52 protein-coding genes and 3 pseudogenes (1 of these 55 only partly in view) are annotated in these 56427 nt (G+C 71.7%); 29 read left to right on the forward strand and 26 right to left on the reverse strand.

Annotation, left to right across the window (positions count from 1 at the left end; translation table 11 throughout):
- A pseudogene (locus AB0G56_RS31290) lies at positions 1 to 1460 on the forward strand (hypothetical protein); the annotation flags it as partial.
- 61 nt (positions 1461 to 1521) lie between these two features.
- On the forward strand, positions 1522 to 2037 hold the full coding sequence (locus AB0G56_RS31295; protein ID WP_360975920.1) for a hypothetical protein: 516 nt from the start codon (positions 1522 to 1524) through the stop codon (positions 2035 to 2037).
- Between the two features lie 201 nt (positions 2038 to 2238).
- Here AB0G56_RS31295 and AB0G56_RS31300 read toward each other — a convergent pair whose 3' ends face one another.
- Positions 2239 to 2667 carry an ATP-binding protein gene (locus AB0G56_RS31300; protein ID WP_360975923.1) on the reverse strand — a complete coding sequence of 143 codons (429 nt, stop codon included), beginning with the start codon at positions 2665 to 2667 and terminating at the stop codon, positions 2239 to 2241.
- A 224-nt stretch (positions 2668 to 2891) separates the two neighbouring features.
- On the opposite strand from AB0G56_RS31300, the gene AB0G56_RS31305 reads away from it, so the two are divergent.
- Together AB0G56_RS31305 and AB0G56_RS31310 are read left to right on the forward strand one after the other, a co-directional pair.
- Positions 2892 to 3743: a helix-turn-helix transcriptional regulator gene (locus AB0G56_RS31305; RefSeq protein WP_360975926.1), complete on the forward strand. Its 852-nt coding sequence runs from the start codon at positions 2892 to 2894 to the stop codon at positions 3741 to 3743.
- Positions 3744 to 3751: 8 nt separating this feature from the next.
- Positions 3752 to 3958, forward strand: a complete 207-nt coding sequence (locus AB0G56_RS31310; RefSeq protein ID WP_360975929.1) for a DUF397 domain-containing protein — start codon at positions 3752 to 3754, stop codon at positions 3956 to 3958.
- Here AB0G56_RS31310 and AB0G56_RS31315 read toward each other — a convergent pair.
- The 4 genes from AB0G56_RS31315 to AB0G56_RS31330 form a co-directional block, all read right to left on the reverse strand.
- On the reverse strand, positions 3945 to 6659 hold the full coding sequence (locus tag AB0G56_RS31315) for a SpoIIE family protein phosphatase (protein ID WP_360975932.1): 2715 nt from the start codon (positions 6657 to 6659) through the stop codon (positions 3945 to 3947). The genes AB0G56_RS31310 and AB0G56_RS31315 overlap by 14 nt on opposite strands.
- A 261-nt stretch (positions 6660 to 6920) precedes the next feature.
- Entirely contained in the window at positions 6921 to 7442 is a 522-nt protein-coding gene (locus AB0G56_RS31320; protein WP_360975935.1) for an ATP-binding protein, read from the reverse strand.
- Positions 7443 to 7533: 91 nt separating this feature from the next.
- Entirely contained in the window at positions 7534 to 8076 is a 543-nt protein-coding gene (locus AB0G56_RS31325; RefSeq protein WP_360975938.1) for a (deoxy)nucleoside triphosphate pyrophosphohydrolase, read from the reverse strand.
- 159 nt (positions 8077 to 8235) lie between these two features.
- Positions 8236 to 8451 (reverse strand): SPOR domain-containing protein, encoded by a 216-nt coding sequence (locus tag AB0G56_RS31330; RefSeq protein ID WP_360975941.1) that lies wholly within the window; start codon positions 8449 to 8451, stop codon positions 8236 to 8238.
- 410 nt (positions 8452 to 8861) lie between these two features.
- Here AB0G56_RS31330 and AB0G56_RS31335 point away from each other — a divergent pair.
- Positions 8862 to 9282, forward strand: a pseudogene (locus tag AB0G56_RS31335) (cytidine deaminase).
- Between the two features lie 63 nt (positions 9283 to 9345).
- On the opposite strand, the gene AB0G56_RS31340 reads toward AB0G56_RS31335, so the two are convergent.
- Positions 9346 to 10098: a GntR family transcriptional regulator gene (locus tag AB0G56_RS31340; RefSeq protein WP_360975944.1), complete on the reverse strand. Its 753-nt coding sequence runs from the start codon at positions 10096 to 10098 to the stop codon at positions 9346 to 9348.
- Positions 10099 to 10658: 560 nt separating this feature from the next.
- Between AB0G56_RS31340 and AB0G56_RS31345 the strand changes: the two genes are divergently transcribed.
- A complete protein-coding gene (locus AB0G56_RS31345) occupies positions 10659 to 11765 on the forward strand; it encodes a pyridoxal-phosphate dependent enzyme (protein ID WP_360975947.1) in 1107 nt (368 codons plus the stop codon).
- A gap of 185 nt (positions 11766 to 11950) precedes the next feature.
- On the opposite strand, the gene AB0G56_RS31350 is transcribed toward AB0G56_RS31345, so the two are convergent.
- Entirely contained in the window at positions 11951 to 12781 is an 831-nt protein-coding gene (locus AB0G56_RS31350) for an oxidoreductase (protein ID WP_360975950.1), read from the reverse strand.
- Positions 12782 to 12860: 79 nt separating this feature from the next.
- Between AB0G56_RS31350 and AB0G56_RS31355 the strand changes: the two genes are divergently transcribed.
- The 5 genes and pseudogenes from AB0G56_RS31355 to AB0G56_RS31375 all read left to right on the forward strand — a co-directional run bounded on the left by AB0G56_RS31355 (position 12861) and on the right by AB0G56_RS31375 (position 16393).
- On the forward strand, positions 12861 to 13772 hold the full coding sequence (locus AB0G56_RS31355; protein ID WP_360975953.1) for a LysR family transcriptional regulator: 912 nt from the start codon (positions 12861 to 12863) through the stop codon (positions 13770 to 13772).
- A 599-nt stretch (positions 13773 to 14371) separates the two neighbouring features.
- Complete coding sequence (locus AB0G56_RS31360; RefSeq protein ID WP_360975956.1) at positions 14372 to 14758, forward strand: CPCC family cysteine-rich protein; 387 nt, start codon at positions 14372 to 14374, stop codon at positions 14756 to 14758.
- Complete coding sequence (locus tag AB0G56_RS31365) at positions 14755 to 15486, forward strand: HEAT repeat domain-containing protein (RefSeq protein WP_360975959.1); 732 nt, start codon at positions 14755 to 14757, stop codon at positions 15484 to 15486. The genes AB0G56_RS31360 and AB0G56_RS31365 overlap by 4 nt, the downstream gene beginning before the upstream one ends.
- A 55-nt stretch (positions 15487 to 15541) precedes the next feature.
- Positions 15542 to 15763 (forward strand): annotated as a pseudogene (locus AB0G56_RS31370) (aminoglycoside phosphotransferase family protein); the annotation flags it as partial.
- Between the two features lie 48 nt (positions 15764 to 15811).
- Complete coding sequence (locus AB0G56_RS31375) at positions 15812 to 16393, forward strand: Uma2 family endonuclease (protein WP_360975962.1); 582 nt, start codon at positions 15812 to 15814, stop codon at positions 16391 to 16393.
- A 101-nt stretch (positions 16394 to 16494) separates the two neighbouring features.
- On the opposite strand, the gene ychF is transcribed toward AB0G56_RS31375, so the two are convergent.
- Positions 16495 to 17583, reverse strand: coding sequence for a redox-regulated ATPase YchF (gene ychF, locus AB0G56_RS31380; protein WP_360975965.1), 1089 nt, complete (start codon positions 17581 to 17583; stop codon positions 16495 to 16497).
- 632 nt (positions 17584 to 18215) lie between these two features.
- Between ychF and AB0G56_RS31385 the strand changes: the two genes are divergently transcribed.
- Positions 18216 to 18665, forward strand: coding sequence for a DUF6542 domain-containing protein (locus tag AB0G56_RS31385; protein ID WP_360976197.1), 450 nt, complete (start codon positions 18216 to 18218; stop codon positions 18663 to 18665).
- A 69-nt stretch (positions 18666 to 18734) separates the two neighbouring features.
- On the opposite strand, the gene ppgK is transcribed toward AB0G56_RS31385, so the two are convergent.
- Together ppgK and AB0G56_RS31395 are read right to left on the reverse strand one after the other, a co-directional pair.
- The gene (ppgK, locus tag AB0G56_RS31390) at positions 18735 to 19484 is read right to left on the reverse strand and encodes a polyphosphate--glucose phosphotransferase (protein ID WP_360975968.1); all 750 of its coding nucleotides are present in this window, start codon (positions 19482 to 19484) and stop codon (positions 18735 to 18737) included.
- A gap of 68 nt (positions 19485 to 19552) precedes the next feature.
- Positions 19553 to 20569: a 4-hydroxy-3-methylbut-2-enyl diphosphate reductase gene (locus AB0G56_RS31395; RefSeq protein WP_360975971.1), complete on the reverse strand. Its 1017-nt coding sequence runs from the start codon at positions 20567 to 20569 to the stop codon at positions 19553 to 19555.
- A gap of 153 nt (positions 20570 to 20722) precedes the next feature.
- On the opposite strand from AB0G56_RS31395, the gene xseA reads away from it, so the two are divergent.
- The gene (gene xseA, locus AB0G56_RS31400; RefSeq protein WP_360975974.1) at positions 20723 to 21943 is read left to right on the forward strand and encodes an exodeoxyribonuclease VII large subunit; all 1221 of its coding nucleotides are present in this window, start codon (positions 20723 to 20725) and stop codon (positions 21941 to 21943) included.
- Positions 21940 to 22188 carry an exodeoxyribonuclease VII small subunit gene (locus AB0G56_RS31405; protein WP_360975977.1) on the forward strand — a complete coding sequence of 83 codons (249 nt, stop codon included), beginning with the start codon at positions 21940 to 21942 and terminating at the stop codon, positions 22186 to 22188. The genes xseA and AB0G56_RS31405 overlap by 4 nt, the downstream gene beginning before the upstream one ends.
- Before the next feature lie 125 nt (positions 22189 to 22313).
- Here AB0G56_RS31405 and AB0G56_RS31410 read toward each other — a convergent pair whose 3' ends face one another.
- Positions 22314 to 22838: a DUF4245 domain-containing protein gene (locus AB0G56_RS31410; RefSeq protein ID WP_360975980.1), complete on the reverse strand. Its 525-nt coding sequence runs from the start codon at positions 22836 to 22838 to the stop codon at positions 22314 to 22316.
- Positions 22839 to 22965: 127 nt separating this feature from the next.
- On the opposite strand from AB0G56_RS31410, the gene glpX reads away from it, so the two are divergent.
- Positions 22966 to 24000 carry a class II fructose-bisphosphatase gene (gene glpX / locus AB0G56_RS31415; RefSeq protein ID WP_360975983.1) on the forward strand — a complete coding sequence of 345 codons (1035 nt, stop codon included), beginning with the start codon at positions 22966 to 22968 and terminating at the stop codon, positions 23998 to 24000.
- 209 nt (positions 24001 to 24209) lie between these two features.
- On the opposite strand, the gene AB0G56_RS31420 is transcribed toward glpX, so the two are convergent.
- Positions 24210 to 24587, reverse strand: a complete 378-nt coding sequence (locus AB0G56_RS31420) for a WhiB family transcriptional regulator (protein WP_360975986.1) — start codon at positions 24585 to 24587, stop codon at positions 24210 to 24212.
- Between the two features lie 99 nt (positions 24588 to 24686).
- A complete protein-coding gene (locus AB0G56_RS31425; protein WP_360975989.1) occupies positions 24687 to 25361 on the reverse strand; it encodes a DUF1707 domain-containing protein in 675 nt (224 codons plus the stop codon).
- A gap of 182 nt (positions 25362 to 25543) precedes the next feature.
- On the opposite strand from AB0G56_RS31425, the gene AB0G56_RS31430 reads away from it, so the two are divergent.
- On the forward strand, positions 25544 to 27214 hold the full coding sequence (locus AB0G56_RS31430) for a fumarate hydratase (protein WP_360975992.1): 1671 nt from the start codon (positions 25544 to 25546) through the stop codon (positions 27212 to 27214).
- 74 nt (positions 27215 to 27288) lie between these two features.
- Here AB0G56_RS31430 and AB0G56_RS31435 read toward each other — a convergent pair whose 3' ends face one another.
- A complete protein-coding gene (locus AB0G56_RS31435; RefSeq protein WP_360975995.1) occupies positions 27289 to 27855 on the reverse strand; it encodes a nucleoside deaminase in 567 nt (188 codons plus the stop codon).
- Between the two features lie 157 nt (positions 27856 to 28012).
- On the opposite strand from AB0G56_RS31435, the gene AB0G56_RS31440 reads away from it, so the two are divergent.
- The 5 genes from AB0G56_RS31440 (at position 28013) to AB0G56_RS31460 (ending at position 35301) form a co-directional block, all read left to right on the forward strand.
- Positions 28013 to 28978, forward strand: a complete 966-nt coding sequence (locus tag AB0G56_RS31440) for an antibiotic biosynthesis monooxygenase (protein ID WP_360975998.1) — start codon at positions 28013 to 28015, stop codon at positions 28976 to 28978.
- A 173-nt stretch (positions 28979 to 29151) separates the two neighbouring features.
- Positions 29152 to 30528: an FAD-binding oxidoreductase gene (locus AB0G56_RS31445; RefSeq protein WP_360976001.1), complete on the forward strand. Its 1377-nt coding sequence runs from the start codon at positions 29152 to 29154 to the stop codon at positions 30526 to 30528.
- A gap of 116 nt (positions 30529 to 30644) precedes the next feature.
- Entirely contained in the window at positions 30645 to 32030 is a 1386-nt protein-coding gene (locus AB0G56_RS31450; protein WP_360976004.1) for a class II fumarate hydratase, read from the forward strand.
- A gap of 74 nt (positions 32031 to 32104) precedes the next feature.
- Positions 32105 to 32797: a DUF402 domain-containing protein gene (locus tag AB0G56_RS31455; protein ID WP_360976007.1), complete on the forward strand. Its 693-nt coding sequence runs from the start codon at positions 32105 to 32107 to the stop codon at positions 32795 to 32797.
- Positions 32798 to 33090: 293 nt separating this feature from the next.
- Positions 33091 to 35301, forward strand: coding sequence for a SpoIIE family protein phosphatase (locus AB0G56_RS31460; RefSeq protein WP_360976010.1), 2211 nt, complete (start codon positions 33091 to 33093; stop codon positions 35299 to 35301).
- Positions 35302 to 35403: 102 nt separating this feature from the next.
- Here the strand turns inward: AB0G56_RS31460 and AB0G56_RS31465 are convergent, their stop codons facing one another.
- A complete protein-coding gene (locus tag AB0G56_RS31465) occupies positions 35404 to 37812 on the reverse strand; it encodes a transglycosylase domain-containing protein (protein WP_360976013.1) in 2409 nt (802 codons plus the stop codon).
- Between the two features lie 269 nt (positions 37813 to 38081).
- On the opposite strand from AB0G56_RS31465, the gene AB0G56_RS31470 reads away from it, so the two are divergent.
- The 5 genes from AB0G56_RS31470 to AB0G56_RS31490 all read left to right on the forward strand — a co-directional run bounded on the left by AB0G56_RS31470 (position 38082) and on the right by AB0G56_RS31490 (position 43142).
- Entirely contained in the window at positions 38082 to 39023 is a 942-nt protein-coding gene (locus AB0G56_RS31470) for an SPFH domain-containing protein (protein WP_360976016.1), read from the forward strand.
- Positions 39020 to 39325 (forward strand): hypothetical protein, encoded by a 306-nt coding sequence (locus AB0G56_RS31475; protein WP_360976019.1) that lies wholly within the window; start codon positions 39020 to 39022, stop codon positions 39323 to 39325. Before AB0G56_RS31470 ends, AB0G56_RS31475 begins: the two co-directional genes overlap by 4 nt.
- Before the next feature lie 216 nt (positions 39326 to 39541).
- Complete coding sequence (locus tag AB0G56_RS31480) at positions 39542 to 40066, forward strand: PadR family transcriptional regulator (RefSeq protein ID WP_360976022.1); 525 nt, start codon at positions 39542 to 39544, stop codon at positions 40064 to 40066.
- Positions 40063 to 40752, forward strand: a complete 690-nt coding sequence (locus AB0G56_RS31485; RefSeq protein ID WP_360976025.1) for an ABC transporter ATP-binding protein — start codon at positions 40063 to 40065, stop codon at positions 40750 to 40752. The genes AB0G56_RS31480 and AB0G56_RS31485 overlap by 4 nt, the downstream gene beginning before the upstream one ends.
- An 83-nt stretch (positions 40753 to 40835) precedes the next feature.
- Positions 40836 to 43142 carry an FtsX-like permease family protein gene (locus AB0G56_RS31490; protein ID WP_360976200.1) on the forward strand — a complete coding sequence of 769 codons (2307 nt, stop codon included), beginning with the start codon at positions 40836 to 40838 and terminating at the stop codon, positions 43140 to 43142.
- Positions 43143 to 43274: 132 nt separating this feature from the next.
- On the opposite strand, the gene AB0G56_RS31495 is transcribed toward AB0G56_RS31490, so the two are convergent.
- On the reverse strand, positions 43275 to 44234 hold the full coding sequence (locus tag AB0G56_RS31495) for a hydrogen peroxide-inducible genes activator (RefSeq protein WP_360976028.1): 960 nt from the start codon (positions 44232 to 44234) through the stop codon (positions 43275 to 43277).
- A gap of 133 nt (positions 44235 to 44367) precedes the next feature.
- Between AB0G56_RS31495 and AB0G56_RS31500 the strand changes: the two genes are divergently transcribed.
- Positions 44368 to 44922, forward strand: a complete 555-nt coding sequence (locus tag AB0G56_RS31500) for a peroxiredoxin (protein ID WP_360976031.1) — start codon at positions 44368 to 44370, stop codon at positions 44920 to 44922.
- Positions 44923 to 44925: 3 nt separating this feature from the next.
- Entirely contained in the window at positions 44926 to 45459 is a 534-nt protein-coding gene (locus AB0G56_RS31505; RefSeq protein ID WP_360976034.1) for an alkyl hydroperoxide reductase, read from the forward strand.
- A 172-nt stretch (positions 45460 to 45631) separates the two neighbouring features.
- Here AB0G56_RS31505 and AB0G56_RS31510 read toward each other — a convergent pair whose 3' ends face one another.
- The 7 genes from AB0G56_RS31510 to AB0G56_RS31540 all read right to left on the reverse strand — a co-directional run bounded on the left by AB0G56_RS31510 (position 45632) and on the right by AB0G56_RS31540 (position 54295).
- Complete coding sequence (locus AB0G56_RS31510) at positions 45632 to 46993, reverse strand: AI-2E family transporter (protein ID WP_360976037.1); 1362 nt, start codon at positions 46991 to 46993, stop codon at positions 45632 to 45634.
- Between the two features lie 127 nt (positions 46994 to 47120).
- The gene (locus AB0G56_RS31515; RefSeq protein WP_360976040.1) at positions 47121 to 47822 is read right to left on the reverse strand and encodes a transglycosylase SLT domain-containing protein; all 702 of its coding nucleotides are present in this window, start codon (positions 47820 to 47822) and stop codon (positions 47121 to 47123) included.
- A 427-nt stretch (positions 47823 to 48249) separates the two neighbouring features.
- Entirely contained in the window at positions 48250 to 49575 is a 1326-nt protein-coding gene (locus AB0G56_RS31520) for a PhoH family protein (protein ID WP_360976043.1), read from the reverse strand.
- 335 nt (positions 49576 to 49910) lie between these two features.
- Entirely contained in the window at positions 49911 to 50684 is a 774-nt protein-coding gene (locus AB0G56_RS31525) for an isoprenyl transferase (RefSeq protein WP_360976046.1), read from the reverse strand.
- Positions 50685 to 51481: 797 nt separating this feature from the next.
- The gene (locus AB0G56_RS31530; protein WP_360976049.1) at positions 51482 to 52267 is read right to left on the reverse strand and encodes a class I SAM-dependent methyltransferase; all 786 of its coding nucleotides are present in this window, start codon (positions 52265 to 52267) and stop codon (positions 51482 to 51484) included.
- A 304-nt stretch (positions 52268 to 52571) separates the two neighbouring features.
- Entirely contained in the window at positions 52572 to 53450 is an 879-nt protein-coding gene (locus AB0G56_RS31535) for an LLM class flavin-dependent oxidoreductase (protein ID WP_360976052.1), read from the reverse strand.
- Positions 53451 to 53479: 29 nt separating this feature from the next.
- Entirely contained in the window at positions 53480 to 54295 is an 816-nt protein-coding gene (locus AB0G56_RS31540; RefSeq protein ID WP_360976054.1) for an A24 family peptidase, read from the reverse strand.
- Between the two features lie 189 nt (positions 54296 to 54484).
- On the opposite strand from AB0G56_RS31540, the gene AB0G56_RS31545 reads away from it, so the two are divergent.
- On the forward strand, positions 54485 to 54898 hold the full coding sequence (locus AB0G56_RS31545; protein ID WP_360976057.1) for a DUF192 domain-containing protein: 414 nt from the start codon (positions 54485 to 54487) through the stop codon (positions 54896 to 54898).
- On the opposite strand, the gene AB0G56_RS31550 is transcribed toward AB0G56_RS31545, so the two are convergent.
- The 3 genes in view from AB0G56_RS31550 to AB0G56_RS31560 are tightly spaced (at most 31 nt apart) and all read right to left on the reverse strand, a layout consistent with a single transcriptional unit that may run on beyond the window.
- Positions 54873 to 55508: an OmpA family protein gene (locus AB0G56_RS31550; RefSeq protein ID WP_360976060.1), complete on the reverse strand. Its 636-nt coding sequence runs from the start codon at positions 55506 to 55508 to the stop codon at positions 54873 to 54875. The two genes, AB0G56_RS31545 and AB0G56_RS31550, sit on opposite strands and share 26 nt — an antisense overlap.
- Positions 55509 to 55518: 10 nt before the next feature.
- The gene (locus AB0G56_RS31555) at positions 55519 to 56100 is read right to left on the reverse strand and encodes a hypothetical protein (RefSeq protein ID WP_360976063.1); all 582 of its coding nucleotides are present in this window, start codon (positions 56098 to 56100) and stop codon (positions 55519 to 55521) included.
- A 31-nt stretch (positions 56101 to 56131) separates the two neighbouring features.
- Positions 56132 to 56427 carry the 3' portion of a pilus assembly protein TadG-related protein gene (locus tag AB0G56_RS31560; protein WP_360976066.1) on the reverse strand. Its footprint extends 310 nt past the window's final position, so the window shows 296 of its 606 coding nt (coding positions 311-606); the start codon falls outside the window, past its right edge; it ends in the stop codon at positions 56132 to 56134.

Genomic DNA, 56427 nt, shown 5'->3' on the forward strand with positions numbered 1-56427 from the left:
AGATCGACATCCCGGAACTCCCGGAGAACGCGATCACCCTGCCCAAGGGCTCGGTGAAACTCCCCGACGGCTCCTTCCACCTCCCCGAGGGCGCGTCGGTCCCGGAAGGGGCGACGAAGCTGCCGGACGGCAACTTCAAACTCCCCGACGACGTCCCGGTCGTCCACGAGGGCGCACACCCCCTGCACACCCCCGAGGGCACCGGGCAGGTGTACGGGCACCCGGACGGCCACATCGTCGACGGCAACGGAAACATCCTCATCCACGCCGACGAGTTGCAGAAGCCTCCCCCAGCAGGAGCTGACCTGCCCCACACCCCGACCCCGGTCAAGGAACCCGCCCTTGTCGGCGCAGGCGCCCACACGGCCGCCGACACCGCAGGCCACGCCGGTGAACACATCCGCCTGGGCCACAGCCTCGACACCGACCTCGGCGACACCGGCCGCATCGGCGACAACACCCACACGACACCCACCGTCCACGCGGGCGGCGAACACCCGGCCGGGGGTGGCTTGGGCGACCACGTCCCGGGAGGAACTGCGGGCAACCACCTGCCCACGAACGAACTGAACAACCCCCTCGACACCGGCCACGGCGACACGCCCACCACGGGCGGGACACACTCGGGCTCCCCGTCGGCCACGGGCGACCACGGGCCTGGCAGCACTCCGGGAACTCACCTGCCCGGCCGGGCCGACGATCTCGGGACGAGTGCCCGAGCGGAGATTCTCGGCGCCGGTGGCGGTTCCCCTGCGGGCCGAGACCTGCCGGGTGCCCACACCGGACACACCGGCTCGGAGGGCGGCACCGGGCATCCGGAAGATCCGGAGGCCGTGGACGACCTCTCTGGAGGCGACCCGGCGGACGACCTGGGCGATGTCTTCGACGACAACCTGGACGACCATGCGGACGCCGGGCATGGGCAGAGCGGCGACGATCCGTATGCCGGACAGGAGCCCGACTACTCAAGGCCTGCTCTGCTGCCCGCCGACGGCCCGCTCACCCTCAGGGACGTACGCAACAGCCGTGACGTCGCAACTCGTTGGCAGCGGGGCGAGGAGTTCCACCGTCAGATGTGGGGTGGTGGCGCAGAGCGTCACTATCCCGTGCCAACGAACAGCGACCCCCGTTACCCGGTCACCGCCACCGGCGGTCGCAAGGTCGACGTCCCTGTCGACCTTCCCGATGGGCGTACGGTGGCAGTAGAGGTGAAGACGTACGGGCAGTACCGGACCATCACCATGCAGGACGGGATAAAACAGACGATCAAGAACGAGGTTCCACTCAGCAAGCACATCAAAGAGCAAATCCACAAAGATGTCGCGTTGAGACGGTTGGACCCCAACTTCGATCCTCGCTGGTCATTCACGCACGCCGGACCCTCCGCCGCGCTGCGTGAATACCTCACCAAGGCGAGAATCATCTTCCTCGAATATGGTCCAGCACCGAAAAAGAGCTAGTCACGATCTTCTCCTCAAATACAAGTAGAATCGCCCCGAGGCAAGTGGGAGGCTGTGCAGGATGCAGAACAGGACACCGGACGGACTTACTGCCGAGGTGCGGGACTGGACGGAAGGCGCCCACCGCAACGCTGCAGGCCTGGCTTCCGCCCTGGGTGTTTCACCGGAGCTGTACGCCGATGACCCGTTGACCCTCCTGCCCGCCCTGCAGAACTACGTGGACCGGCTGCCGCTGAACGAGTTCGAGCAGTCGGACTGGATCACCCTCCACACCGACCTGACGTCCTACCTCGGTGATCTCCTTGTGCGTCGAGACGGTGCACTCTGGGAGAAGGCGGATGACCCGGCCTCACCGGCCGGCTATCGATATGTGGTGAAGGCGACGGGACTGGACGGGGAAACGCACCGTGTCGAGCCGTACGACGTGGTGATGGAGGAATTCCAGCATCCGCCGATCGAGATCGCCCGAATGATCGCGAACGCGGAGGCCGTCCTGCACCGCGTACCGGCACTGAATGAGGAATCCCTCGGAGACGTTTCCCTGGAAGAACTCATGGGCGACGAAGGCACTCCGTGACCACCACCGTCCCGGGCCACAGGGAAAGTTCTCGGTCGACTTCACACTGAACACCACCCTCCTCACACCTGCACGCCCGGTGCGCCGTGGATCCGCGGACCGCGCGGCCTGAGCCACATAAGGGGCTTCATTGCACCCTGTCCGCCGCCGACGCCATCGAGGGCACAGTGCAGCGCCGAGTTTCCTACATGAGCAAGGCGTCTACCCCGCATCCAACTCGCACCAGACCACCTTCCCGCGGTTCCCCTCCCTGGACAGGGGCTGCCAGCCCCACAGGTCGGCGCAGGCCTTCACCAGCGCAAGGCCGCGCCCTTCCTCCAACTCGGTCGTCCGCTCCCCCGGTACGGGCGGCTCCGGCGGGGCGGGGTCGGCGTCCCACGCGCCGATCCGCAGCACGCCCGCCGACCACCGCACACGCAGCGCGGCGGGCCCCTTCGTGTGCCGTACGGCGTTGGACACCAGCTCGGCGGCGAGGAGTTCGGCGACGTCGACGAGTCGGATCAGGCCGTGCAGGGTGAGGATCAGGCGCAGGGTGCGGCGGCTGATCGTGACGGCGCGCAGATCGTTGGGGATGTAGAGGCAGTACTCCCACGAGGTGGCGGCGGGGGGCTCGGTGCCGGTTTCGGGCATGGGCGACTCCAGTCGTCGTGAGGGGTGAGTGCGGTCGGCGGGCGGTGGCCTGCCGCAGCCGTCGTGGCAGGACGGAGCGGTGCGCTTCCGGCACCCCGGGGTTCCGCAGCGTGTGCGTCGCATCACTGAACGTAGAGGTTAGTTTTAACCTGCTGCAAGCCGACCGCGTAATCTGACACCCGAAGGAGTCGCGTTTCCCGGCACGTTGAGCAAGGAGCAAGTCGATGGGCACCAGGCGCGAACCGACGGCGCGGCAGCTGCGTCTGGCGACGGAGCTGCGAAGGCTCCGGGACGCGGCAGGCCTCAGTTCCCGTGAGGCCGCGGAGATGCTCGGCGTGAACTCCGTTCAGATCAGCCAGATCGAGGCCGGCACGACCGGCGTGAGCGAAGAGCGGCTGCGCCGCCTCGCCGCCCACTACGCGTGTACCGACGCTGCCCTCGTCGACGCGCTGGCCGCCTTCGCGACCGACCGGACACGGGGCTGGTGGGAGGAGTACCGAGGGCGCCTGCCCACTTCTTTCCTGGACCTGTCCGAGCTGGAGCATCACGCCACCTACCGGTGGGATGTGGACTTCCTGCACGTGCCCGGGCTTCTCCAGACGGAGGATTACGCGCGTGCGCTCTTCTCCTGCCGGGTCCCACAACCGCCGGAGGCAGAAGTCGAGATGCGTGTGGAGCACCGGATGCGTCGACGCGTCATCATCGAGGAGCCGTCGCCCATTCCGTACGACGTGCTGGTCCACGAAGCGGCGCTGCGCATCAAGGTCGGCGGTCGGTCCACATCGCGGACTCAGCTCGCCCGCGTCCTGGAGCTCTCGGAAGCGGACCACGTCACCGTGCGGGTGATCCCCTTCGAACTGGACGACTTCGCCGACGTCACCGCCGTCATGGCGTACGCAGGCGGCGCGGTGCCACGGCTGGACACCGTGGTACGGGACGGCCCGCACGGCTCACTGTTCATCGACTCCGAGGCCCAGTTGGGCGTGTTCCGCACGCTCTTCCGTAGAGTGGAGGCCGTTTCACTCGACCCCGAGCGGTCGCGTGATCTCGTCCACGGGCTGGCGAAGGATCTGTGAGGAGTCAGGTGACCACTCCCGAGAACTGGCGGAAATCCTCCTACTCCGGCAGCGGCGACGGCAACGCCTGCGTGGAGGTCGCCCACCGCCCCGCCCACATCGCCGTCCGCGACTCCAAAACCCCGGCCCGAGCCACCCTCACCTTCCCGGCCGGAGCCTTCGCCGCCTTCGTCCAAGCCCTCAAGAACGACTACCCGGACGTCAGAACAGGCTGAGCAGCGCCTCCGCCGGGTCTGTGAGGGGGTTGTCGCCGCCGGGGAGGGGGAGTTCGAACCAGACCGTCTTGCCGCGGGGGGTGCGGCGGGAGCCCCAGGCGGCGCTGAGGAGGCCGACGAGCTGGAGGCCACGGCCGCCCTCGTCGGTGTCGCGGGCGCGGCGGCGGCGGGGCTGGACCAGGCCGGAGTCCCAGACCTCGCACACCAGGGTGCGGTCCAGGAGCAGGCGCAGCCTGATCTCGCCCTCGCCGTAGCGCAGGGCGTTGGTGACCAGTTCGCTGACCAGGAGTTCGGTGGTGTCCACCAGCGCTTCCAGGTCCCAGGCGAGGAGCTGCCCGCGGGCGTACTCGCGGGCGCGGCCGACGCTGCGCGGCTCGCGGGGCAGGGTCCAGTCGCCGACCGACTCGGCGGGCAGGCCCTGGACGCGGGCCATCAGCAGGGCGATGTCGTCCTCGCCGTGGTGACTGCCGAGGGTGTTGAGGACGTGGTCGCAGACGTCCTCCAGGGGGAGGTTCGGGTCGGTGAGCGCGCCGACGAAGGCCTGGAGCCCCTCGTCCAGCGGGTGGTCGCGGGACTCGACCAGGCCGTCGGTGTACAGCGCCAGCAGGGCGCCCTCGGGGAGTTCGACCGTCACCTCCTCGAACGGCTCGCCGCCCACCCCGAGCGGCAGGCCGGGCGGGACGTCCAGCATGAGGGCCTGTTCACCCGGTTCGACGAGGACGGGGGGCAGGTGGCCCGCGTTGGCGAAGGTGCAGCGGCGGGTCACGGAGTCGTAGACGGCGTAGACGCACGTGGCGAGATAGACCTCCGACAGGTCCGCCTCCCGTGGCCTGCGGGCCGCGCGGGTGGCCTGCTGGACGCCTCCGGGTGCGCCGAGGCCGCGGGCGATCTCGTCGAGCTGGGAGAGGACTTCGGCCGGTTCGAGGTCGAGCAGGGCCAGCGTGCGTACGGCGGTGCGCAGTTCGCCCATCGCGACGGCGGCGCGCAGCCCGCGGCCCATCACGTCGCCGACGACCAGCGCGGTGCGGTGGCCGGGGAGTTCGATGACGTCGAACCAGTCGCCGCCGACCTCGCTGGGCCTGCCGGTGGCCGCGCTTCCGGGCAGGTAGCGGCAGGCGATGTCCAGGCCGGACGCCTCCGGATCGCCGGGCGGCAGGAGGGAGCGCTGGAGGATCAGCGCGCGCTCGTGTTCGCGGCGGTAGAGGCGGGCGTTGTCGATGCAGACGGCGGCTCGTGCGGCGAGTTCCACGGCGAGGTCGCGGTCACGGTCCCCGAACGGCTCGCTGCCCTTGGTCCGGGAGAACTGCGCCAGTCCTACGACGGTGTCGTGGGCGACCATCGGCACGGCCAGCGTGGAGTGCACCAGGCCGCCGTCCTCGCCGGGCACGATCTGCGGACGGGCTGTGCGCAGGGCGTCCGCACAGCGCGAGTTGAAGGCGTAGTGGTGGACCGCGCCCAGTTCGACGGGTGCGCCGGTGGCGGACAGGGGGGCGCCGGAGACCGCGCTGGCGAAGGCGACGCGGCGCAGTTCGGCGCTGCCGTCCGCGAGGCCGGGCGGGGTCTCGTCGCCGGCGAGCAGCCCCTGGTAGAGGTCGACGGTGGCGAGGTCGCAGAAGCCGGGGACGACGACGTCGAGGAGTTCGCGGGCGGTGGTCTCCAGGTCGAGGGAGTTGCCGATGCGGGCGCCGGCGTCGTTGAGGAGGGCGAGATTGCGCCGTGCGGCGGCGGCTTCGCGGGCGGCGGCCCGGCGCGCGGTGATGTCGGTGCCGAGCCAGGCGATGCCGATGGGGCGTCCGCTGCCGCTGTGCACGCGGTAGAGGTTGACGGACCAGTGGCGGCGTTCGTCGGAGCCCGGTACGAAGCCGGTGACGTGCATGTCCGTGATGGACTCGCCGTCCTCCAGGACCCGGCGCAGGGTGGCCGAGAGCCGGTCGGCCTCGGCCCGGGGCAGGTAGTCGTGGACGCCCTTGCCGCGGTGGTCGTCGGGGGTGCCGCCGAAGATCGAGGCGAACCGCTGGTTGGCGCGGCGGATCCGCAGGTCGGGGTCGAGCAGCAGGAAACCGAACGGGGATTGACCGAAGATCGCCTGCGAGGCGGCGAGGTCGGTCTCGATGCTGCGCAGGGTGCGGACGTCGACGACGATGCAGACGGCGGCCTTGTCGCCCTCGGCGGTGCGGGTGGGCATGACGTACACCTCGGCGAGGCCGCGGGTGCCGCCTCCTGCGCGGCCTCGGCCGCCTGGGCCACCCGAACGGTTCGCCCCGCGCTGTCCCGTGCGGCCGTTCTCCGCGCGGGTCCGTCCGTCGTCGTCCTCCGGGTCGGGGAGGCGGAACGGTACGACGCCGGTCCACTCGCGTCCGTCGAGTATCTCGGCCATCTTGCGCTGGCCCTGCTCGCGCAGGTCGGAGTCGATGAACGCCTCGATGGGGTCCATGCCGACGGCACGCTCGGCCGGAATCCCGAACAACTGCTCGGCCCGCAGGCTCCACTGGTCGACGTGCCCGTCGGGGCCGATGGAGAAGGACGCGACCTTGATGTAGTCGTAGATGGAGCCGGGCGGACTGCTCTGCCACATCGCGTCCACGGGCGGCTGCCCCTCGACCCCTGCGGGCCCGCCGGCGGCCTCGCCACCCGCGGACCCCGTCCTCGCGCCGTCCGACGGGTCCTCGGACTCCGTGGCCTTCGCTGGTATCTCGCTCACGCGAACCGTCCCCTCCAGCTCACCGCGTCCGGTACCGGTCACCGGGGGCGGCTGCCCGCAGTATCCAGCACTACGGCGCCGCGCAACACGGTGTTCACGATCACAGGACCATCCCGATGCATTTTGGTCCGCCCCGGTTCGTCCTGTGACAACACAACCTGTCTTCTAACCAGGCAACACCCCGTCGAACCCCACTGCGGACAACCGCCGCGAGCGAGTGCCGCCGGCGGGGGTGGCGAGTGACCTGCTCCGCACTCGTCGTCACCCTTCGTCACGGGCGACCGGCACCGGTCCGTTCCGGTCGCCCGGGGAGCCGTCGGACACCTGCGCCCCGCGGCCGTTGGCCGGCACCGCCAGTTCGAACCACACCGTCTTGCCGGTCTCGTCCGGCCGGGTGCCCCAGCGGCGCGAGGCGGCGGCGACCAGTTGCAGACCGCGTCCGCTCTCGTCGTCGGGGCGGGCCGGCCGTTCGCGGGGCGGGTCGGGCAGCGGGTCGGAGACCTCCACCAGCAGCACGCGCGGCAGACCGACGGGGCGCACCAGCCTGAGACCGATGGGGCCGTGGGCGTGCCGCAGCGAGTTGGTGACCAGCTCGCTCACCAGCAGGGCCGCGGTGTCGCCGACGCTGTCCAGCTCCCAGGTGCGCAACTGGCCGCGGACGGCGGACCGGGCGGTGCGCACCGCGCCGGGGTCGGCGGAGAAGGTCCACTCGGCGCAGTCGCCTTCGGTGTCGATCACGCCGATCACTTCCCGGGCCAGCGAGCCGCCCATGTCCGGTTTCATGGGTTTTGGGGTTATGGGGGACATACCCGGTATCCGATGGCCCTTACCGCCCTTCCGGAAGCGGTACCCGGGCGGGCGCCCGGCGGAAGGCCTACGCGCTCCGGTCGGCCGCGGTTCCGCCGGGGCCGTCGGCGTATTCGGCGCTCTGCCGCCCGCTGTCGGCGTTGTCGAGCGCGCCCGCCGGGCTACCCGTGGGGGCGGCGGGCGGGCTGCCCGCGGGGGCCGCGGGTCCGGCGGGGGCCAGGTGGGTGAGGGCGGCGCGCACGGCGGGAACGTCCTGGTCCAGCCACGGTACGGTCCAGATCTCGGACTGGGTCAGCCAGCGGAGTTCGTCGTGGTCCTCGAGGGGCCGGGGGGCGGCGGAGCCGGGGCGCAGGCGGGCCGTCCACACCCGGAGTTCGTACGGCGGCCTCAGCGGCCAGGCGCCCGGCACCGGCGTCACGGTCTCGGCGTCCACGCCCAGTTCCTCACGCAGTTCGCGGACGAGGGCCGCCTCCGGCAGCTCACCCGGCTCGACCTTTCCGCCGGGCAGTTCCCAGCGGCCGGCCAGTTCCGGGGGCGCACTACGGCGCGCGGCCAGCAGACGGCCGCCGTCGAGCAGGGCGGCACCCACCACCACGATCCGTTCGGTCATGCCCGGAGCCTACGGGAGCGGGGCGCGGTCCTGCGCCGGGGCACCGGAGCGAGGAGCAGCGGCGTCGAGGTATCCGGACCGTGGCACCCGAGCCGGGGCGCCGAAGTCGGGGCCGCACGACCAGAGCACCCGAGCCGGGGCGCCGAAGTCGGGCCACCGTCAGCCGGCGGCGCCGTCCGGCCCGCCGCTGCCCGCCGGACCGCCGGGCTGCCCTACGCACTCGACCCAGTAGAGCTGTTTGTGGCCCCGGTCGTCGAGGCTGTCGGCGATCTTCTCCGCCTCGGCACGGGTGGCGTACCTGCCCACGCGGTAGCGGTTGCCGTTGTCGTCCTGTCGGACGACGAGCCAGGGAAGAGTGATCGTGCTGTCGTTCATCCCGCCCCACTGCTCCTTCCCGCCCCGCGCGTCGCCCGCGCTCCCGCCCGCGTCCGGCTTCCCGTCCCCTGCCGCGCCCGGTTGCCGCGCCCGGCTGCCACGGAAACCGCACCTCGCATATGCCCGAGCCTACGCCCTACCTTCACTCAGCGAATACAGGTTTTCACAAAGAGGTATGCAACCGGCCAATCCGCAGGGGGCGCACGGGGACGAACGCGCCGCTCGCGGACATGGGGGGCGCGCGGTCGCAGGCACGGCGCCGTCGACCGGGGCGAGCGGGGGCGACCTGCGAGAACGGCCGGAATCGAACGCGTTGTCCGCCGGGCGGACCGGGCGAGCGGCCGGGGCCGGTCCGCGAGGGGGCGCGCACCACCCCCGGTGACTGCGACACCCTGGCACACTCGGGCGCCGTGAAGACGACAGCGCAGACCCACCCAGTCGACAATGAACTCGTCCAGGCGGCGGCGCACGTCGCGCGCACCCGCTGCCGGGGTGACGCCCACACCATGGCCGCGGCGGCCCGCGCCCGGGACGGCCGCATCGTGACCGCCGTGAACGCCTACCACTTCACGGGAGGACCGTGCGCCGAACTGGTCCTCATCGGCGCGGCAGCCGCCCAGGGCGTCTACGAGCTGGAGACCGTCGTGGCCGTGGGCGACCGCGACCGGGGGGGTCGTGCCCCCGTGCGGCCGTTGCCGTCAGGTCCTCCTCGACTACTTCCCCGCCCTCGAGGTCATCGTCGGCGAGGGCGACCGCGTCCGCACCGTCCCCACCACGGACCTGCTGCCCGAGAGTTACGTCTGGGCCGACCACCAGCTCGACGCCGGATGAATGAACCGCGACCGCGCTGCGGCTCCCCCCTCTCCCCCCGCACGGCCGCGTCCGCGCGGCGGTCTACTTCACGGGAAGGTGGTACGCCACGCGGTAGCGGTCCGCCGGGATGACCACGTCCGCCGTCTCGACGGCCCGGCCGGAGGCGTAGAAGGTCCGGTGGACGACCACGACGACATGACCGGGGACGCCGCCGAGCATGAGCAGTTCCTCGGCGAGGCCGGGGCGTGCGCCGACCTCCTCGGTGACGTTGTCCACGATGATGTCGATGGCGCGCATGCGCTCGACGACGCCCATGCCTCCGAGCGGCCCCTCCTCGGGGAGCATCACGGGGGTGCGGCCGGTCAGGGCGAGCGGTTCCCAGGAGGTGGAGAGCATCATCGCCTCGCCCGCGTCCCGGAAGACGTACTTGGTGCACATCACGCGGTCTCCGGGCTTGATGCCGAGCCGGTCGGCGATCGCGCGACTCGCCGCGGCCTGCGCGCTGCTGGACTCCCAGGTGCCGCGCGCCTCGGCGGAGGCCTGCTCCTGCCGGAAGGGTGTGGCCCCGCCGGCCGGGCGGTAGCCGGAGCGGGCGACGCGACGCGGCACGGGCCGCTCCCGCACATACGTCCCCGAGCCGGAGCGGCCCTCGACCAGGCCCTCGGCCATCAGCACCTTGCGCGCCTCCAGGGCGACCGTGTCCGAGACGCCGTACTCCTCGCGGATCCTCGCCTGGGAGGGAAGCCGGGTGTGCGGGGGCAGCAGCCCGTCGGCGATCTTCTGGCGGAGATCGCCCGCGACCCGCAGATACGCCGGCTGCTCACCGAAAGTCACTGGCCACTCCCATCAGGTTGCACAGACAGCAACAGCGTGGCAACCGTAGGTTGTAACGTGCAAGTGAAGGCCAGAGAATCACTCGATGTGATGACTTGTGGGGTCGGGGGGCTTTACCCAGGCACTTTCTCCCCGCTATAGGCGTTCTCACACCTGCCGGGCCGCGCTGCCTGCCGCGCCCGCGATCCCGGCACCGGCTCGAAACGCGGGGGTGTCGCGGGCGGCCGGGCCCATAGCCTTGCGCGCGGTGACAGAGAGAACGGGGGCGGAGTGCTGTGCGCGTGACGGAAGCGACGGGGTGCTCTGCGGGTGACGGAAGCAACGGGGTGCTCTGCGGTGACGGAAGCGACGGTCCGGGCCCTCGGCGGACCGACCGCGCGCCAAACGGAGTCGGCGGATCGGGCGGAGTCGGCGGATCGGGCAGAGCGGGCGGGTCGGGCGGAGCGGGCGGCGTGCGGTCGAGCGGGCTTGCGATCAGCGCCGGGCGGGTCGCCGCCGGGTGGGTCACCGAGCCGACGCCGTACCCGGATCGGGGACCCTTCGGCCCGTAACCTGCGGTCATGACAAGTCTGCCGGACCGCTACTGCCCCACCGACGGCGTCCGTGTCCCCAGTGACTCGCTCGCCTGGTGCTGCCCGTCCTGCCACGGCCCCCTGGACCTCGACTTCTCCCCCACCCCGGCATCCCTGAAGTCCCTCGCCGGACGGGTGAACTCGCTGTGGCGGTACGCGGAGACGCTGCCGCTGGCGCCGCCCTCGGTGTCCCTGGGCGAGGGGCGCACCCCGCTGGTGACGCTGACGGACGAGGTGTCGGCGAAGCTGGACTACCTGATGCCGACGCTGTCGTTCAAGGACCGGGGCGCGGTGCTGCTGGCCCAGCTCGCGCAGCGCATCGGGCCGCGCCGGGTGGTCGCGGACAGCAGCGGCAACGCGGGTACGGCGATCGCCGCGTACTGCGCCCGCGCCCGGCTGCCCTGCAGCGTCTACGTCCCGCTGGGCACGTCCGCGAAGAAGCTGGAGCAGATCGAGGCGCACGGCGCCCGCCTGGAGGTCGTGGACGGCGACCGCGCGGCGGCGGGCGCGGCGGCGCAGCGGGCGGCGGACGAGCCGGGGACGTTCTACGCCTCGCACGTCTACAACCCGTACTTCCTGCACGGCACCAAGACCTACGTGCACGAGCTGTGGGAGGACCTGGGCGGCCGCCTGCCCGACGTGCTGGTCCTGCCGGTGGGCAACGGCACGCTGCTGCTCGGCGCGGCGCTGGCGATCGCCGAGCTGTACGGGGCCGGGCTGCTGGACCGGCGTCCGGCGCTGTGGGCGGTGCAGGCGGCGGCAGTTGCCCCGCTGGCCGACGCCTGGGCGCGGGGCGCGGAGGAACTCACCGGCACCACCACCGTCGCCCCCACCTACGCCGAGGGCATCGCCATCCCGCGCCCGCCCCGCGCCCGCCAGATCCTGCGCGCGGTACGGGGGTCGGGCGGGACGTTCCTGACGGTGACGGAGGACCAGATCCGGCACGCGCAACTGGACCTCGCCTCCCGGGGCCTGTACGTCGAGTCGACGGGTGTGGCCTGCTGGGCGGCCGTACGGGAGGGCGCGCTCGCCGGCAAGTCGGCGGTGGTGCCGTTGTGCGGGGCGGGTCTGAAGTCGGGGCTGGCACGGCCGTAGCCCCCGCACCGCCGCGCAGGACCGCACCGCCACACAGGACCGCACCGCCACACAGGACCGCACCGCCGCGCAGGGCCTCGGCGCGCAGGGCCTCGGCGCGGCGCGGGCAGGCGGGGCGCGCGTGGGCGGGTGGGGCGCGCGTGGGCGGGTGGGGCGCGCGTGGGCGGGTGGGGCGCCGCCGGGGCTCAGTCGTCGAAGGTGGTGGCGCGCGTGCGCTTCTCCCAGGCGGTGACGTCGCCGCGGACCTGGTCGAGGTGGCCGAGGACGGCGGTGACCGCGTCGTCGCCCAGGGGCAGGCGCAGCGGGGTGTCGTCCGCCTCCAGGGCGGCGAGGATCAGCGTCGCCGCCTTCGCCGGGTCGCCGGGCTGGGTGCCGTCACCGCCGGCGACGGATCCGCGGGTCCGGCCCACCTTGGCGTACAGGCCGCTGTCGGCGCTGAGTCCGGCCCTGCCCGTGCCGAACAGCGACGTACGGAAGGCTCCCGGCTCGACGATCAGCACCTTGACGCCGTACTCGGCGACCTCGTCCGCGAGCGCCTCCGACATGCCCTCCAGGGCGAACTTCGTCCCGCTGTACGCCCCGAAGCCCGCGAAGGACATCTGCCCGCCCATGCTGCTCATCTGCACGATCGCGCCCGAGCGCCGCTCGCGCATGTGCGGCAGCACAGCGCGGGTGAGCGCGGCGGGGCCGAACACGTGCACGTCGAACAGGTCGCGCAGCTCCTGCTCGGTAGTCTCCTCCAGGGCGCCGACGTGGGTGCGGCCCGCGTTGTTGACCAGCACGTCGATCCGTCCGTACCGCGCCAGCACGTCCCGTACGAAGGCCTCGGCGGCAGCGGTGTCGGCGACGTCCAGCGCCAGCGCCTCCACCTGGTCGGCGTGCGCGGCGACCAGGTCGGCCAGTGCCTCGGGGCGCCGGGCCGCGCCCACGACGACATCACCCGCGGCGACGGCCGCCTCGGTGATCGCCCGTCCGAAACCGCTGCTCGCGCCGGTCACCAGCCACACCTTGTTCATGACCCCTCCTGGGTTCGTCGTCGTGTCACCAGGTTCGGCCCGGAACGGGTGGCGCGTCCAAGATCTGTCGTGATAGCCGATGGTTATGACGACGGACGTGCATCTGAGGGACCTGAGGTACTTCGCGACGGCGGCCGAGGAGCTGCACTTCACCCGCGCCGCCGAACGCCTGTACGTCTCCCAGCCCGCGCTGAGCAAGCAGATCAGGGCGCTGGAGGGGCAGTTGGGCTCCGCGCTCTTCGAACGCGGGCCGCAGGGTGTGGCGCTCACGGACGCCGGTGAGGCGCTGCTGCCGCACGCCCTGCGGGTGCTGGAGGTGTGGGAACAGGGCGCCCTCGCCGTGGAGTCGGCGCGGGCGGCGCTGCGCGGCACGCTGGTGGTGGGCATGAGCACCAGCCCGGGGCGCGGCGGGCTGCTGCCGGCGATCCGTTCCCGGTTCACGGCCGCGCGGCCCGAGGCGTCGCTGCGGCTGCGACAGGTGAGCTGGGAGGACCCGACCGCGGGGCTGGCGGACAAGGAGACGGACGTCGCCTTCGTATGGCTGCCGCTGCCCGACCCGGAACGGTACGGGTGGACGGTGGTCGCACAGGAGCCGCGCCTGGTCGCGCTGCCCGAGGCGCATCCGCTGGCCGAACACGCGGAGGTCGACTTCGCCGACCTGGCCCCGCTGCCGTTCCTGGCGCTGCCGCGGGCCGCCGGTCCGCTGCGGGACTACTGGCTCGCCCTGGACGCGCGGGGCGGGCGCCCGCCGCTGATCGGCGCCGAGGTGGCGAGCGCCGAGGAGACGTACGAGGCGCTGGTGGCGGGGCTCGGCGTCTGCCTGGTCGCGACCGGCAACGCCCCGCTCGTCACCCTGGGCGGGGTGACCACCCGCCCCGTACGCGGCATCGGCCCGAGCCGCTACGCGCTCGCCTGGCGCCGCGAGAACGCGGACCACCCGTTGGTCCGCGCCTGCGCCGACGCCTGCCGGCTGGCGACGGGCGACGCGTGAGGCACGCGGGACGCGGGCGGTACACCGGGTCCCTCTCTTCTTCCCCTCCCCCCGATCGGGCAGCAGCGAGGTTCCGGCGAGGAATTCCGGTCCCTCGCGGCATTCACCGACGCCCTGCGCACCGGCGAGAACCTCGGCAGGCGGCTGGTCCGTGCGTCGACCGACGCCCTTACGGCCCGAACCCGGACTGCGCGCCCACCACAAAGTGGAGATGCACTCGTGGGGCCGGTGAGTGAAGCAGTGCGGGGCACCACGCCGCGGACAATGGGAGATCACACCCACGAGCCGGACGCGAGCAGTACACGTCCCGGCACGGGAAAGGCAAAGGGCCCGACTCCGAAGAGCCGGACCCAACCTGACCTGCATGCTTGCCAGGTCGGTGACGTGGCGCTACATCACCCGCTAAGCATTGAAGCGGAATGTCTGTGGTCTGATCCTGGCCTGCGACGGAGCCCCATCCAGTGCTCTGGACCTGGGGTTTCCTCGTTGGCGTGCGTTGGCTCCCGACGCCGTCTACCGGTGTCCTGCGGACTTGGCCGGGCAGGCGGAGGCCGAGAATTCCATGGCACCCGGGCGGGACCTGCAACGAGACTGCGCAGGTGAGCGACTCCTGCCCCTGCCCGTGCTGCGGGCACCGCGTGCTGGGCGAGATGCCCGGCTCATATGAGATCTGCCCCATCTGCTTCTGGGAGGACGACGGAGTCCAATTCCGCTGGCCGACCATGGCAGGCGGGGCGAACAAGGTCTCCCTGATCGAGGCCCAGCGCAACTACCAGGACTTCGGCGCCTGCGACGAACACGGCCGGCGGTTCGTCCGCCCGCCTGCCGAGGGCGAGCCGCACGACCCCGCCTGGCGCCCCATCGACCTGACACGCGACTCCTTCGAGGTCTGGGCAGCCGAGGACCGCGCCCCGTGGCCCGCCGACCACTCGGTGCTCTGCTGGTGGCTCCCCACCTTCTGGCGCCGGGACCACTCCGCGTCATGACCTCCCACATCGAGACACTCGTCCAGCAGCTCGACGGCAAGGCCGACGAGTCCTACGACGCCCGCGCGGAGCTGATCTGGATCGGCGCCGACGCCATACCCGCCGTCATCAACGGCCTGCCTTCCCTCGGCGGCTTCGGTCAGCTGACCGCCATCGAGGTCTTCGAGGAGGTGGGCGATCCTCGTTGCGGCCCCGCTCTCATCGGCCTGCTGAACAGCGACAACTCGACCGTCCGCGAATGGGCGGCCATGGCCCTGGCGAGCCTGGAGATCGACGGCGCCATTGAGCCCCTGCGCCGCTCCTACGGCGCCTGCCTGGAACGCGGGACCCCACCTGACGGGACCGAGTCCGTCGGCATCCGCTGGGCGCTGACCGAACTCGGCGTCCGCACCCCTGTCGTCCCGGCGCTCACCGCGCGCCTACGAGCCGCCACTGCGGACGACGCCCCGGGCTGGCCCTCGACCCACTTCACCGAGATCATCAACGATCTCGCCGACCATGCCCAGGTGATCCTCTACTCCCAGTTCTGGCGCGTGGACGCCGGCCACACGTACGGCATCTCCGGCACTGGCCTTGCCTGGGAACTCGACTTGACCGCGCCCTGGGAGCACCTGGTCGAAGAGTCCCGCACCTGGTCCCTGCTGGAAGCCTCCGAAGCCCCCGCCGGCGACGACATCTTCGTCGCCCCCACATGGATCGACCGTACCGACCTCTACCCGGAGAAGTGACCGATGCCGTCCCAACACCCCGAGGAAGTCGGCTACGGCGACGTGGTCGAGAGCGCTGCGCAAGCTGCCGGCCCGGGCGCTGGAGCACCTCGAACGGCTGCGCAAGGCCCACCGGTGGCAGGACGCCGACGACATTGAGGACGCGCTCGACCAGATCGCCCAGGCCGCCGAGGGCCGCTCGGCCGGAGCGACGCTGGAACCGTTCGGCTGGATGCACTCCGAGTTCCACCCCACCAGCCTCCACATCGGCGAGCGCGGCTGGCGGCTGCTCGACTATCAGTAGCACGACGCCCCTCTTGACGGCCTCAATCGCTAGGGTTGGCTCATGACCGCACTGCCCGACTGGATGCGCCCACCGCGCGCGGAAGGCTGGTTCGCGGAGGATCTCGACCGCCTCCCCGAGGCGCCCCGCCACACCGAGTTGATCGACGGAGCCCTCGTCTTCATGATGTCGCCCCAGCGGTCCTGGCATGGCCGCCTCGTCACCGCCCTGACCACCACACTCATGGCGCAGGCACCGGCCGGTTTCGAGGTCGAGCGGGAGATGACGATCCGCCTCGACGCCCGCAACCGCCCCGAGCCGGACCTCTTGCTGACGGATCTGGCCTATGACCCGGACCGTACCTGGTACGCCCCGGAGGATGTGAAGCTCGTCGTGGAGGCTGTATCCCCCGAATCCGCCCATCGCGATCGCACAGTAAAACTTCGCAAGTACGCAGAGGCCGGCATCCCGCACTACTGGTGCATCGAGGACGAGGATGGCGCGCCTGTCGTCCACGTCTACGAGCTCGACGAACCGACCGGCGCCTACGCGCCCGCCGGCATCTTCCGGGGCACCCTCCAGCGCCCGGTGCCTTTCGAGATCAGCCTGGACCTCGACAAGCTCACACCGTCGCGGGGCAACTGAAAAGTCAGCACGGGAACACAGAAGGGGGCGGACTCGTCAGAGTCCGCCCCCTTCTGACCTGCACACCTGACGCAGCTATCCAACATGCAGTAGCGACACGACTACACGTTGAACCGGAACTCCACGACGTCCCCGTCCTGCATCACATAGTCCTTGCCCTCCATGCGCGCCCGGCCCTTCGAGCGGGCCTCGGCGACCGAGCCGGCCTCGACGAGGTCGTGGAAGGAGATGACCTCGGCCTTGATGAAGCCCTTCTGGAAGTCGGTGTGGATGACACCGGCGGCCTCGGGGGCGGTGGCGCCCTTCTTGATGGTCCAGGCGCGGGACTCCTTGGGGCCGGCCGTCAGGTAGGTCTGCAGGCCGAGGGTGTCGAAGCCGACGCGGGCGAGGGTGGCCAGGCCCGGCTCGTGCTGGCCGACGGACTCCAGGAGCTCCAGGGCCTCCTCCTCGTCCAGCTCGGCGAGGTCCGCCTCCAGCTTGGCGTTGAGGAAGATCGCCTCGGCGGGGGCGACCAGGGCACGCTGCTCGTTCTTGAAGTCCTCGTCGGTCAGTTCGTCCTCGTCGACGTTGAAGACGTAGAGGAAGGGCTTGGTGGTGAGCAGGTGGAGGTCGTGCAGCAGCTCCGCGCGCTCGGTGCCCTGGAGGATGCCCTGCGAGAAGAGCGTGTCGCCCTTCTCCAGGATCGCCTGGGCCTCCTCGACGGCCTTGACCTTGGGCTGGATGTCCTTCTTGATCCGCGACTCCTTCTGGAGGCGGGGCAGGACCTTCTCGATGGTCTGCAGGTCGGCCAGGATCAGCTCGGTGTTGATCGTCTCGATGTCGTCCTTGGGCGAGACCTTGCCGTCGACATGCACGACGTTCTCGTCCTTGAACGCGCGGATGACCTGGCAGATCGCGTCCGACTCGCGGATGTTCGCGAGGAACTTGTTACCCAGGCCCTCGCCCTCGCTGGCACCGCGCACGATGCCGGCGATGTCGACGAAGTCGACCGTGGCCGGGAGGATCCGCTCCGACTTGAAGATCGAGGCGAGCTGGGCGAGGCGACCGTCCGGTACGCCCACGACACCGACGTTGGGCTCGATCGTGGCGAACGGGTAGTTGGCCGCGAGCACGTCGTTCTTGGTCAGGGCGTTGAACAGGGTCGACTTGCCGACGTTCGGCAGACCGACGATTCCGATCGTGAGCGACACGTTGCGACTTCCCGTACGTGAGGAGACTGGGGGCCAGGGGGCCGATCCACCAGTCTACGGCGTGCGGCATCCCGTCTTCGCGACGCGTCGAACGCCTGGCCGACCGACCGGCCGCCACAGGACCGCCACACCACGCGGCGTGTCAAACGGCCTATTCAACACATAAACAGACCTAGGTTGGTCCGGTGGAGCAACACTGGACGCGACCTCAGCAGCACGGACCGCGACGCGGCAGGCCGCCGCTGCCCCCGCAGGGCGCGCAGGGGCACCCGCACACCCCGCGCCGGGAGAGAGGGCAGGGGGAGGGCGAGGGGTCGGCGCAGGGCGGGCGCGTGGGCCGGGGGCCGGGTCGGGGCCCGGGCCCGGGCCCGGGTGCGGGTGCGGGTGCGAGTGCGGGTGCGAGTGCGGGTGCGAGTGCGGTTCAGGAGCCGGGGGCGGTCCGGGAGCCGGGGGCGGTCCGGGAGCCGGGGGCGGTCCGGGGACCGGGGGCGGTCCGGGGACCGAGGTCGGCTCCTGGTCCGGGGCGGGCGGCGTGGCGTTCGTCCGCCGTCTCGTCCGCCGTCGTTCGGGGTCCCGCCCCGGCCCTGGTCATACAGCGGCTGCGCCAACTGCCCAACCCCCGGCTCACGGGCCTGGGCGGCGGGCTGTTCTGCGGGGCGGTGATGTTCGTGCTCGGCTGTCTGGACGCGCTGCTCCTGGACGCCTCGCCGACCGTGTACGGGGTGCTGTTCGTGCCGGTGTGCGCGCTGACCGCGGTGTGGACGCGCAAGGGGGACCTGCTGAGCGCGCCCGTGGCGGTGCCCATCGGCTTCGCGGTGGGCCTGCTGCCCGTGGCCGACGGCGGCGGGGGCGTCCTCGGCACCCTCATGGGCCTGGTGACCGCCCTCTCCACCCAGGCGGTGTGGCTGTACGGCGGGACGCTGATCGCGGGGGTCACGGCGCTGGTGCGACGCGCCGCGTCGGCACCCGCCCGGGCAGGGGAACGAGCAGGGGAACGAGCCGAGCAAAGAGCGGGAGAACGGGCAGCGGCGCGGTCCGCGAGGCGTGCGGGGGCGCGGTCGGGGGTCCGCGGTCGCCGTTGATCCTGCCGCTCCGGCCGGTGCCCCGCAGGCCCCGCGGCCCCGGCGGTCGGCCGCCTCACCTGCGGTCGGTCACGCGCCGCTCCCCGCCGCGCGCATCGCCGCGCCCACGATGCCCGCGTTGTTCTGGAGCCGCGCGGGGACGATCTCCGCCCGGACGCCCTCCAGGTAGGGCAGGAACTTGTGGGCCTTGCGGCTGACGCCGCCGCCGATGATGAACAGCTCCGGGGAGAAGAGCATCTCGACGTGGGCCAGGTACGTGCGGACGCGGCGGCCCCACTGCTCCCAGGAGAGGTCGTGGTCGTCCTTGGCCTTGCTGGAGGCCCGCTTCTCCGCCTCGTGGCCGTCCAGCTCCAGGTGGCCCAGTTCGGTGTTGGGGACGAGGACGCCGTCGACGAAGACCGCGCTGCCGATGCCGGTGCCGAAGGTGAGCAGCACGACGGTGCCCTTGCGGCCCTGGCCGGCGCCGAAGTGCATCTCGGCGACGCCCGCCGCGTCCGCGTCGTTGACCACGGTCACCGGCAGCCCGCCCAGCCGCTCGCCGAACAACGCGCGCGCGTCGGTGTCGATCCAGCTCTTGTCGACGTTGGCCGCCGTACGGACCGTGGCGCCGCCGGTGACGACGCCGGGGAAGGTCAGTCCGACCGGTCCGGTCCAGCCGAAGTGGGCGACGACCTCCCGGACGCCGTCGGCCACGCCGTCGGGTGTCGCCGGGTGCGGGGTGAGCACCTTGTGGCGCTCCCGGGCCAGGTCGCCCTTGTCCAGGTCCACCGGGGCGCCCTTGATCCCCGACCCGCCGATGTCCACACCGAAGATCTGCATGGCTCCACGTTACGACGTGCCACCGACAGTCACGCCTGCCGCGTCCCCCACGCGGGAGGCGGGTCCGCTCAGCCCTCCGACGTACCCGATCCGCCGCGCTCGGCGGTCAGCGCGGCCGCCTCTTCGCGCAGGTCGCGGCGCAGTTCCTTGGGCAGCGAGAAGGTGATGGACTCCTCGGCCGCCTTGACGATCTCCACGTCCTCGAAGCCGCGCTGCCCGAGCCATTCGAGCACCTGCTCGACCAGGACCTCCGGTACGGAGGCGCCCGAGGTCACGCCGACCGTGCTCACGCCGTCCAGCCACGCCTCGTCGATCTCGTCGGCGAAGTCCACCAGGTACGCCTGGTCCGCGCCCGCGAGCTTGGCGACCTCCACCAGCCGCTTGGAGTTGGAGGAGTTGCGGGAGCCGACGACGATGACCAGGTCCGCCTCGGCGCCCATCTGCTTGACGGCGAGCTGGCGGTTCTGCGTGGCGTAGCAGATGTCGTCGCTGGGCGGCGAGATCAGCTGGGGGAACTTCTCCTTCAGCGCGTCGACCGTCTCCATGGTCTCGTCGACCGACAGGGTCGTCTGGGAGAGCCAGACCACCCGCGACGGGTCGCGCACCTCGACGTTCGCGGCGTCCCCGGGGCCGTCGACGAGCTGGATGTGGTCGGGGGCCTCGCCGGAGGTGCCGATGACCTCCTCGTGGCCCTCGTGCCCGATCAGGAGGATGTCGTAGTCCTCGTTGGCGAAGCGGACGGCTTCCTTGTGGACCTTGGTCACCAGGGGGCAGGTGGCGTCGATGGTGGCGAGGCGGCCGCGGGCGGCCTCCTCGTGGACGACGGGCGCCACGCCGTGCGCCGAGAACATCACGATGTTGCCCGGCGGCACCTCCTCCGTCCGCTCGACGAAGACGGCGCCCTTCTTCTCCAGGGTCTGCACGACGTACTTGTTGTGGACGATCTCGTGCCGGACGTACACCGGAGCCCCGTACTGCTCCAGGGCTTTCTCGACGGCGATCACGGCGCGGTCCACACCCGCGCAGTAGCCCCGGGGGGCGGCGAGCAGGACACGGCGGCCAGACGTAGCAGTCATGCGCCCCATCGTAAGGCCGCCCGCCGCGCGCCGAAGATCCCGAGGGGCGGGCACGGAGGCCCCGCAGCCGGGAGGGTGGGCGCGGGGGTGCGGACGCCCCGCGGCCCGGGGGCGCCCGCGGGTGCGCCCGCGTTGTCGGTGGCGACCGTTACGCTCGCGGGCATGGCTGTCTCCACGTCCCCCGAAGCCCCGCTGCCCGTCGGTGAGGTCTCCCGGCTCATCGGCGGCTGGATCGACCGGCTCGGCGCGGTGTGGGTCGAGGGGCAGATCACGCAGCTGTCGCGGCGGCCGGGCGCCGGCGTCGTGTTCCTGACGCTGCGCGACCCGTCGTACAACATCTCCGTCGGCGTGACCTGCTACCGCGAGGTGTTCGACGCCGTCGCGGACGTGGTCGGCGAGGGCGCCCGGGTCGTCGTGCGCGCCAAGCCCGAGTGGTACGCCCCGCGCGGGCAGCTGTCGCTGCGGGCCGCCGAGATAAGGCCGGTGGGCGTCGGTGAGCTGCTGGCCCGCCTGGAGCAGCTGAAGAAGAACCTCGCGGCGGAGGGGCTCTTCGCGCCGGGGCGCAAGAAGCCGCTGCCCTTCCTGCCGCAGCTGATCGGACTGGTGTGCGGCCGGGCCTCCGCCGCCGAGCGGGACGTCCTGGAGAACGCCCGGCACCGCTGGCCCGCCGTCCGCTTCGAGGTGCGCAACGTGCCCGTGCAGGGCGTGCACGCCGTCCCGCAGGTCGTGCAGGCCGTCAAGGAGCTGGACGCGCTCGACGACGTGGACGTGATCATCGTGGCGCGCGGCGGCGGCAGCGTGGAGGACCTGCTGCCGTTCTCCGACGAGCAGCTCGTGCGCGCGGTCGCCGCCTGCCGTACGCCGGTCGTCTCCGCGATCGGCCACGAGCCGGACACCCCGCTGCTGGACTACGTCGCGGACCTGCGCGCCTCCACGCCCACCGACGCCGCCAAGAAGGTCGTCCCGGACGTCGGCGAGGAGGCCGAGCGGGTACGGCAGCTGCGCGACCGCGCGCGCAGGTGCGCCCAGGCGCACGTCGAACGGGAGGAGCGCGGACTCGCCCACGCGCTCTCCCGGCCGGTCATGGAGGATCCGCACCGCATGATCGACGAGCGGGCCGACCACGTGGCCGCGCTGCTGGACCGGAGCCGGCGCACGCTGCGGCACCTGCTGGACCGCGCCGACTCCGAGCTGGGGCACACCCACGCGCGCGTGGTGGCCCTCTCCCCCGCCGCGACACTGCGGCGCGGGTACGCCGTGCTGCAACGGGCCGACGGTCACGTGGTCCGCGACCCAGGCGAGGTGACGGCGGACGAGACGCTGCGGGCACGGGTCGCCGAGGGCGAGTTCACGGTTCGGGTCGACACAGGGATGGGCGAATGACGAGCAGGACACCGGCGGCCGACGAGACGCCGGGCTACGAGCAGGCACGGGACGAGCTGATCGAGGTCGTCCGGCGCCTGGAGGCGGGCGGGACGAGCCTGGAGGAGTCCCTCGCCCTGTGGGAGCGGGGCGAGGAGCTGGCCAGGGTCTGCCGGCGGTGGCTGGAGGGCGCCCGCGCCCGGCTGGACGCGGCCCTGGCCGAGGAGGCCGCGCAGGACGGCGACGAAGGCGCGGACGAGGAGTGAGAGGCGGACGCGGGGACTGAGCCGCGGAGGCGGGGCCGGTCGGCGCTCGGGGCCGTACCGGCCCTGCTCGAGGCCCGTACCGGCCCTGAGCGCCAGGTTCGGGACGGTCTGCGCCGGCCGGGCGCTCAGGACGTCCGCAGTGCCTGCGCCATCTTCGTCAGCTGCGCGAAGGAGGCCGTGCCCGCCACCACCGTCGTGTCGCCCTTGGCACCCTCCGAGACGAGGGCGTCGTAACGGCCGCCGGTGTACCGGGTCCAGGTGCGACCGCCGATCTCCTGGCTGACCTTGGTGGCGCGGGAGCCCTGGCTGGCGTCGTCGATGAAGTCCTTGCGCTTCTGCGTGGACTGCTCGATGGCCACGTACTGGCCCTCGGGGTCCTGGAAGCCCAGGTGCCAGCTGTCGCCCTGGTCGGCCCGGTAGCGGACCGAGGTGGCCTTCCACGTCTCGGGCAGGCCCTCCGGCGCGGCCACCGGGTAGGAGGCGGCGCGGCGTGCCGTGAGCAGTTCGACGCGGTAGTCGACCCGTTTGATGTCCGGAGCGTGGTCGTCGTGCGGGACGAAGAGGTAGACGACCCCGGCCGTCGCCATGATCACGATCAGGGAGAGGATCGTGCCCCGCACTGTCTTCTGCTTGCCGTTCGAACCTGCCACGCCCCCTATCGTCGCAGGTGCCCGATGCGCTCATCCGTGGGGTCCCCTGCTCATCCTGCCCACCCGGCGATAGAGTCGTGGCCAGAACCCTCATCCGGCCGTCGTCGTATCAGAAAGGTGCGCTCCGATGACCGAGCATCATCACTTGCCGTCCGAGCTCGATGTCCCCTCCGAGGCTCCCGACCGCAACCTCGCTCTGGAACTGGTCCGCGTGACCGAAGCCGCCGCGATGGCCGCGGGCCGCTGGGTCGGGCGCGGCGACAAGAACGGCGCCGACGGCGCCGCGGTCCGCGCCATGCGGACCCTCGTCTCCACCGTCTCGATGAACGGCGTCGTCGTCATCGGGGAGGGCGAGAAGGACGAGGCCCCGATGCTCTTCAACGGGGAGCGCGTGGGTGACGGGACCGGGCCGGAGGTCGACATCGCCGTCGACCCGATCGACGGCACGACCCTGACCGCCAAGGGCATGCCCAACGCGATCGCGGTGCTGGCCGCCGCCGAGCGCGGCGCGATGTTCGACCCGTCCGCCGTGTTCTACATGGACAAGCTGGTCACGGGGCCGGAGGCCGCCGACTTCGTCGACATCGACGCGCCGGTGTCGGTGAACATCAAGCGGGTCGCCAAGGCCAAGCGGGCCACGCCCGAGGACGTCACCGTGGTCATCCTGGACCGGCCGCGGCACGCGGGCATCATCGAGGAGATCCGGGAGACCGGCGCCCGGATCAAGCTGATCTCCGACGGCGACGTGGCCGGCTCCATCCTGGCGCTGCGCGACGGCACCGGCATCGACCTGCTGCTCGGCATCGGCGGCACCCCCGAGGGCATCATCTCGGCCTGCGCGGTGAAGTGCCTGGGCGGCACGATCCAGGGCAAGCTGTGGCCCAAGGACGACGAGGAGCGGCAGCGGGCCATCGACGCCGGGCACGACCTCGACCGTGTGCTGACCACCGAGGACCTGGTGACCGGCGAGAACGTGTTCTTCGTCGCCACCGGCATCACCGACGGCGAGCTGCTGCGCGGAGTGCGCTACCGCTCGGAGTCGGCGACGACGGACTCGATCGTGATGCGCTCCAAGTCCGGCACGGTCCGGCGGATCGACTCCGAGCACCGGCTGAGCAAGCTGCGCGCGTACAGCGCGATCGACTTCGACCGCGCGAAGTAGCCGGGAGGGCCGGCGGCTGACGGCCGGTGGCCCAGCCCGCGCGGGCCCGGCATGGCGTGGGGCGCCCCTGTGCGGAGGGGCGCCCCCTCGTCGTACGGGCGCGGCCCGGCCGCGGAACGACGGAGCCGCACCGAACCCACGGGCCTACGGGCCCCCGGGGCTACGGCCTGCGGGTCGACGGACCTGCAGACCCGCTCCCGGCTGACCCGCTAACCCGCCGCCGCTATGCGGCCCGTCGCGTGGGCCACCTTCTGCAGTTCCAGGTCGCGCCGCCGCCGGCGGGCCAGGACCACGCGGCGTTCGGCGGCGGTCAGGCCGCCCCAGACGCCGTACGGCTCGGGCTGGAGCAGCGCGTGCTCGCGGCACTCGACCATCACCGGGCAGCGCGCACAGACCCGCTTCGCCGCCTCCTCGCGCGACAGCCGCGCGGCCGTCGGTTCTTTCGAGGGTGCGAAGAACAGGCCGGCCTCGTCGCGCCTGCACACCGCCTCGGTGTGCCACGGTGCGTCTTGGTCCCTGTCTCGCACCGGCGCCCGCTGCGCCGGTACGGCAGCGACCTGCAGGGACGAATGCGGCGGTTGCAGCACGGTCTACTCCTGACGACGGCTTCGCGAGCGAGAGACGATGCAGCAAGGCCTACCCGCTGTACGCGGGCCTATGCACTCGGTGGTGAACCGGCCGTTTGCTCACAGGTGCTTGCGCACATGCTTGTCGACCTTGCGCTGCACCCGGTCGAGGATGTCCGCGACGAGCTTGCCTCGCTTGGGCCGCGCCTCCACGTTGCCGAGGACGGCCCAGCCGTCGACGTAGACGACGGGGGCGTCGGGGTCGGCCGCGTCCAGCGTGTCCACCTCGAAGTTGCCGAGGATGCCGCCGCCGGTGCCGCGCAGCGTCACGTTCTCCGGGACGCGGATCTGGACGTCGCCGAAGACCGAGACGGCCTTGATGACGACCTGCTGGTACTCGAAGGTCGCCTCGCTGAGGTCGATCTCGATACTGCCGAAGACCGAGTACGCGTGCAGCCTGCGCCCGGCGCGCCAGCGGCCCCTGCGGGTGGCCGCGCTGAACACCGCCACCACGTTCTCGTCGGCCTGCGGGGGTATCTCCTCCTCGGACGGGCGCCTGGGCGCGAACGAAGGGGCGGTGCGGCCCTGGTGGGCGGCGGGCAGGTCCTGGATGAAGACCTCCAGCTCACCGACCGTCTTGGCGTTCAGCACCCCCTCTACGCGCTCGGCGTGCTCGTCGGCGGTGAGGCGGCCCTCGGCGAGGGCGTCGCGCAGCATGTCGGCGATGCGGTCACGGTCGGCGTCCGAGGCGCGCAGCTCCGTGGCAGGGGGCGCGGTCTGCTTCTGAAGGTCCACGGCAGCAGCGTACCCAAACACGATAGATCGCGACACCTCTGCGGCGGAAACCGGCGGAGCGGAAGCGATGCGGAGGGAACTGAGCGGGACCTCACAGACCCGCTGCCGGCGGCAGGTTCTACGCTGGTCGGTGCCCGCCGGCGTCGACGGGCAGCCGTCCGTAGAGTGAGGAATGGGCTGAGATGCCTGAGTTCGCGTACACCGATCTGCTCCCCCAGGGTGAGGACACCACTCCGTACCGGCTGGTGACGTCCGAGGGCGTCTCCACCGTCGAGGGACCCGACGGGCGTACGTTCCTCAAGGTCGAGCCCGATGCGCTGCGCAAGCTGGCCGAGGAGGCGATCCACGACATCCAGCACTACCTGCGCCCGGCCCACCTCGCCCAGCTCCGCCGCATCGTCGACGATCCGGAGGCCAGCGCGAACGACAAGTTCGTCGCCCTGGACCTGCTGAAGAACGCGAACATCGCCGCCGCCGGTGTGCTGCCCATGTGCCAGGACACGGGCACCGCGATCGTGATGGGCAAGCGCGGGCAGAACGTGCTGACCGCGGGCGGCGACGAGGAGGCCCTCTCGCACGGCATCTACGACGCGTACACCAAGCTCAACCTGCGCTACTCGCAGATGGCGCCGCTGACCATGTGGGAGGAGAAGAACACCGGTTCCAACCTCCCCGCCCAGATCGAGCTGTACGCCACCGACGGCGGCGCCTACAAGTTCCTGTTCATGGCCAAGGGCGGCGGCAGCGCCAACAAGTCCTTCCTCTACCAGGAGACGAAGGCCGTCCTGAACGAGTCCTCCATGATGAAGTTCCTGGAGGAGAAGATCCGTTCGCTGGGCACGGCCGCCTGCCCGCCGTACCACCTGGCGATCGTCGTCGGCGGTACGTCGGCCGAGTACGCGCTGAAGACCGCGAAGTACGCCTCCGCGCACTACCTGGACAACCTGCCCGCCGAGGGCTCCGCGCTCGGCCACGGCTTCCGGGACGAGGAGCTGGAGGAGAAGGTCTTCGAGCTGACGCAGAAGATCGGCATCGGCGCGCAGTTCGGCGGCAAGTACTTCTGCCACGACGTGCGCGTGGTGCGCCTGCCGCGGCACGGCGCGTCCTGCCCCGTCGCCATCGCCGTCTCCTGCTCGGCCGACCGCCAGGCCGTCGCCAAGATCACCGCGGAGGGCGTGTTCCTGGAGCAGCTGGAGACGGACCCGGCGCGGTTCCTGCCGGAGACGACGGACGAGCACCTGGAGTCGGACGGTGACGTCGTCAAGATCGACCTGAACCAGCCGATGGAGTCGATCCTCGCCGAGCTGGCCAAGTACCCGGTCAAGACCCGCCTCTCCCTCACCGGCCCGCTGGTCGTCGCCCGCGACATCGCCCACGCGAAGATCAAGGAGCGGCTGGACGCGGGCGAGGGCATGCCGCAGTACCTCAAGGACCACCCGGTCTACTACGCCGGCCCGGCCAAGACCCCCGAGGGCTACGCCTCCGGCTCCTTCGGTCCGACCACGGCGGGCCGCATGGACTCCTACGTGGAGCAGTTCCAGGCGGCGGGCGGCTCCAAGGTGATGCTCGCCAAGGGCAACCGAAGCAAGCAGGTCACGGACGCGTGCGACGCGCACGGCGGCTTCTACCTGGGCTCGATCGGCGGGCCCGCGGCGCGACTCGCCCAGGACTGCATCAAGAAGGTCGAGGTCCTGGAGTACGAGGAGCTGGGCATGGAGGCCGTCTGGAAGATCGAGGTCGAGGACTTCCCGGCGTTCATCGTCGTCGACGACAAGGGCAACGACTTCTTCCAGGACCCGGCCCCGCAGCCGACGTTCACGAGCATTCCGGTGCGGGGGCCCGGCCTGGGCTGACCCCCCAGCGCACGCCCGGGGCCCTCGGCGAACGCCGGGGGCTCTTCCCCGTCGCGCGGACGCGCGGCGCGGGTTCAGTACGGGTGGCGGTCCGGCTTGGCCTCCCAGGCCTCGTACGCCTTCGCGCCCAGCTCCGGGTGGATCTGCTCGATGTGGATGCGGCGCTGGTCCAGGGGCTTTCGGAAGTCCTCGTACTGGAAGGCGTCGTCGAAGCCGATCTTCCGTGTGGCCTCGAGAGCGCAGCCGAAGTACACGTTGTCGATGCGCGCCCAGTAGATGGCGCTCATGCACATGGGGCACGGTGCGCCGCTGATGTAGATCGAACAGCCCTGGAGCATCCGGGCCCGTTCCGGGACCGGGTCGGGAGAGCCTTCGGGGCGCGGCACGTATTCCAGGATGCCCTCGTTCTGGTGGTCCTCCGAGATGCTGGGCGCCTCCGGGTTGAGGAGCTGGGAGGCCTTGCGGATGGTCTCTATCTCGGCATGTGCGGTCGGGTCGCCGGTCAGGAGGACACGGTTCCGGCCGCGGGCGAGAATCTCGCCGTCCCGGGTGATCACGGCGCCGAACGGACCGCCCCAGCCGTGCTCCGCCGACTCCGTGGCCAGCCGCACCGCTTCCGCCATGAACTCCTTGTGACCCATCACGACCTCCGCTCCGCGCCCGCCCGGTAATTCGGGTGTGCGGATTTCCCTTCCCCTGATCTACCCCTGATCCCGAGCTCTGTTCCCGTTCCCCCCGATTCCCGTTCCGATTTTCCCCGCTTGTCCGGTAAGTCCCTTCAGGATTAGGCTACTCCGCATGAGCGCCAGCGCAAACCGCGGACGTGGTGGAGCCGGAGCCACCGTCGTGACCTCCCAGAAGGTCGTCCCCGGTCGCGAGGACGACTACGAATGCTGGCAGGAACGAGTGAACGGGGCCGTGCGCGACTTCGACGGCTTCGAGGGAACGGAGCTGTACCCGCCCGGTGCCGAGGACAACCAGTGGGTCGTGGTGTTCCGCTTCTCGGACGTCGGCCGGCTGAGCGCCTGGCTCGGGTCGGCGACGCGCCGCGAACTCCTCGACGAGGGCCGTCACTTGTTCGAGGAGGAGCCCGCTCAGGAAGTGCTCAGCGGAGGGCGGCCCGCTCAGGAAGCCGTGACGGCCGTCATCTCGCACAAGGTACGCCCGGGCCACGAGCAGGACTTCGTGCGGTGGCAGGACAAGGCCCTCAGGACCCAGCAGAGGTTCCGGGGCTTCATGGGATCAGAACTCTTCGCGCCGGTGGAGGGAATCCAGGACCGGTGGGTCGTCGTGTTCCGGTTCGACAGTCGCGAACATCTGGAGCAGTGGCTGGAGTCGGACGTCCGCGGGAAACTCCTGGAGGAGGGGCGTGACTCCTTCGCCGACTTCGACGTACGCGAGATCGCGTCGGCCTTCAGCGGGTGGTTCCGCTTCGGCGGCGGGGAACAGGCGGGTGTCCCGCCCAACTGGAAGCAGGCCATGTCCGTTCTTCTCGCGCTCTATCCCACCGTCATGGTGCTGAACCTCACCGTGGCCGCCGCCCTCACGGGTGCCGGCGTCGCGGGATTCCTCGGCCTTTTCATCGGAAACGTACTGAGCGTGGGAATTCTGACCTGGTTTCTGATGCCCTTGGTAGTCAACCGCGGGCTGGCCTTCTGGCTGGCCCCCGACCGGCCGCGCTCGCGCCGCACCGATCTGGCGGGCGCGGCCGTCGTGCTCGCGTGCTACGCGGCACTCCTCGCGATTTTCAGCGTCACCGCATAGCGGCGCACGCGACCGACACGGAAGCGCACGCGCATGTCCTCACGCCGAAGGATTCCGACGACTTCATGGCGTCTCCCGGCGTCTCTTTCAGAGTCGTCCACGGTATCGGTCGCCGCAACCTCGCTGCCCGAGGGCGTGAGCGGGCGCCGGGCCCCGGGGCGAGGAGTCACATGATGAGCCGCCACACGCAGGGGCGCGGTCCCGGGGGCCTGTCGGTCCGCAGGGGCGACGACGGTTACGAGGACATCCGCAGGGCCGTGGTGTGGAACGCGCTCACACCGGCTCGGTTCCCGGACGTCATCGTGCGCGCGGCGTCGGCCGGCGATGTCGTGGAAGCGGTGCGCCTGGCCCGGTCCGAGGGACTCCGGGTCGCCGTACGGTCGGGAGGGCACAGCTGGTGCGGGTCGCCCCTGCGCGACGGGGGCATGCTCATCGACGTGTCCGGGCTGCGCGCCTGCGCCGTCGACCCCGCCTCGGGGACGGCGACGGTGCAGCCCGGTGTCACGGGCCGGCAGCTCATCTCGCGGCTCGGCGGTCACCGACTCGCCTTCCCCGCCGGCCACTGCGGCTCCGTCGCCGTCGGCGGATACCTCCTCAGCGGCGGGCTCGGCTGGAACTCCGGTGCCCGCGGGCCGGCGTGCGCCGGTGTCGAGCGCATAGAAGCCGTGACCGCGGACGGGGAGGCGGTCACCTGCGGCGGGAGCGAGCACGCGGACCTGTTCTGGGCGGCCCGGGGAGCGGGCCCCGGCTTCTTCGCCGCGGTCACCGCCTTCCACCTCAAGCCGTACCCCCGTCCCGGCGCGATCGCCTGCAGCCGGTGGACCTTCCCCCTGGCAGCCGTCACGGAGGCGACGCACTGGGCAACCGAGCTGGCCCCCGGCCTCTCCCCGAGCGTCGAGCTGGGTTTCGCCCTCGCCGCGGCGGCCCCCGGCACCGAGCCGGGCCCGCGAGTGGTGACCGTCACCGGCACCGCCTTCGCCTCGTCACGGCGGGAAGCCGAGGAGTTCCTCCGCCCGCTGCACCGCTGCCCCCTGGGCGGACGCTCCCTCTCCCGGCGACTGGACGAGCCGACGACGTACGAGGCCCTGTACGCCTCCTCCGACGCCCTGTGGCCGCCACGGCTGCGCTACGCGGCGGACACCCTGTGGTCGGACGCCGGCTTCCCCGCGCTGCTCAGCCGGCTGGCCAAGGCCCTCGACTCGGCCTCTTCGGGCAGGTCGCTGGTCATCGCACCGGTCTCGCCGGTGGGCCGGCCGACGCAGGACATGGCCTTCTCGGCACTCGGCGAGAGCTACGCCGTCCCCTACGCCGTCTGGGACGACCCCGGCCAGGACGCCGCCAACACCGGCTGGCTGCGGGAAGCGATGCACCGGGTCGAACCCCTCGGAACAGGGCACTACATCGCCGAGACGGACCTCACCGCGGCACCGTCCCGCGCCCGCCGCTCCTTCACCCCGGACGCCTGGCAGCGCCTGCGGGCCTTGAGAGCGCGATACGACCCCGAAGGACTCTTCCACTCGTACCTGTCGCCGGACGACGACACACCGTAGCTGGCGCCGCGCCCACGGTCCGAGCGCCCACGGAACCGGCCCGCGCCGCCCCACCGCCCACCCCCGTCCGGCCCAACGGCCGGAACAACCGCACCCCCTGACGCGCTGTACCCGGTATGAGCGAATACCGCATCGAGCACGACTCCATGGGCGAGGTCCAGGTTCCCGCGCACGCCAAGTGGCGGGCCCAGACGCAGCGGGCCGTGGAGAACTTCCCCGTCTCCGGGCAGCGGATCGAGCGGGCGCACATCGAGGCGCTCGCGCGGATCAAGGGCGCCGCCGCCAAGGTCAACGCGGAACTCGGGGTGCTCGACAAGGAGGTCGCCGAGGCGATCCGGGAGGCGGCCGCGGAGGTCGCCGAGGGCAAGTGGGACGAGCACTTCCCCGTGGACGTGTTCCAGACCGGGTCGGGAACCTCGTCGAACATGAACACCAACGAGGTGCTCGCCACGCTCGCGAGCGAGCGCCTGGGCCGGGACGTGCACCCCAACGACCACGTCAACGCCTCCCAGTCCTCCAACGACGTCTTCCCCTCCTCCATCCACATCGCCGCCACCGCCGCCGTCACCCGGGACCTGATCCCGGCCCTCGAGCACCTGGCGGACGCGCTCGGCCGCAAGGCCGAGGAGTTCGCGGACGTGGTGAAGTCGGGACGGACCCACCTGATGGACGCCACGCCCGTCACCCTGGGCCAGGAGTTCGGCGGGTACGCGGCCCAGGTGCGGTACGGCGTCGAGCGGCTGCGGGCCTCCCTGCCCCGGCTGGCCGAGCTGCCGCTGGGCGGCACCGCCGTCGGCACCGGCATCAACACCCCGCCCGGCTTCCCCGCCGCCGTCATCGAGGAGGTCGCCCGCGTCACGGGGCTGCCGCTCACCGAGGCCCGCGACCACTTCGAGGCGCAGGGCGCGCGGGACGGCGTCGTGGAGACCAGCGGGCAGCTGCGGACCATCGCCGTCGGCCTGACGAAGATCGCCAACGATCTGCGGTGGATGTCCTCCGGGCCGCGCACCGGGCTCGCCGAGATCTCCCTGCCCGACCTCCAGCCCGGTTCCTCGATCATGCCCGGCAAGGTCAACCCGGTCGTCCCCGAGGCCGTCCTGATGGTCGCCGCACAGGTCGTCGGCAACGACGCCACGGTCGCCACCGCGGGCGCCGCCGGCAACTTCGAGCTGAACGTCATGCTGCCGGTCATCGCCAAGAACGTCCTGGAGTCGATCCGGCTGCTCGCCAACGTCTCCCGGCTGCTCGCCGACCGCACCGTGGACGGCATCACCGCACACCGGGAACGGGCCCGCGAGTACGCCGAGTCCTCGCCCTCCGTCGTCACGCCGCTCAACAAGTACATCGGCTACGAGGAGGCCGCGAAGGTCGCCAAGAAGGCGCTCGCCGAGGAGAAGACGATCCGTCAGGTCGTACTGGAGAGCGGGTACGTGGAGCGCGGCGACCTGACCGCCGCGCAGCTCGACGAGGCGCTGGACGTGCTGCGGATGACGCGCCCCTGAAGAGGTCGGGCGCACGGACACCATCCGTCACGCCGACCGCAGCGGCCGATGGCCATGACACCTAATATCTGTGCATGGCAGACGACGGAGCGGTGAGAGATGTGACGGCACGCGGTGCGACGGCCCGTTGGGCGCCCGGGAGTCATGTCCTGTGGCGCTACCGGGACAACGGCGGGCCGGGGTTCCACATCGCGCGGCCCGTGACCGTCGTGCACGACGACGCCGACCTGCTGGCGGTGTGGCTGGCGCCCGGCACCGAGTGCGTCAGGCCCGTCCTCGCCGACGGCACGCCCGTGCACCTGGAACCGCTGGCCACCCGCTACACCAAGCCCCGTGCGGTGCAGCGGGACCGCTGGTTCGGCACGGGCGTGCTGAAGCTGGCACGGCCCGGTGAGCCCTGGTCGGTGTGGCTGTTCTGGGAGCCGGGCTGGCGGTTCAAGAACTGGTACGTGAACCTGGAGGAGCCGCTGGCCCGTTGGGCGGGCGGCGTCGACTCCGAGGACCACTTCCTGGACATCACCGTGCAGCCGGACCGCAGCTGGGACTGGCAGGACGAGGACGAGTTCGCGCAGGCGCAGCAGGACGGTCTGGTGGACGACGCGCTGGCCGGGCGCGTGCGGGCCGCGGGCCGCCTGGCGGTGGAGGTGATCCGCGCCTGGGGGTCTCCGTTCCGTGACGACTGGCAGGACTGGCGCCCGGATCCCTCCTGGGCTGTACCGTCACTGCCACAGGACTGGGACCGTACGCCCGCGCATGTGTCCTCATGAGACCCTTGATGCGCCCCCGGACAGGAAACGTAGGATCGTCCTCCGCAAGGGCGCAGGGGGGCACGTAACCGGCGCAACTCCCGCGGCCGGTGGAGAGTCTGACCGTATGTCACCGAGGGGCGGCAGGACGTGAGCGAGGGGTACGAGGGCACGACCCGAGCGGGGCGCATACGGCCCGCCGGTGGCACAGGAACAGCCTCTGACCACGCCGGAAATCCGTTCCTGGGGCATGTATTCCGGGTATCGGGTCTTCGGCGGGACGAACCGCGCGCCCGTCGCGCGGCCCCGGACGGATGGATGCGACACGCGTGACGGAGCAGCCGACCTCCTTCGAACGCCCCCAGCCGGGCGCCGACCGAACGGAACCCCCTGGGGCGCTTCTGCGCGCCCCCGAACCGCCTCAGGCGGCGTTACCGCTGCAGTCGCGCGCGGAGGGCGCGATCCCGCGCCCCGGTGCGCCCGGCGTGGAGGGCGAGCCCCCGGAGGCTTCCGCGCGCCCCGGCACGGCGACCGCCGCCGCCGGCCCGCCCGGGCCCGCCTCCGAGCATTCCCAGTCCGCGTCGGCCGAGCCCGACGCGCACCGGCCGCGTCCCGTTCCGGAGGGCATCCCCGCCCAGCCGGACGCGGCGGCGCGGACCGCCGACGGCACGGAACCCCCGGTCTCCGGGGCCCCTGCGGCGTCCCCGGAAGCCGTTCCCGCAGCGGCGGGCGGGGGCGGCGGGCGGGAGCGGCGCGCGCCGGACGGTCAGGACCGGCGGACCGGACAGGGCCTGCCGCCGGGGCGGCCGCTGCCGATGCGCCGCGACGGCGACCGGCTCCGGTTCGTGGGCGCGGCGACGCGGCGCATCGCGCGCGGCATGGACCTGGACGAGATCGTCATGGGGTTGTGCCGGGCGACCGTGCCGACGTTCTCCGACGCGATCCTGGTCTATCTGCGCGAGCCGCTGCCGGTGGGCGACGAGCGGCCGGTGGGCCCGCTCGTGCTGCGGCTGCGCCGTACCGACCGGATCCCGGCCGAGCGGGACCTGGAGGCCGGGATCATGCCCGTGCCGGCGCCCGAGCAGCCGGCCGAGCTGTCCGTGGTCACCAACGAGCTGTGCGAGGTACGGCCCGGCAGCGCGCTCGGCGAGGTGCTGCGCGGGGTGCGGCCGGTGTTCACGGACACCCCGTCCGCGGGGGCCGCGCTGGCCGAACTCCTCGGCGAGGACTCGGAGCTGGCGGTGCCCGGCGGGCAGCGCACGATCCTCGCCCCGCTGCGCGGGCGGCGCCGCGTCATCGGCGCAGCGCTCTTCCTGCGCCGCCCCGACCGTCCGGCCTTCGAGGCCGACGACCTGCTGGTCGCCGCCCAGTTGGCCACGCACAGCGCGCTCGGCGTCGACAAGGCTGTGCTGTACGGGCGTGAGGCGTACATCGCCGACGAGTTGCAGCGCACCATGCTGCCGGAGACGCTGCCGCGTCCGACGGGTGTCCGGCTGGCGTCCCGCTATCTGCCCGCCGCCGAGACGGCGCGGGTGGGCGGCGACTGGTACGACGCGATCCCGCTGCCCGGCAGCCGGGTCGCCCTGGTCGTCGGCGACGTGATGGGGCACTCCATGACGTCGGCGGCGATCATGGGGCAGCTGCGGACGACCGCGCAGACGCTCGCGGGCCTGGACCTGCCGCCGCAGGAGGTGCTGCACCACCTGGACGAGCAGGCGCAGCGCCTGGGCACCGACCGCATGGCGACCTGCCTGTACGCGGTCTACGACCCGGTCTCGCACCGCATCACCATCGCCAACGCCGGTCACCCGCCGCCCGTGCTGCTGCACCTGGGCGGCCGGGCCGAGGTGCTGCGGGTGCCGCCGGGCGCGCCGATCGGCGTGGGCGGCGTGGACTTCGAGGCGGTGGAGCTGGACGCGCCGGCCGGCGGCACGCTGCTGCTGTACACCGACGGCCTGGTGGAGTCGCGGCTGCGGGACGTGTGGACCGGCATAGAGCAGTTGCGGGAGAAGCTGGCGGCGACCGCGCAGCTCACCGGCCCGGACCATCCGCCGCCGCTGGAAGCCCTGTGCGACGAGGTGCTGGACATGCTCGGTCCGGGCGACCGGGACGACGACATCGCGCTGCTGGCCGCCCGCTTCGACGGGATCGCGCCGAGCGACGTGGCGTACTGGTTCCTGGAGCCGGAGGACTCCGCGCCGTCGCGGGCCCGCCGGCTGGCCCGCCGGGCGCTGTCCCGCTGGGGCCTGGAGGAGCTGACGGACTCGGTGGAGCTGCTGGTCAGCGAGGTCGTCACCAACGCGGTGCGGTACGCCTCCCGTCCGGTGACGCTGCGGCTGCTGCGCACGGACGTGCTGCGCTGCGAGGTCGGCGACGACGTGCCGCAGCTGCCCCGGCTGCGGCAGGCGCGGGCCACGGACGAGGGCGGCCGGGGCCTGTACCTGGTGAACAAACTGGCCCGGCGCTGGGGCGCGACCCGGCTGAGCACCGGCAAGGTGGTCTGGTTCGAACTGCACCGCGGCTGACCGTACGGCGAAGCGGGAGGCGGCACGAGAAGGCCGGGAGGACGAGGGCGTCGCCCCGGTCCTCCCGGCCTTCTCCCGTCGTCTCCCGGCCTTCTCCGTCGGCTACTGCCCGGGCAGTCCGTCGTGCATGTGGTGCTGGTCGTCCGGGTTCAGCGGGTTCTCCACCGAGCCGCTGCTCGACGGGTCGGGCGGGGACGCCGAGTGGCTCGGCGGCGGCGGGCTCGCGGAGTGGCTCGGCGGCGGGCTCGCGGAGTGGGACGGCGGCGGCGGGCTCGCGGAGTGGGACGGCGGCGTCGGCGAGTGGCTGGGCGACATCGACGGCGAGTGGCTCGGCGACTGGGTCGTCGAGGGGGTCTGGCTCGGCGACTGCATGGCCGCGCCCTGCGTGGTGTCCAGGTCGAACTTGCTGGTGTCGCCCATGACGCCGAAGGTGTACCCGGCCCAGATCTGCGCCGGGTAGCCGCCGCCGTTGATGCGGCCGCTGCCCGGGATGAGTCCGGTGGCGCCGCTCATGGTGGTGTGCTTGCTGGTCTTGGGGTTCTCACCGAACAGACCGACCGATGTGACCAGGTCCGGCGTGTAGCCGCTGAACCAGGCCGACCAGTTGTTGTCGGACGTACCGGTCTTGCCCGCCACCTGCTGGCCCTCGCGCAGCGGGTTGTCGGCCACCGACGTCTTCGCCGTACCGTCGTCGACCACGCCGGTCAGGACCGAGGTGACCGTGTCGGCGGCCTCGCGGCTGATGACCTGGCCGCCGATGGGGTCGGCGATGGAGACCTTGCGGGTCCGGTTCTCGGCGGAGGCCACGATGCTCGGGGTGACCTTCTTGCCGTGGTTGTCGAGGGTGGCGTAGATCCCGGCCATCTCCAGGGGGCTGGCGCCCATGGAGCCGAGGGTCTGGGCGGGCACGGCCTGCATGCCCTTGGTGTCCATGCCGAGCTTGTCCGCGGTCGCCATCACCTTCTCCATGCCCACGTCGACACCCATCTGCGCGAAGACGGAGTTGACGGACTTGTTCATGGCGGACTGGACGCTGATGTTGCCGTAGCTGACGTCGTCCTCGTTGGGCGGGGCGAAGCCGACCTTGCTGCCGTGGTCGACGACCGGACGCTCACTGGTGCCGTCGTAGACGGTGTTGGCGTCGATGGGCAGGCCGTCCTGCGTCTTGGCGCCCTCGTCCATGGCCGCGGCCAGGATGACCGGCTTGAACGTGGAGGCCGGCTGGAAGTCCCGCCGGGTCGCGTTGCTGATGTAGTGCTTGAAGTAGTCCTGGCCGCCGTACAGGGCGACGATCTTCCCGGTCTTCGGGTCGACGGAGACCGCGCCGGCCTGGACGTTGGCGTCGACCTTGCGCTTCTTCGGGTCGAGCTTGCTGGTGAGCTGCTTCTTGACCGACCCCTCCAGCGCGGACTGCTTCTTGCGGTCGATGTTCAGGGTGATGGTCCACCCCCGGTCGACGACCGCGGCCTCCGCCTGGGACTGCGTGATGCCCTGTTCCTGCATCAGCTGCTGTTCCAGCTGCTTGTTGGCGAGGTCGATCAGGTAGCCCTTCTGCCCCTCGCGGCCGGGCGCGCCCTTGGGGTCCTTGGGCACCGGGAACTTCATGGCCTGGCGCTTGCCGGCGTCGAGCCAGTGCTGCTTGACCATGTTGTCGAGCACGTAGTTCCAGCGGGCCTGCACCAGCCGCTTGCCGTTGGGTCCGGCCACCGCCCAGTCGTACTGGCTCGGCGCCTGGAGCAGCGCGGCGAGGTAGGCGCCCTGTTCGACGCTCAGGTGCTGCGCGTCGACGCGGTAGTAGGCCTGGGCGGCGGCCTGGATGCCGTAGGCGCCGCGACCGTAGTAGCTGGTGTTGATGTAACCGGCGAGGATCTCTTCCTTGGTCTCGCTCCGGTCCACCTTCAGGGAGATGACCAGTTCCTTCAGCTTGCGCGTGACGGTCTGGTCCTGGGTGAGGTAGTAGTTCTTGACGTACTGCTGGGTGATGGTCGAGCCGCCCTGGGTGCCCTTGCCGGTCAGGGTGTTGAGCAGACCGCGGGCCGTGCCCCTCAGGTCGACGCCGGAGTCGTGGTAGAAGGACTTGTTCTCGGCGGCGACGAAGGTGTGCTGGACGTCCTTGGGCACCTTGTCCAGGGACACGCTCTCGCGGTTGACCTCGCCGTCGCGGGCCAGGATGGTGCCGTCGCTGTACTTGTAGACGTTGCTCTGCCGTTCGGCGGCGGCGTTGCCCTTGGGTATGTCCACCATCATGTAGAGCACGACGAAGGCGCCGATGCCGAGCAGGCAGACGCCGAGGACGGTGCCGAGGATCTTCTTCCAGGTGAACAGGCGGCGTATGCCGCTCTTCTTCGCCTTGGCGGGCCGGGCCGATCGCCGGGCGGCGGCCCGGCCGCCCGTGGCGCCGCCGCTCCCCGCCCCGTCCCCGATACCGGTCGTCGGCGTCCCGGACGAGCGCCTGGGCGCCGCGCGGCGGCCACCGCGCTGTCGCGCACGTCTGTCTTCCGCTCGTCCCATGCGTCCGTTCGCTCCGCTTTCGTCTCGGATGTCTCGGCTGTCACTGGCGTACGTCGTTCAGGTCAGCTCAGAAAACTAACACCGCTCTCTGTGACAAACGGCCCGCGATCCGGGCTTTTGGGGACGTGAGAATCAGCACCCGCCCTCAAGTGAACCGACGTCCGGGAGGGTTCGGGGGTTGCCGCGAGCTGTTAAAGTGATATCACTTAGATAGGCAGAAGCTACTACGGCTGCTGCTCGCACCGACCACGAGGAACGGGGGACCTCCCATGTCCGCATCCACTCCGTCCGCGGCGGCCACGGCCGACGCACCCGAGATGCCCGCACCGCAGGTGCGGGAGTTCGCGGCGCACAGCATCAAGGGCGGGCTGGCGCTGCTGCTCGGCCTGCTCGGGCTGCTGGTCGCCGCGGCGCTGGTCGCCGCCGGCGGGGGCCTGGCATCCGGCGGCGCCAAGGCCGCGCTGATCGTCGTCGGCGTCCTGGTCGGCATAGCGGCGCTGCTCGCCATGGCGGGCCTGAACATGGTGGCGCCGGGCGAGGCACGGGTCGTGCAGCTCTTCGGGCGCTACCGGGGCACCATCCGCGAGGACGGCCTGCGCTGGGTGAACCCGCTCACCTCCCGGGAGAAGATCTCCACCCGGGTCCGCAACCACGAGACCGCCGTCCTGAAGGTCAACGACGCCTACGGCAACCCGATCGAGCTGGCCGCGGTCGTGGTGTGGAAGGTCCAGGACACCGCGCAGGCGTCCTTCGAGGTGGACAACTACCTGGAGTTCGTCTCCACGCAGACCGAGGCGGCCGTGCGGCACATCGCCATCGAGTACCCCTACGACGCCCACGACGAGGGCGGGCTGTCGCTGCGCGGCAACGCCGAGGAGATCACCGAGAAGCTCGCCGTCGAACTGCACGCGCGCGTGGCGGCGGCCGGGGTGCGGATCATCGAGTCGCGCTTCACCCACCTCGCGTACGCTCCCGAGATCGCCTCCGCGATGCTCCAGCGCCAGCAGGCCGGAGCGGTCGTCGCGGCCCGGCGGGAGATCGTGGACGGCGCGGTCGGCATGGTCGAGGCGGCACTCGCCCGCATCGCCGAGCAGGACATCGTGGAACTCGACGAGGAGCGGAAGGCCGCGATGGTGTCGAACCTGATGGTGGTGCTGTGCGGGGACCGGGCACCGCAGCCGGTCCTCAACACGGGAACGCTCTACCAGTGACCTCCACGACGGATCCGTCCGAGGAAGGCGAGGGGGCCGAGGGGGCCGAGGGCGTCGAGGGAGCCGGCGGGGCCGCTCCCCGGCGCCGGCCGCAGCAGCGCAAGCAGGTGCTGCTGCGCCTGGACCCGTCGGTCTACGACGCCCTCGCGCGCTGGGCGTCGGACGAACTGCGCTCGGCCAACGCCCAGATCGAGTTCCTGCTGCGCCGCGCCCTCGCCGACGCGGGCCGCCTGCCCGGCGAGACGGGCCCCCTCCCCCGCCGCGGCCGGCCCCCGCGGGGCACTCCGCCGAGGCCGCGGTAGCCACCACCGCACCCCCGCCGCCGCCTCTGGCCGACGCGGTGTCGCCACCGGCCGAAGCGGCGGCGGGGGCAAGAGGCGGGCGACCGCCCGCCGCCCGTAGCGGAACCGTGACAATCCCCTCCCACCTGCGAAGTCACCCTCACTCCTGACACCGGGACAGCCACTGCGCACCGAGCGTATACATCGTGCGTATACACGGTGTGTAGAGTGCTCCGCATGTCCATCGGTCACACCCTCCTGGGGCTCCTGGAGTCCGGGCCGCGCCACGGCTACGACCTCAAGCGCGCCTTCGACGAGACGTTCGGTCACGACCGGCCGCTGCACTACGGCCAGGTCTACTCGACGATGTCGCGGCTGCTGAAGAACGGTCTCGTCGAAGTCGACGGGATCGAGGCCGGCGGCGGCCCCGAACGCAAGCGCTACGCCATCACCGAAGCCGGCATCACGGATGTCGAGCAGTGGCTGGCCACGCCCGAGAAGCCCGAGCCGTACCTCCAGTCGACCCTCTACACCAAGGTCGTCCTGGCCCTGCTCACCCGGCGCGACGCCGCCGACGTCCTGGACACGCAGCGCGCCGAGCACCTGCGCAGCATGCGGATCCTGACCGACCGCAAGCGCAAGGGCGACCTGGCCGACCAGCTGATCTGCGACCACGCCCTGTTCCACCTGGAGGCCGACCTGCGGTGGCTCGAACTCACCGCCGCGCGCCTCGACAAACTCCGTGAGGCGGTGACCCGGTGACTCCTCCCCCCGGCTCCCTGTTGTCGGCCGAGGACCTGCGCAAGGCCTACGGCCCCACCACCGCGCTGGACGGCGCCGAGTTCTCCATCCACCCCGGCGAGGTCGTCGCCGTGATGGGCCCCTCCGGCTCCGGCAAGTCCACGCTGCTGCACTGCCTCGCCGGGATCGTCACCCCGGACTCCGGCTCGATCCTCTACGACGGCCGTGAACTGTCCACCATGTCCGACGCCCAGCGCAGCGCGCTGCGGCGCTCCGAGTTCGGGTTCGTCTTCCAGTTCGGTCAGCTCGTGCCCGAGCTGACCTGCGTGGAGAACGTCGCCCTGCCGCTGCGGCTGAACGGCACCCCGCGCAAGGAGGCCGAGCGCACCGCGCTGACCTGGATGAGCCGGCTGGAGGTCGACGACCTCGGCAAGAAGCGACCCGGCGAGGTCTCCGGCGGTCAGGGGCAGCGCGTCGCGGTCGCCCGTTCGCTGGTCACCAGCCCTCGGGTGCTCTTCGCCGACGAGCCGACCGGCGCGCTCGACTCGCTCAACGGCGAACGCGTGATGGAACTGCTCACCGAGGCCGCCCGGTCCACCAACGCCGCCGTGGTGCTGGTCACCCACGAGGCGCGGGTGGCCGCGTACTCCGACCGCGAGATCGTCGTCCGCGACGGCAAGTCCCGGGACATGGAGCGCATCGTATGAGTGTCCACCCGCCGCCCGCCGTCGCCCGGCCCGAGGCACCGCCCGCCGCCTCCTTCCTCCACAGGTGGGCGAGCGACCTGCGCATGGGCGCCAAGTTCGCCTTCACCGGCGGGCGCGAGGGCTGGACCCGGGTGCTGCTGACGGCCGTCGGCGTCGGGCTCGGCGTGGCACTGCTGCTGCTGACGACCGCGATCCCGAGCGCGCTGTCGGTGCGGCACGAACGCGACAAGGCCCGCTCCGACTACACGTACAGCCAGACGGTCAAGCCCAAGGCCGACAACACGTTCGTGATCTCCGACATCAACTCGGAGTACGGCGAGAAGGAGATCCGCGGGCGGCTGGTGGAGCCCGAGGGGCCGCGCGCGCCGGCCCCGCCCGGCCTGAGCAGCTATCCGGCGCCGGGTGACATGGTGGTCTCCCCCGCGCTGAAGAAGCTGCTCGCCTCCGACGACGGCAAGCTGCTGCGCGAGCGGCTGCCCTACCGGATCACCGGGACGATCGGCGAGAGCGGGCTCATCGGCTCGCAGGAACTCGCCTACTACGCCGGCGCCCAGGGCCTGGCTTCTCACATCAACGGCTGGCAGACCGCCCGGATCAGTGAGTACGGCTCCCCCAACCCGGTGGCGGAGCGCGAGGACCCGGTGCTGATCCTGCTGGTGCTGGTCGTCTTCGTGGTGCTGCTGATGCCGGTGGCCGTGTTCATCACGGCGGCCGTGCGCTTCGGCGGCGAGCGGCGCGACCGCAGGCTGGCCGCGCTGCGGCTGGTCGGCTCGGACAGCCGGATGACCCGGCGGATCGCGGCGGGCGAGGCCCTGGCGGGCTCGTTGCTCGGGCTGGTCTTCGGCGCGGTCTTCTTCCTGCTCGGCCGTGAGCTCGCGGGGTCGCTGGAGGTCGTCGGCATCAGCGTGTTCCCCAGCTACCTCAACCCCTCGCCCGCGCTGGCCGCGCTGGTCGCGCTCACCGTACCGGCGGCGGCGGTGCTGGTGACCCTGCTCGCGCTGCGCGGGGTGGTCATCGAGCCGCTGGGCGTGGTCCGCACGGCCAAGCCCAGCCGGCGCCGCCTGTGGTGGCGGCTGCTGCTGCCGGTGGCCGGTCTGGCGCTGCTCGCCCCGATGATCGGCAAGGGACGCGCCGACGGCGACTTCAACCAGTACATGGTCTCCGGCGGTGTCATCCTGCTGCTGATCGGCGTGACCGCGCTGCTGCCGTGGATCGTGGAGGCGGTCGTCGCCCGGCTGGGCCGCGGCTCGGTCTCCTGGCAACTGGCCGTACGACGGCTCCAGTTGAGCAGCGGCACCGCCGCCCGCACGGTGAACGGCATCTCGGTCGCGGTGGCCGGTGCGATCGCCCTGCAGATGCTCTTCGCGGGGATCGAGAGCGACTACACCAAGGCGTCGAAGAACGACCTGGGCCGGGCGCAGGTCCAGGTGCAGCTCTCGCCCGGGGTCGCGACCGACCCGGCCCTGGCGAAGTTCAGGAAGACGCAAGGGGTGCGCAAGGCCGTCGCGCTGGCGAACGCCAACGTCGGCAGCACGACGCACACCTCGCCCGACGGCCCCAAGCAGAGTTCCGAGGTGACCATCGGCGACTGCGCGGCGCTGCGCGAGGTGGCTGCCCTCTCCTCCTGCCGTGACGGCGACGCCTTCGCCGTCCAGGGCGCCGCTTACGACTCGGACACCCCGGCCCTGGCCAAGCCCGGCAAGAAGCTGTACCTGGACACCTCCCAGGGGATGGGACCCGCCCACGAGGTGCGGTGGACGGTGCCGCGCGACCTGAGGAAGGTCCGCGCCATCACGGACCCCACCGGTATGGAGCACGGTGGCTTCCTGCTGACGCGGGGCGCGATGCCGGCCGCGGCCGGACAGCCCGCCGCCCAGGTCTACCTCTCGATCGACGAATCCGTGGCGGACGTGCGCGAGTACGTGCGCAACACCGCCGCGGCCGTGGACCCGTTCGCGGACGTGACGGTCTGGACGCGCACCGAGCAGTCCAAGAAGTTCACGTCCATCCGCACCGGGTTGCTGGTGGGCGCGGTCTGCGTGCTGGCGCTGATCGGCGCGAGCCTGCTCGTCTCCCAGCTGGAGCAGTTGCGCGAACGCCGCAAACTGCTGTCGGCGCTGGTCGCCTTCGGCACCCGGCGGCGCACGCTGAGCCTGTCGGTGCTGTGGCAGACGGCGGTCCCGATCACCCTCGGGCTGCTGCTGTCGCTGGCCGTGGGCCTGACGCTGGGTGCTGTGCTGCTGAAGATGACGGACACGGCGGTGGGCATCGACTGGCCGAGCGTGCTGACCATGACCGGCATGGGCGCGGGGATCGCCCTCGCGGTCGCCGTGCTCAGCCTGCCTCCGCTGCTGCGCATGATGCGCCCGGAGGGCCTGCGCACGGAGTGACGTCCGGCCGGCCCCCGAATCGCTCCGGGCCCCTTCCTCTCCCGTGCGGAGGGGAAGGGGCCCGGATGCGTTCCGCGAGCGTTGCCGCGCCGCGGGGACCGTGGCTTCGGGGCCCCGGCCGGCTCCGCCGGTTCAGGCGTCGGCGGCGAGGACGCGCACGGGCAGGGCCCGCAGGTCGGTGCGCAGGGCGGCTGCCAGTTCGCGGTACTCCGCGCCGCGGGCCGCGCCGGTGCGCATGGCGAGGGCGATGCGGCGGGCCGGGGCCGGGTCGGCGAAGTAGCCGGTGAGGAGCTGGTTGCTGCGGGAGATCTCCACCTTGAGCGCGGTGCGCGGCAGCAGTGTGCAGCCGAGGCCGCCCGCGACGAGCTGGATGAGGGTGGACAGTCCGGCGGCGGTGGTGGTCACCGGGGCGTCCTCGCGCCCGGCCTCGCGGCAGATGTCCAGGGCCTGGTCCCGCAGGCAGTGCCCCTCGTCGAGGAGCAGCAGGTTCAGCTCCTTCAGCGCCTCGCGCGGTATGCCCTCCCGGCCGCCGAGCCGGTGGTCGAGCGGCGTGACGAGCACGAAGTCCTCGTCGAAGAGCGGGAGTTCGGTGACGCCGGGCACACCGAGCGGCACGGCGAGCAGCAGCAGGTCGAGCCGTCCGCCGGACAGCCCCTCCAGCAGGCTCGCGGTCTGCTCCTCGTGGACCTGGAGGTCGAGGTCGGGGTAGCGCTCGTGGACGAGGCGCAGGACCGTGGGCAGCAGGTACGGCGCGACGGTGGGGATGACGCCGAGCCGCAGGACGCCGGTGAAGGGCGCCCGGACCGCCTCGGCGTCCTCGATCAGGGCGCCGACCTCGTCGAGCACCGCCTTGGCCCGTACGGCCAGACGCTCGCCCGCGGGCGAGAGCAGCACCTTGCGCGTCGTACGCTCGACGAGCGTGACGCCGAGGGTCTCCTCCAGGGCGGAGACGGCGCCGGAGAGCGCGGGCTGGCTCATGCCGATCGCGGCGGCGGCGTCCCGGAAGTGCAGGTGCTCGGCGACGGCCGCGAAGGCGCGGAGCTGGGAGAGGCTGGGCAGGGTCCGGCGCCTCGCGGCATTACCGACGGTCACTGATAACTACCTCCGATCAACACGACCGAGTGTAGCTATTTCCGTAATCAATTGACTCTGTGCCAACATCATCAAGGTCCAACCCATGGGAAACACGGGCAAAGCCGGTGTTTCTTCGCTGCAAGGAGAGCGTGTGCTCACTGTCGGTGACAAGTTCCCCGAGTTCGAACTGACCGCCTGCGTCTCGCTGGAGAAGGGCAAGGAGTTCGAGAAGATCGACCACAAGACCTACGAGGGCAAGTGGAAGGTGATCTTCGCTTGGCCCAAGGACTTCACCTTCGTGTGCCCGACCGAGATCGCGGCCTTCGGCAAGCTGAACGAGGAGTTCGCCGACCGCGACGCCCAGGTCCTGGGCTTCTCCGGTGACTCTGAGTTCGTCCACCACGCCTGGCGCAAGGACCACCCGGACCTGCTGGAGCTGCCCTTCCCGATGATGGCCGACTCCAAGCACGAGCTGATGCGCGAGCTGGGCATCGAGGACGAGGACGGCTTCGCCAAGCGCGCGGTCTTCGTCGTCGACCAGAACAACGAGATCCAGTTCTCCATGGTGACGGCGGGCTCGGTCGGCCGTAACCCCAAGGAGGTCCTGCGGGTCCTGGACGCGCTCCAGACGGACGAGCTGTGCCCGTGCAACTGGAGCAAGGGCGACGAGACCCTCGACCCGGTCGCGCTGCTGGCTGGTGAGTGAGGCATGTCCCTCGACTCCCTGAAGGCCGCCGTCCCGGACTACGCCAAGGACCTCAAGCTCAACCTGGGCTCGGTCATCGGCAACAGCGACCTGCCGGCGCAGCAGCTGTGGGGCACGGTGCTGGCCACGGCCATCGCCTCCCGTTCGCCGATCGTCCTGCGTGAGCTGGAGCCGGAGGCCAAGGCGAACCTCTCGCCGGAGGCGTACACCGCGGCCAAGTCCGCGGCCGCGGTCATGGCGATGAACAACGTCTTCTACCGCACCCGGCACCTGCTGTCGGACCACGAGTACGGCACCCTGCGCGCCGGTCTGCGGATGAACGTCATCGGCAACCCCGGCGTCGACAAGACCGACTTCGAGCTGTGGTCCTTCGCGGTCTCGGCCATCAACGGCTGCGGCATGTGCCTGGACTCGCACGAGCAGGTCCTGCGCAAGGCGGGCGTCGAGCGCGAGGTCGTCCAGGAAGCCTTCAAGATCGCCTCGGTGATCCAGGCCGTCGGCGTGACGCTGGAGGCGGAGGCCGTCCTCGCGGAGTGACTCCGCGGGCGACAACTCGTCGAAAGGGCCCCACCCTCCGGGTGGGGCCCTTTGACGTTCCGGCGCCGCCGTTGCGGGGGTGGGTGCTGCGGGAGCTGGGCACGCAGCCGCAGGGCGCAGGACGCGGGGTGGCCGGCGCGCCGACGCGCACGCGGGCGCCGTCCGTGCCCGGCTACTGCTCCTCGGCGAGGGCCGGCGTCTGCTGGGTCGGGCCGTCCGGCGGGGTGCTCGCGGCCGGCGCCGGCGCCGCGTCCGCCGGCCGCGCGGCCGGCGCCGTGGCACCCGCGGGCTGCTGCGCCTGGCGCAACGCGGCCTCCCGGGCGTACTGGCGCAGGTAGCCCACGACGGTGTTGGTCACCGCCACCAGCGGCACGGCCACCACGGCCCCGCCGATCCCCGCGATCATGCCGCCCGCCGCGACCGACAGGACCACCGCCAGCGGGTGCACCCGCACCGCGCGGCCGAGGATGAACGGCTGGAGGACGTGCCCCTCGATCTGCTGGACGGCGAGCACGACGACGAGGGTCATCACGGCGGTGAACACGCCCTGGGTGACCAGCGCGACCACCACGGCCAGCGCGCCCGACACGACGGCGCCCACCAGCGGGACGAAGGCGAACAGGAAGATGAAGACGGCCAGCGGCACCGCCATCGGCACGTTCAGGAAGTAGATCCCGAGCCCGATGAAGATCGCGTCGATCATGGCCACGATCACCGTGCCGCGCACGTACGCCGTCAGGGTGCGCCAGGCGCGCGGGCCGGCCCCGGCCACGCCCGGGCGGGCCGCCGCCGGCACCAGCTTCAGCGTCCACTCCCAGATCCGCCGCCCGTCGTAGAGCAGGAACAGCGTCGAGAACATGGTCAGCAGGATCCCGGTCAGGGCCTCCACGATGACCGTGACGCCTTCGAGGCCGGCCGACGTTATCTGGTCGGTGTTCGCGCCGATGGCCTCCCTGAGGCTCTTGGCGATCTGGTTGATCTGCTTGTCGGTGACGTGGAAGGGGCTGTTCAGCAGCCACTTGCGCAGGTCGTCGATGCCGGCCTGGATCTGGTTGGAGAGGTTGTCGATGTTCTCCATGACCTGCCAGGTCACGAACCACCCGATCAGGCCCATGATGACGAAGCCGAGGATCGCGGTGAGCGCGGTGGCCGGTCCGCGCGGCAGGCCGTAGCGGCGCAGGCGGGCCACCGTGGGCTGGAGCAGGGCGGTGATGAGCAGCGCGGCGACGAAGGCCAGCACCACCAGTTGCACGGCGCTGATGACCCGCATCAGCACCCAGACGGTGCCGGCGAGGACGAGCACCCGCCAGCCGGCCTCCGCCGCCACCCGCACACCCCAGGGCACGGCCTGGGCGGGATCGGGGCGGGCGGTGACGACCGTCACGTGTTCCGCGGGCACCACGACGTCCGCGGCCGGCTCGTGTTCGTGCCCGGTGTGCTCCTTCTCCACCTCGGCACGGCGCTCGTCCAACCGCTCACCCATCTCGGTCAGTCCGGCGCCGACACGGCCGAGCCACCCTGGAACTCGCGACATGATCCGTCCTCTTCCCCCGTCTCTGACCACCACGCCCCCTGGAGTCGTTCCGACAGACGCTACAGGGCAAAAGCCCCTCCCCCTAGGACGGGGAGGGGCTGTGCGAGGTTGAGCACGGCGGCGCGGCTCAGTAGTTGTGGTTCGCCTGCCAGTACGCCCAGGCGTCGCACGGGCTGCCGTAGCGGACGTTCATGTAGTTGAGGCCCCACTTGATCTGGGTGGCCGGGTTGGTCCGCCAGTCGGCGCCCGCGGAGGACATCTTCCCCGCCGGCAGCGCCTGGACGAGGCCGTAGGCGCCCGAGGAGGGGTTGACCGCCTGGTAGTTCCAGGTGGACTCGTTGTTCACGATGTTGCTGAAGCACTGGAACTGGCCGCTCGGCACGATCTGCCGGGCGATCGCCTGCACCTGGGCCACGGTGTAGGAGCTCTGGACGGGGAAGGAGGAGGCGTCCCGGGTGCTGCGGGTGGTCGCCTTCTTCAGCTCCTCCCGCTCCTTGGCCTCCTTGGCCGCCTTGGCCTCCTTCTCGGCGGCCTCCTTCTTGGCGATGGCGGTCTCGGCGGCTGCCTTGCGGGCCGCCTCCTCGGCGTCCTTCTTGGCACTCGCGTCGGCGGCGATCGCCTGGGCGTCGGCCTGCTGCGTGAGGGACGCGGTCTGCACCGGGGCCTGCTGGCCCACCGGGATGTCCGCGAGGAGTGTGGCGTCGGCTGCCGTCGCTTCGGCGTCGTTGTTCTGCGCGGTGCTGCCCGAGGCAACTCCGACGACGCTTCCGACGGCGGTGACCGCGGTGGCCGAGGCCACTGCGAGTCCCCGGACCGAGATCCGGCTCACACGGTTTCCTTCCAGCATCGCCCGCTTCGGTGACCCTGACGGACGCGATCGTGCCCCTGGCACTGGCCTCCCAACTGCGGGTCACGGAGGCGCGGGCCCGGTGGACAACTCCCGTCACGGGAGTGCCGCGTGTGCTTCGGGCGGCATACGACGACGTTATGGAGTTGACGGTGGTGCTCGTGTGGCGCCGTACCTCAAGGGGCACAGCTGTGTCGTATGCGGGGCCTGACAGGAGTGAGACTTTGCCGTAACCCGACGCCGCGAGGCAATTCCGAGTTGCGTGTGAAAGCTCACACCCCGTTCGGCCCACGGGATTTCGGGAAAGAGCCGCGCACGACGGCGCCGCCCGGCTAGGCTCTCGGCCTTTGCCGGACGGCGCCGACTCCCGCACAACTACCCGAAAACGGGGCAGGTGTGCGAAGGGGTGTCAGATGTGTCCGTCCTCCAGCATCTCGGTCACCAGGGCCGCGATCTGCGACCGTTCGGACCGGGTCAGCGTCACGTGCGCGAAGAGCGGATGCCCCTTCAGCTTCTCCACGACGGCGACCACACCGTCGTAGCGGCCGACCCGCAGGTTGTCCCGCTGCGCCACGTCGTGGGTGAGCACCACGCGCGAGTCGGCGCCGATCCGCGAGAGCACCGTCAGGAGGACGTTGCGCTCAAGGGACTGTGCCTCGTCCACGATGACGAACGCGTCGTGCAGCGAGCGGCCGCGGATGTGGGTGAGCGGCAGCACCTCCAGCATCCCGCGCGCGGTGACCTCCTCGATGACCTCGCGGGAGGTGACCGCCGACAGCGTGTCGAAGACGGCCTGCGCCCAGGGGCTCATCTTCTCCGCCTCGGTGCCCGGCAGATAGCCCAGTTCCTGCCCGCCGACCGCGTACAGCGGGCGGAAGACCATCACCTTCTGGTGCTGGCGGCGCTCCAGAACCGCCTCCAGGCCCGCGCACAGCGCCAGCGCCGACTTGCCGGTGCCGGCCCGGCCGCCCATCGACACGATCCCGATGTCCGGGTCGAGGAGCAGGTCGAGCGCGATCCGCTGCTCGGCGCTGCGGCCCTTGATGCCGAAGGCCTCCCGGTCCCCGCGCACCAGCCGGACGGCCCCCTCGGGGGTGACCCGGCCGAGCGCCTTGCCGCGCTCCGAATGGATCGTCAGGCCCGTGTGCACGGGCAGCGCGGCGGCCTCGGGGACGTCGACGTGCCCCTCCTCGAAGAGGATGTCCACCTGCTCGGCGGGCAGGGTCAGTTCGGACATCCCGGTCCAGCCGGAGGCGTCGGTGATGGCGAGTTCCGCACGGTACTCCTCGGCGAGGAGGCCCACGGAGGAGGCCTTGATCCGCAGCGGCAGGTCCTTGGAGACGACGGTGACGTCGTACCCCTCGGCCTGCAGGTTGCGGGCGACCGCGAGGATGCGCGAGTCGTTGTCCCCCAGGCGGTAGCCGGTGGGCAGCACGCTGGGGTCCGAGTGGTTCAGCTCGACCCGGACCGTCCCGCCGAGGTCCCCGATCGGGATGGGGGCGTCGAGGCGACCGTGCCGGACCCGGTAGTCGTCCAGCAGGCGCAGGGCCTGCCGGGCGAAGTAGCCGAGTTCGGGATGGTGCCGCTTGGCCTCCAGTTCCGTGACCACGACGATGGGGAGCACGACTTCGTGCTCGTCGAAGCGGGTCAGGGCGTTCGGGTCCGCCAGCAGGACGCTGGTGTCGAGAACGTAGGTGCGCCGGTCTGGCTTGTGGCGCTTTGTGCTGGTCACCACGGAAGGACGTACCCCCTCGGATGAGGTCGGGGAGCGACGAGGTGGATGCCGGGCCGGGAGGGTGGGGGCATCGGGGCCGGTGGCCGGCCGCGATGCGCGGGCCGGCGACCGGCCCTCCACGTCTTCGTCCGCACAGTGACCGCACGGTCGGGCTGGTGCAACGGGCCTCCCGGGCGGACGGCCCCGAGCCGCCCGCTGAGATCCGACACCCGTGGTTCGGGTGTCGGCCTGTCTGGCTTATGCCCTCGAACATGCACCGCCATGCAGAAGCGGGCCGCCGCGCGCGGATGAACTCCTCGTGAAGACGGGTACGGGCCCTGCGGCAGGGCGCTGCGTCAGCCTCCGTAGCGGCGGTGGCGGGCCGCGTAGTCGCGCAGCGCGCGCAGGAAGTCGACCTTGCGGAAGGCCGGCCAGAAGACCTCGCAGAAGTAGTACTCCGAGTGGGCGGTCTGCCAGAGCATGAAACCGGACAGCCGCTGCTCGCCGCTGGTGCGGATCACGAGGTCGGGGTCGGGCTGGGCCCGGGTGTAGAGGTGCCGGCCGATCATCTCGACGTCGACGGCCTCGGCGAGGTCCTCCAGGGAGGTGCCCTTCTCCCGCGCGTCGAAGAGCATGGAGCGCACGGCGTCGGCGATCTCCTGCCGGCCGCCGTAGCCGATGGCGACGTTGACCACTATTCCGTCGACGTCGGCGGTGGCTTCCTCGGCCTCCTTGAGAACGGCCTGCATGCCGGCGGGGAGCAGGTCCATGGTGCCGACGTGGTGGACGCGCCAGCGGCCGTCGGCGGCCAGGGAGCGCACGACGTCCTCGATGATGCCGAGCAGCGGGACCAGCTCGTCCTGGGGGCGGTCGAAGTTGTCCGTGGACAGCAGCCAGAGGGTGACGACCTCGACGTCCGTCTCGGTGCACCAGCCGAGGAACTCCTCGATCTTGTCGGCACCGGCCCGGTGTCCATGCTCGGTGGTGGAACCCGAGGCCTTCGCCCAGCGGCGGTTGCCGTCCATGATGACGCCGATGTGCTTGGGCACCTGAGCGTGGTCCAGGTGGCCTTCCACCCGGCGCGCGTACAGCCTGACCAGCAGGCTGCGCAGCTTGTCGCGCAGGTTCACGTGTTCGTCAGCCCCTCCGTATGGATCGGACAGGCGCGGCCGGGGGCGTTCCCTGCCCGTGCGGCGGCCTCGTCCGTATGGCGGTCCCGGGGCGAAGCCTACCCCCGGCACCCCCAGGGTTCCCCACGGGCGACCACGCGCGCCCGGCGCCAGGGGAGCCGGTCCGGGCGGCGCGAAAGAAAAAACGGGCCGGTCCGTGGGGGGGAGACGGACCGGCCCGAGGGGGGGTTTCCACCATAACCCTTCGTAAGTGATGCTGCGTGCATCAGCGCGCCACAACTACTCTCCGGAACCGTCCGGCGACGCGTCGACGGGTCCGGAACCCGGCATTCCGCGCCCGATCATGGCCGGATCACAGCGAATTCACAGGGAAAACCGACCGAATGTGATGGGATCCGCAGGGATTGCGCCATCTGAGGGGCGCGCGGCGAGTTGTCCGCGCATACCTCTCCCGGGGGACCCGGCCGTTCACACCCGCTTGACGCCGAAGAGGCCGGCACCGGCCGCGGCCGGGCGGGGCGAAGCCGCCGCCAGCAGGGGGCTCGGCGCCGCGCAGCCCCCTCCACCGCGCGATGCCACCCGCGCGACTTTGCTCACGCGAATTTCGTTGGTCTGAACTTACGCCAGACGGGTCAGTGACGGGAGGGGCTGACGATAACGATGTGGAAACTGTGTCGGTCATGCACGCGCCATCCGCCCCGCCCCATACGTCCAGCCCCCATATATCCGCCCCATATATCCGCCCCATCGTCCGTCTCGACCGCCCCGCACCCCCCCCCACGCACGTCATGAGCCCGTCACCGCGGCTTGCGGGCCTCGAAAAGATGGCGGGTGCTGTGCGCCACGAACGGGCCGTCGGCCGTGATCCGCTCGTGCAGCTCCCGCAGCCGCGGCCGGTACGCCTCGACCGTGAAGCCGGGGACCATCCAGACCACCTTGCGCAGGAAGTGCACGACGGCCGCGACGTCGTGGAACTCCATGCGCAGCCGCTCGGCACGCAGGCCGACCACGTCGAGACCGGCCCCCTCCGCGTCCGCCCGCTCCCGCTCGGGGTCACGGGCGCCGCGAATCTCCTCCGGCTGCGGCCCGAGGAAGTACTCGACGAGTTCGAAGACGCTGCTCGGCCCGACGTGCTGGGCGAAGTACGTGCCGCCCGGGCGGAGCACACGGGCGATCTCCGTCCAGTTCGGGCGGACCGGATGCCTGCTGACGACGAGGTCGAAGGCCCCCTCGGCGAACGGCAGCGGAGTGTTCTCCTCCGAGGTGACGACCACGACACCGCGCGGACGCAGCAGTTCGGTGGCCTTGGCCACGTTGGGCGGCCAGCCCTCCGTGGCGGCGAGGAGCGCGGGGACGCGGGCGGCCCGCCCGAGCGCGAAGTCGAACACCTCGCCTCCCCCGGTCTGCACGTCGAGCACGGCGTCCGCACCGGCGAGCCGGCCCGCCATCGACACGGCGTACTGCCAGGAGGGCCGCGCCTCGGTGGCCCGCCCCGCGAACCACGAGAAGTCCCATCCCTCGGTGGGCACGGCGGCCCCTTCGGCCAGGAGGTCCTCGAACGAACGGTGCTGATGGTCTGCCATGCCGGCGATTTTTGCAGGTGGGCAGGGTGTGCCGCTGCCCGTTTTCCAGAGCGGGGCGGCCTCGGGTGCGAGCTGGGCCCTGCGGGGGCCGGGGGGTGGGCAGTCGGTGGTTCGGGTCGGTGGCCGGGCAGCCGGTGGCCGGTGGGGGCTGGCGGGTGGAACGGGGGCCGTGGGGGGGGCGGGGGTGGGGGTCGGTGCTCGGGCAACCGGTGGCCGGTGGGGGGCCGGTGGATGGAACGGGGGGCCGGTGGATGGAACGGGGGCCGTGAGGGGCGGGGTGGCGGTGGGCGGGGCCTGGTCGTTGTCAGGAGATCAGTGGGCGGACCTGCTGGGCGGTGAAGCGGAGGAAGCCCTCCGGGTCCGGTTCGTCGGCCGTCGGCTGGAGGACGACCGTGTCCGCTCCGGCGTCGGCAAGCGCCTCGACGGCCTTCGCCACGGCCGGCGCGTCACCGGCGACCCCCAGGTCGGGCACGGCGGACAGCCCCTCGGCGGCCAGCTCGGCGCGCAGCCGGCGCTCGGCGTCGGGCCCGGTGGCGGTGAGGAGGTAGACGACGACGCGGTGCGTGCCGTCGCGGCCGGCCGCCCGCCGTCCCTCGTCGATGAGCCCGCGCGCCCGGCGGACGCCCTCCGGGGAGGTGGCGATGGTCAGGATCGTGCCGTCGGCCGCCTCACCGGACAGGCGCAGCGTGCGCGGTCCGGTGGCACCGGCGAGGACCGGGACGTCGCTCCCCGCGGGCGGGGGCCAGTCCAGGGCCACGTCCGTCAGCCGGACGTACCGGCCCCGCGTGGTGACCCGCTCGCCGTCCAGCAGGGCGCGCAACGCCTCCAGATGCTCACGCAGCAGGGTCAGCGGGGACCCGGCCCGTGCCCCGACCTGCCCCATCCAGTCCTGTACGCCGTGGCCGACGCCGAGGATCGCGCGGCCCGGGAAGAGCCGGTGCAGGGTGGCGGCCTCCATGGCGGTGACGGCGACGTTGCGCAGCGGGACGGGCAGCAGGCCGACGCCGACCCGGACCCGTTCGGTCCAGGCGAGTGCGGCGGCGGCGGAGGAGATCCCGCCCTCCAGGAAGCAGTCCTCCCACAGCCACAGCTCCTCAAGACCCACGTCGTCGGCGAGGCGGGCGATCGCACGCAGCCGCTCGGGCGGCAGTTGGGGACGGAAGACAGCGCCGAGTCCGGTCATGCGGGCTTCCTCCCCACGCAACACCCGCCTCATGCCACGGCGGCCGCACCCAGCAGCACTCCCGTGAACGCACCGCCGAGCATGAACGGCCCCAGCGGCATCGTCGCCCCGCGCCCCGCCCGCCGCAGCACGACCAGCCCCAGCCCGTACACGGCACCGTAGAACAGCCCGGCGAAACCGCCCACGACGAGCACCGGCCAGCCGTACCAGCCGAGGACCGCGCCCAGCGCCAGCGCCAGTTTGACGTCGCCGAAACCCATGCCGGACGGGTTGACGAGGAAGAGAACGAAGTAGCAGGCGCCCAGGACGAGAGCGCCGAGCAGCGCCCGCGGCCAGGACCCGGCGGCCGCGGGCAGGAGGGCGGCGGCGCCCAGCAGCGTCGCGGTCACGGCGGCGAGCGGCAGGGTCAGCACGTCCGGAAGGCGGTGCACCCGGTGGTCGACTAGGGCGAGCAGCACCCCGACCGGCGCCACGAGCAGCCAGACCGCCGCCTCCGGGCGCGGCCCGCCGACGGCGGCGGCCAGTGCGGCGCAGGCGAGTGCGGTGACGGTGGCGGCGAGGGGGGTGCTCGGCCCGTACGCCGCGCAGTGCCGCGCCGCGGCGGGGGGTTCGCGGGTCACGGATGCGGCCGGGGCGGCGGGGGTACGGTCCCGCTTCGCGGTGGCGGCGGCACAGCGCGCCCGGCCCACCCAGCCGCCGAACGGTCCGGTGATGGCGTGTCCGCCCGGACACTCCGCCCGCCACGGCTCGCCGGCGTCCACCGACAACCGGTGCGCGGCCCGGGGCACCAGCAGCCCGGCGCCCGCACCCCACAGGGCGGCGACGACGATCAGGAGGACGCGCACGCGGGGACCCTAGCCGGACTGGCCGGCGGCCGCATGGGCCTGTGGACCCAGGTCGGGCCCAGGCCGGGCCCGGGGCGGGCCCGGGGCGGCACCATGGCACGCCCAGGGCGGCCCACCATGGCAGGCGTACTCCCCTACGGATACGGTCGGTCGGGAACTTTCGCGGCGGAGCGGGAAGGCGGCCCCGGCATGGCAGGACGCTGGCGGGACGGGCGGGGCGAGCTGGTCGTGCACGGTGACGGGAGCGGGGAGGACGGGCAGGGCGGGGGGTCTGCCGAGGTGACGGTCCCCCTCGAACTGGCGACGTCCTACCGGGCCCGTACGCGGGGGCTGCTCGGTCGCGACGCGGTCGACGGCGCGATCCTGCTCTCCCCCGCGGGCAGCATCCACACGTTCGGCATGCGCATCCCCCTCGACGTCGCCTACCTCACCCGCGACCTGCGGGTCCTCGCCGTCGTCACGATGAGACCAGGCCGCCTGGGCCTGCCCCGCCTCCGCTCCCGGCACGTCCTGGAGGCGGCGGCGGGGGCGATGGCGGGGTGGGGGGTGCGGGCGGGGGCGCGCGTGGAGGTGCGGGTCAGCTCTGGGTGCGGGGGAAGGTGACCTCCACCCGGCGGTTCTTCTTGCGGCCGTCCTCCGTGGAGTTGTCCGCGATGGGGTAGTCCTCCGCGTAACCGCGCACGTCGAAGGTGATGTCCGGGTCGTTCAGCTCCTGGGAGAGGACCTCCTGGACGGCGTTGGCGCGCTGCTTGGACAGGACGACGCCGTGTTCGTGGGTGCCGAGGTTGTCGGTGAAACCGAAGACCCGGACCTGGGGTGCGTGCTGCTTCCTGATCTCCTGCGCGATCGCGTCGATACGGGACTTGGCCTGGTCGCTCAGTCGGGCGCTGTCCTTGGCGAACAGCACCTCGGCCTGGAGCGCGAACGTGACGTCCGTGTTCGTGTCCTCGCGGCGTTCCTCACCGCCCTGGTCCTCGACCACCGACTTGATGTCCAGCACCTTGGGCGCGGCGAGGGTCGCTCCCTCGGGGAGCTTGAGGTCGGGGTCGTTCGGGTCGACCTTCACGGGGGGTGCGGCCGATGCCTCGGTGCCCGGCGGAACGCTCGGGGCGGTGCCGTCGGCACGGGCCGCGGCGGCTCCGCAGAGGTTCGCGGCGAGCAGGAGGGCGACGGCCGTCAGGGTGAGCGGGAGGCGGGGCGGGGTGCGGGTCATGGTGGCCACCTCACCCGGAGATCTTGATGGTGCCGCTGGAGAAGGTGGGGAGTTGGAGGGTTACTTCGGTGGTGTTGGCTGGGGGGGCGGGGAATTGCATGAAGACGGGGAGCGTCTGGCCCGCTTCCAGGTTGCCGAGACCCGACGTGGTCAACGGCCGTCCGTCCGTGTCACGCAAGACGTAGTAACGCTTCTTTCCCTTGGAATCCACGAGAGTAGCGCCGCCGAGGGAAGGGCCGTTCTTGATGATCTCAGTCTCGTTGCCACTCGTCTGCGGCGGAACGACCACTGGCTTGGCACCGTCGTTCTTCAGAGTTCCGTTCACCGTCACGAAACCGCCCGCGTCCCGCTGAGCGGAGGTGATCTGGAGAAGCAGACCGTCCTGGCCCCGGAGTTCAGCCAGCGGAGTCTGAGGAGTCTCCTCCTGGGCGCTGGGGTCTGACGCACCGTCCTTCGTAGCCGACGCCGATGCATCTGGCTTCTTGGCATCCCCACCACCCCCGCCGCAGCCGGTCACGCCACTGGCCAGACCAACCGCCACGGCCAGCGCGACCAGCCCTCTGCGGTACCTCGCAGTGAACCGAATGCTCATCGCTCCGCTTCCTTCTTCCCTCGTCGTGCACTCATCGGTCGGCCAAGTGGACGTCGAACAGGTCCTGAGGCTCGGGAAGATTGGTGAGGTGTCTCGGATCCAGGTCCCAGTACCTGTCCTTACCACAGGTGAGGCGCGGCAGTTCGTCGCGGCCGGCGCCCTCCGGTAGGGGTTTGAACCCACAGAGCGCTTTGATCACGGCAGTGGCCCGCGCGCTGGACCTCGTACGTTCAGTGACAGGAACCACTGATTTCCCCATGGTCTTGTTGGTCTCGACCGTGACCGTATAGCCCAACAGGCCATTAGGTGCGCAACCGAGCACATGGG

Source organism: Streptomyces sp. NPDC021356, from assembly GCF_040641015.1.
Taxonomy (GTDB): domain Bacteria; phylum Actinomycetota; class Actinomycetes; order Streptomycetales; family Streptomycetaceae; genus Streptomyces.

Coding starts and splice junctions, on each gene's coding strand:
- AB0G56_RS31295 (WP_360975920.1), top strand. CDS start 1,522: ATGCAGAACAGGACACCGGACGGACTTACTGCCGAGGTGCGGGACTGG.
- AB0G56_RS31300 (WP_360975923.1), bottom strand. CDS start 2,667: ATGCCCGAAACCGGCACCGAGCCCCCCGCCGCCACCTCGTGGGAGTAC.
- AB0G56_RS31305 (WP_360975926.1), top strand. CDS start 2,892: ATGGGCACCAGGCGCGAACCGACGGCGCGGCAGCTGCGTCTGGCGACG.
- AB0G56_RS31320 (WP_360975935.1), bottom strand. CDS start 7,442: ATGAAACCGGACATGGGCGGCTCGCTGGCCCGGGAAGTGATCGGCGTG.
- AB0G56_RS31325 (WP_360975938.1), bottom strand. CDS start 8,076: ATGACCGAACGGATCGTGGTGGTGGGTGCCGCCCTGCTCGACGGCGGC.
- AB0G56_RS31330 (WP_360975941.1), bottom strand. CDS start 8,451: ATGAACGACAGCACGATCACTCTTCCCTGGCTCGTCGTCCGACAGGAC.
- AB0G56_RS31345 (WP_360975947.1), top strand. CDS start 10,659: ATGACAAGTCTGCCGGACCGCTACTGCCCCACCGACGGCGTCCGTGTC.
- AB0G56_RS31350 (WP_360975950.1), bottom strand. CDS start 12,781: ATGAACAAGGTGTGGCTGGTGACCGGCGCGAGCAGCGGTTTCGGACGG.
- AB0G56_RS31355 (WP_360975953.1), top strand. CDS start 12,861: ATGGTTATGACGACGGACGTGCATCTGAGGGACCTGAGGTACTTCGCG.
- AB0G56_RS31365 (WP_360975959.1), top strand. CDS start 14,755: ATGACCTCCCACATCGAGACACTCGTCCAGCAGCTCGACGGCAAGGCC.
- AB0G56_RS31375 (WP_360975962.1), top strand. CDS start 15,812: ATGACCGCACTGCCCGACTGGATGCGCCCACCGCGCGCGGAAGGCTGG.
- ppgK (WP_360975968.1), bottom strand. CDS start 19,484: ATGCAGATCTTCGGTGTGGACATCGGCGGGTCGGGGATCAAGGGCGCC.
- AB0G56_RS31395 (WP_360975971.1), bottom strand. CDS start 20,569: ATGGGGCGCATGACTGCTACGTCTGGCCGCCGTGTCCTGCTCGCCGCC.
- xseA (WP_360975974.1), top strand. CDS start 20,723: ATGGCTGTCTCCACGTCCCCCGAAGCCCCGCTGCCCGTCGGTGAGGTC.
- AB0G56_RS31405 (WP_360975977.1), top strand. CDS start 21,940: ATGACGAGCAGGACACCGGCGGCCGACGAGACGCCGGGCTACGAGCAG.
- glpX (WP_360975983.1), top strand. CDS start 22,966: ATGACCGAGCATCATCACTTGCCGTCCGAGCTCGATGTCCCCTCCGAG.
- AB0G56_RS31430 (WP_360975992.1), top strand. CDS start 25,544: ATGCCTGAGTTCGCGTACACCGATCTGCTCCCCCAGGGTGAGGACACC.
- AB0G56_RS31435 (WP_360975995.1), bottom strand. CDS start 27,855: ATGGGTCACAAGGAGTTCATGGCGGAAGCGGTGCGGCTGGCCACGGAG.
- AB0G56_RS31440 (WP_360975998.1), top strand. CDS start 28,013: ATGAGCGCCAGCGCAAACCGCGGACGTGGTGGAGCCGGAGCCACCGTC.
- AB0G56_RS31445 (WP_360976001.1), top strand. CDS start 29,152: ATGAGCCGCCACACGCAGGGGCGCGGTCCCGGGGGCCTGTCGGTCCGC.
- AB0G56_RS31450 (WP_360976004.1), top strand. CDS start 30,645: ATGAGCGAATACCGCATCGAGCACGACTCCATGGGCGAGGTCCAGGTT.
- AB0G56_RS31455 (WP_360976007.1), top strand. CDS start 32,105: ATGGCAGACGACGGAGCGGTGAGAGATGTGACGGCACGCGGTGCGACG.
- AB0G56_RS31460 (WP_360976010.1), top strand. CDS start 33,091: ATGGATGCGACACGCGTGACGGAGCAGCCGACCTCCTTCGAACGCCCC.
- AB0G56_RS31465 (WP_360976013.1), bottom strand. CDS start 37,812: ATGGGACGAGCGGAAGACAGACGTGCGCGACAGCGCGGTGGCCGCCGC.
- AB0G56_RS31470 (WP_360976016.1), top strand. CDS start 38,082: ATGTCCGCATCCACTCCGTCCGCGGCGGCCACGGCCGACGCACCCGAG.
- AB0G56_RS31480 (WP_360976022.1), top strand. CDS start 39,542: ATGTCCATCGGTCACACCCTCCTGGGGCTCCTGGAGTCCGGGCCGCGC.
- AB0G56_RS31490 (WP_360976200.1), top strand. CDS start 40,836: ATGGGCGCCAAGTTCGCCTTCACCGGCGGGCGCGAGGGCTGGACCCGG.
- AB0G56_RS31505 (WP_360976034.1), top strand. CDS start 44,926: ATGTCCCTCGACTCCCTGAAGGCCGCCGTCCCGGACTACGCCAAGGAC.
- AB0G56_RS31510 (WP_360976037.1), bottom strand. CDS start 46,993: ATGTCGCGAGTTCCAGGGTGGCTCGGCCGTGTCGGCGCCGGACTGACC.
- AB0G56_RS31530 (WP_360976049.1), bottom strand. CDS start 52,267: ATGGCAGACCATCAGCACCGTTCGTTCGAGGACCTCCTGGCCGAAGGG.
- AB0G56_RS31535 (WP_360976052.1), bottom strand. CDS start 53,450: ATGACCGGACTCGGCGCTGTCTTCCGTCCCCAACTGCCGCCCGAGCGG.
- AB0G56_RS31545 (WP_360976057.1), top strand. CDS start 54,485: ATGGCAGGACGCTGGCGGGACGGGCGGGGCGAGCTGGTCGTGCACGGT.
- AB0G56_RS31550 (WP_360976060.1), bottom strand. CDS start 55,508: ATGACCCGCACCCCGCCCCGCCTCCCGCTCACCCTGACGGCCGTCGCC.
- AB0G56_RS31555 (WP_360976063.1), bottom strand. CDS start 56,100: ATGAGCATTCGGTTCACTGCGAGGTACCGCAGAGGGCTGGTCGCGCTG.